The organism is Bradyrhizobium erythrophlei, from assembly GCF_900142985.1.
GTDB lineage: Bacteria > Pseudomonadota > Alphaproteobacteria > Rhizobiales > Xanthobacteraceae > Bradyrhizobium > Bradyrhizobium erythrophlei_B.
Map to the genome: position 1 here is coordinate 1999525 of NZ_LT670849.1, position 57671 is coordinate 2057195.

Genomic DNA, 57671 nt, shown 5'->3' on the forward strand with positions numbered 1-57671 from the left:
GTCTTCCGCCGAGACGCCATGCGACTGCATCGCCTGCTGGTCGAGATCGATCTGCACCTGCAACACCTGGCCGCCATAGGGCGACGGCACCGCTGCACCCCGCACCGTCGCCAGTTGTGGCCGGATGAAATTCTGCCCGAGATCAAACAATCGCATCTCGGGCAGCGCCGTGCTCGACAGCGCCAATTGCAGGATCGGCACGCTGGAGGCGTTGTAGCTCAGTACGTATGGCGGTGTGATGCCGGGCGGCAGCAATTTCAGCACCGTCTGTGAGGACGCTGTCACCTGTGCCATCGCGGCAGCGATATTGACGTCCTTCTGGAAGAAGACCTTGATCACGCCATAGCCGGCCAGCGACTGCGACTCCACGTGCTCGATGTTGCTGACCTGGGCGGTCAGGAAGCGCTCATAGTAGTAGATCACGCGGCCCGACATGTCGTTCGGAGGCAGGCCGTTATAGCTCCAGACGACGGCGATGACCGGGATGTTGATGTTCGGGAAGATGTCGGTCGGGGTGGTCAGCGCGGCGCGAACGCCAAACAACGCGATGAGCACCGCGAGCACAACGAACGTATAGGGACGCCTCAGCGCGGTCAGAACGATCCACACGGCGCTATCCTCCCAAGATCTGGCCGAGGCGTCGCCGGCAGCCTAACGGGTTGTGATCAGGATACAACGATCTCGGCGCGGAATTCACTATTCCCCGCAAGGTCCGGACGGATACGATCATGACAACAGCTGTATCCTTCCAGACACCCAACGTGAGATCGAAAGCGCGACAAGCCCAGACCGGGGTAGCCGGCCGGGATCGCGCGAAAGCCGATACGCAGTGCAAATGATGGAAAGGCTGCCGCAGCGCGGCAACTAATATAAAATTTAGTGTGCCGTCAGCGGGTTCCATGATGCCCGTTGCCTGGATTTCAGGCCGCATTCGGCCATCGCGAGATCGTCACGTTGCAGCGCAAAATGCACCGCGAAAGCGCTGCCGAACATCGGTGTTTTACACGGCTGTCATGCGGCGCGAACCGGACGTCGAAGGGCTTAAGCCCTTCACAACTTGCGCGGCCGTCCTCGCTTGGCGAAAACCACGCCCCGCTTGTCGGCGGAGCGGCGAAGTGCGCCTGCCAATTTGAGGGCTTCGTTGCGTTCGGGACCAGGCGCCATCTGGCGCGCGAGTTCCAGTGCGTCTTCAGCCGCCCCGTCCCGGTCCAGTCGTTCCCGATCGGATGAGCGTTGATCCTTGCTCATCGTCCCCACTGCGCTCCCTTTACCCCCCGTGTCCTTGTTTCAATTGACGTATTGATCACGGGTTGGCCCAAAGATTGGCGCGATTCCACACAAGCGTCAACGATCGCGTTCCGCCCAGTGGAATGTCGGCCAGCACCTTGATTTCCCGGTCAATTTTTCATGCCAGTGATCGAGGAAGAGACCGCGCGGGGATCGCGCTGCGGCCAGCGGCCGCTTTCGACTTGCGCCAGGAAATCGCCGACGATCCGGTTATATTCCTCGGGTTCCTCGATGTTGATGGCGTGACCGGAATTCGGGATCACCGACAGCGCAGCGGAAGGAATGTTCTGCTTCATCAGAATCCCCGGCAACAGGCACGGCCAATCCTCATCGCCGGTGATCACCAGCGTCGGCACCGTGATCCGCTTCATCTCCTCGACCAACGTGTAGAGCGACGGCCGTTCCTTCTGCACGCCCTGCTGGGTGTTGGCCGAACCTATGTTCGAGTGTTCCGCGAGCATCTTCTTGAACTCGGCGTGCCCCCGCGGATCCTTGTTTTCATATTGCACGCGGGTCGGGCCATAGGCGTAGCGTTCGGCAAACGCCGCCATGCCATCCTTCCGCAACGAACCAGCGATGACGTCCGCTTCGGCACGGAAGATCTCGCGCTTGTCCGGTTCGGCGCCATAGCCGCAACCGCCGATGCAAAGTGACAGCGCGCGGGAATGATGGCGAATGCCGAAATGCAGTGTCGCGAAGCCGCCCATCGAAAGACCGACGATGTGCGCTTTCGGTGCCTTGATGTGATCGAGTACCGCCAGGATATCGTCGGCCGCGCGCCCTTGCGAATAAGACGCGACGTTCTCCGGCACGTCCGAGGGCGGAAAGCCGCGCGCGTTATAGGCGATGGCGCGATAGCGCTTGCCGAAATAGCGCATCTGCGGCTCGTGGCTGCGCAAGTCGCCGGCGAATTCGTGCACGAAGATCACCGGCTCACCCGTGCCGGTCTCCTCGAAATAGAGCCGCACCCCGTCGTCCGTCGTTGCATATGGCATGGTATTCTCCCTGCTTCTTGTTGATCTCTAAACGGCCAAGTTCTTCGGCGGTTTGTTGCGCGGCAGGTAAGTGCCGTGCCCCTTGGCGCCGACAAGCTTGCCGTCGTCGACCACGACCCGGCCGCGCACCATGGTCAATACCGGCCAGCCGGTGATTTCGATCCCCTCATAGGGCGTATAGTCCGAGCCGTCATGGATCAGGTCGTGACGAATGGTGAGCTTGCGCTCCGGATCCCAGATCGCGACGTCGGCGTCCGACCCGACCGCGATTGTGCCCTTGCGTGGATAGAGGCCGTAAATCTTGGCGTGGTTGGTCGCGCTGAAGGCGACGAAACTGTTGAGATCGATACGACCCTTGACCACGCCTTCGGAAAACAGGATCGGCAGCCGCGTCGCCACGCCCGGAATGCCGTTCGGCACCCAGCGAAAACTGGTGCGGCCCTTCGGCGCCAGCTTGCCTTGCGGATCGTCGTAGCGGAACGGGCAGTGGTCGGAGGAGAAGACCGAAAACACCTTTTGCTGAAGGCCTTCCCAGCACGCCTTCTGGCTGGCCTCGTCGCGCGGCGGCGGCGAGCAGACATATTTGGCGCCTTCCATGTTGAGTTGGTCGAGGTCTTTCTCGGTCAGCACAAGATATTGCGGGCAGGTCTCGCCCAGCACTTTCAGCCCGCGCCGCTGTGCGCGGCGGATTTCCTCCATCGCCTCGCGGTTCGACACATGCACGATCATGATCGGCACGTCGACGAGCTCGGACAGCGAGATCGCGCGATGCGTCGCCTCCCGTTCGACCGGGATCGGCCGCGACGTCGCATGAAAGCGCGGGGCAATGTTGCCGCCGCGCTCCAGCCGGTCGGTCAGAAACTTGATGGCGTCGAAATTCTCCGCGTGCACCATCAGCATCGCGCCGGTTTCACGCGCCACCGACATGGTCTCGAGCAGCTCGCGGTCCGACAGTGCCAGACCCTCATAGGTCATGAAGACCTTCATGGAGGTGTAACCGTCTTCCACCAGCGCCGGCAGTTCCTGACCCAGCACGTGTTCGGTCGGATCGGAGATGATGAGGTGGAAGGAGACGTCGACATGGCATTCGCCATCCGCCAGCGCATGATATTTCTTCAGCGCCTCGCGCAACGTCTGTCCCTTCTCTTGAAGACAAAACGGCAACACCGTGGTGTTGCCGCCGAACGCCGCAGAGCGGGTGCCGGTGGCAAAGCCGTCCGCCATGACAATGCCGTCGCCCGAGGGCTGGGCGAAGTGGACGTGGCTGTCGATGCCGCCGGGCAACACCAGCCGGCCGGTCGCATCGATGATCGTCGCCGCCGTGCCGAGATCGTTGCCGAGCGCCGTGATCTTGCCGTCGGCAATGCCGACGTCGCAGCAAAACGTATCGGCCGCGGTGACCACCGTGCCGCCGCGGATGATGGTGTCGAACCGCATCAGCGCGTTCCTCCTTGCTTTTCGTCGCGGTGCTCGATCACGGCAGCCAACGGCTCGGCGAGACCTGTCGTCGGCTTTGGGCCGGGACGGCGGAAGGTACCGGCGCGCGCTTTAAGCGGCTTCAGCACGGCGAGCGTTTCCGCCTGCCGTACCGCCGCCGCGACGGGATCGATCACGGGAACCGGAATCCGATCCTTTACCTTGTCGGCGAGACCGGCAAGCGGCGCGCCGGAAAGAATAACGACGTCGGCATAATCTCGCTCGACCGCGAGGTTCGCCAGCCGCACCAACGCGTCCTCTTTTTCGGCTTGGACATCCGAGATCGATTGAAAGGATTCATCGAGCGCGCGAATGCCGGTGCAGCGCGTTTCCAGGCCATGCATCACGACGCACTCGTCATACCAGGGCGCGAGCGTAGGCGAAAACGTGACAATGGAAAATCGCTGTCCCAACATACAGGCCGTCAGCATCGCGGCTTCCGCAAGACCGACGACGGGAAATGAAAACAGCTCGCGCGCGCCGAGCAGGCCGGGATCGCCGAAGGCGGCGATGATCGCCGCATCAAAGCCAGCACCTGCCTCAGCAAGCATCTCCAATGCGATCGCACCGCCGATCTGCGCTTCGGCGCGGGTCGCAATATACGGCACGCCGCGTTTGGCCGTCATCGGCACCAGCTCCGTGCCCGGCGATGCGGCACGGTGACCTGCAGCATAAAGCAGCTCGGTCACTTCCGCGGTCGTATTGGGATTGAGCAGGAGGATTTTCACGGCGTTACTTTCTCCTTCGTCAGCGTCTCGGCCACGGCCTCGCCGGTGCGGCGAACGTGCTGGCCAAGCAACCGCCCGGCCCGGTCCGCATCGCGCGCCTTCAACGCGCCAAGAATTTGCCGATGCTCGCGTACGGACTCGTCCCATCGGCCGTCGGCCGCCAACGCAAAGAAGCGGGCGCGTTCGGCGCGCGCCAGCAGCGCGTCATGCGAGGCCTTCAACACGCTGTTGCGCGCAAAGCTGACGATGGTGCTGTGGATCTGCTGGTTGATTTCGAAATAATCGCGCAATTCGCCGTGCTCACGATGACGTTCGATTCGCGCCTGAAGCGCCTCGAGACGGTCGACATTCTGTTCCGTCATACGAATCGCGGCGAGTTCCGCCGCGCATCGTTCGATGGCGCCGACGGCCTCGAATAGTTCGGCCAACTCGTCACGCCGGAGTGCTGCTACCACCGCGCCGCGGTTGAGCCGCAGTTCGACCAGGCCTTCGGCGGCGAGTTGCTTCAAGGCTTCGCGCAGCGGCGTGCGCGAAATGCCGAGCGCTTCCGAAAGGCCGACTTCAAGCAGCGGTTCGCCTGGCGCAAGATCGCCACGCACGATCAGGATACGGAGTTTGTTGGCGGCCTGCTCGTGGAGGCCGGCGCGGGGAACGCGCAAGGCCCGCCGTTGCAATGGGGTGACGCCGCGGCGGCGCCTTGGCTCTTTTCGGTCAGGCTTTGTCTTGGTCGTGGTCACGGCAGCTCACGAATGATGTCGCAGTGGTGCGGAGGAAGCGAACGGCAAGACCTTCTGGTTGGCAAATAGGCTGCCCCAGCCCCGGACGATGGATGGATCGACACCCGCGGCGATCAGGCATCCCCACAGCGTGACGGCGATCGAATCGAAAACGCCGGCGCCCAGTTTTCGCTCCAGTGGCTCGGCGACCGCAGCGCCGCGCATGTTGGTGCAGAGCACGACAGCGGCATCGGCGCCATCCCGCACGACCTCCTCGATCATGCGCGCCACCTCGGCCTCCGGCACGTCGGCAAAGGAGAAATTATCGGCAAGCGACAAATGCCGCTCGGCGACGCAGTTCAACCCCTGCGAACCCCAGACGGCCATGATGCGGTCCTGCACATCGGCCGTATAGGGTGACACCAGCCCGATGCGCGCGGCTGGTAGCTGTCGAAACAGATCGCGATAGGCGAGCACCGTGGTGCAGGCGCGGATGCCGGTGGCTTCCGTGATACGTTCGCACAGCCGTTCATCGCGATCGAAACCGAGCCAGCTGGCAGACGTCCCGTTCCAGGCGATGACGTCAACCTTGGCATGGGCAAGCAGTTCTGCCGCGCGCAAAATTTCGCTGTGGTCGAACTGGGCTTTCGCGGATTCCGACAGCGCGATCTCCGTCACCCGGAAGCGCGAGGCATGCACGGAGACGCCCTCGACGCCGGAAAGCATGGCATAGGTGACCGGCTCGAGCGCCGTGTTCGACGAGGGCGTGAGCATGCCGAGCCGGGTCATGGCGTTTCCTTCAAGCCTGTTCCGCTCACACCGGCAGGCGGCGGCTGTAGTCGATCAGGGTCGAACAGACCAACAGCGCAACGCCGGCGAACGTGAAATACATCATCGCCAGGAAGTAGGAGCCGGTCGCCTGCACGATGAAACCGACGATGATCGGCGTGGTGATGCCGGCGATATTGCCGCCGAGATTCATGCAGCCGCCGAGGAAACCGGCCTTTTCCCGGCCGGCCAGCGCCGCCGGAATGACCCAATACATGCCGCACCAGCGCAGGAAGAACAGCGTCGAAGACAATAGCGCCACGACCAGAACCGCGTCCGACGTATAGGCGACAAGGAAGATCGAGACCGTCACCATGATCGCGGCAATCGCAAACAGCGTGCGGTAGACGAGATTCGGCGAGCCGCCGCCCTCGCGCCAGCGATCGCCGATCCAGCCACCGATCAATTCGCCGACGAATCCGGCAAAAAAGATGATGAAGGACGTATTGCCGAGCGACTTGATGTCGAGGTTGTGCACCTTGAACAGATAGGTCGGCATCCAGGTCAGCAGGCCATAGAAGGTCACATTGAAGAAGAACCAGCCCAGGCACATGCACCAGACCGAGCGGAACTTGAAATAATCAACCCAGCTTCCGCCCGACGAAGGCGTCGAAGCCGCATCCTCGAGCGCATGCGCCTCTTCGATATAGCGCGCCTCCGCTTCGTTGACGGACGGATGCTCGCGCGGCGAGTTGCGGATGTAATACCAGGCCCACAGGCCGCACAGGATGGTGCCGACGCCGGCGATCACAAAGGCCATGCGCCAGGAATTGAACGCAGCGATCAGCCAGGCGATCACGATCGAACCGAGCGCGGCGCCAAGCGGCGCTCCGCCATCGAGCAATGTCGCGCCGCGACCGCGTTCGGTCTGCGTCATCCAGAGCCCGTTGAGCTTGCCGCCGGCCGGATAGATCGGTGCTTCCGAAGCGCCGAGGCCGAGCCGCGTCAGCAGCAAGACGAACCAGTTCGTCGACAGCGCCGCGATTGCCTGGAACGCGCCCCAAAACACCGTTGCCAGCGCCACCACGATTCTCGGCTTGAAGCGGTCGGCCAGCATGCCGCCCGGCACCTGCATGAAGGCGTAGGTCCAGAAGAACGAACTGAGGATCAGCCCCTGCCAGGCCGGATCGATATCGAATTCCTTCGAGATCAGCGGCATCGCGACCGAGAGCGAGGCGCGATCGATATAGTTCACCGAAACCAGAAACAGCAGCAGGAAAAAGATCTTCCAGCGCACACTGGTCGGTTTGACGGCGCCTGCGGCAGCAATGACCTGATCACTCATGGCTCTCCCCCCAATGCCGGCAGATCCTTGCGCGAGCCTTCCTTGTCATCTTCGCGCGATCGTCGTCATTGACGATCTCCCCCTATCGGCTGAGGCGGAAGTCTGCGGCAAGGCGGGGGTAGCAGCAACGACATTTTGTATGCTGCATGCAAAAGATTACTTCGCATTGATATTGTTATTCTTTTTAATACATAAAAAGCCCGGTGCCGGAAGTTTTGCCTCTGGCTGACGCGCGATTGGGCGGCTGGAAATAACTCGCGGCCATTACTTGCCGGGTCGCGCCGGCGTTCCGTCCGCCATGAGATTTCGTCCCTTCCGCTCGACGATCATCCGATACGCCTGAGGCTGACGATGAACATCGAAATTGAAAGTGGTCCGCTTATAGGAATTGCAAAGATCGAGATCGCAACGCGCCAGCGCGATTTCGTCGCCTTTGGTCGTGCAGGCGGCAACGACTTCGCCTGACGGCGCGATGATGCAGCTGCCGCCGATCTGGTCGACGCCTTCCTCCACGCCGGCTTTCGCAACGCCGACCACCCAGGTGCCGTTCTGATAGGCGCCGGCCTGCATCACGAGCTGATTGTGGAACAGCGAGAGATCGTCGTGTTCCGGCGCCGGTGGATTATGCACCGGCGTGTTGTAACCGATCATCACCATCTCGACGCCCTGAAGCCCCATGACCCGATAAGTTTCAGGCCAACGGCGATCATTGCAGATCGCCATCCCCATCACGCCGCCGAACGCCTCGACCACGTCGAAGCGATCGCCAGGTTCGAAATAGCGCTTCTCCAGATGCTGAAATCGGCGGTACGGCTCGTGTTCGGCATGACCCGGCAAGTGGACCTTGCGGTATTTGGCGACGATCGCGCCGCTCTTGTCGACGAGAATGGACGAGTTGTAGCGATTGATGACACCACCCTCAGACGTCAGTTCGCCGTAACCGAGGTAAAAACCGATGCCGAGTTCGCGGGCAAGATCGAACAAGGGCCGCGTCTCCGGTCCCGGCATCTCGCGCTCGAAGAAGTGGTCGATCTCGGCCTGATCCTCCATGAACCAGCGCGGAAAGAACGTCGTCAGCGCCAGTTCGGGATAAACGATCAGATCGCATCCGCATTCGCGCGCCTGACGCATCAAGGCCGACAGGCGAGCCACCACTTGCGTCCGCGTCTCAGCTCTGGCGATCGGTCCCAACTGGCCCGCCGCGACATTTATCAAGCGCACCTCAACATCTCCTTTGGTCGCCGCGTCTGCGCTTCCAGCTTCGGCCACAATACTCTTCCGATCAACTGGTCCCCATGGCTATATGCCTTGCAGCGGTGCAATTGTCGGGCAGGAAGGCAAGATGTTTCAGGCACAGGATCCGGATTTCAGGGAGCGCGTGCGCGCGAGCTTCGCACGGCAGCAGGTCATGGCAACGCTCGGAATCGAAATCGCTCATCTCGAACCTGGTGAAGTCCACCTCACCATGCCACCCAATCCCGCTTACACGCAGCAACATGGCTTCATGCATGCTGGCATCATCACCACGGCGCTGGACAGCGCCTGCGGCTACGCGGCGTTCTCCCTGATGCCGGCGGAGGCCGCGGTGCTCACGGTCGAGTTCAAGACCAATCTGCTGGCGCCGGCCAAGGGCGAGCGCTTCATTTTCCGTGGCCATGTCGTCAAGCCCGGGCGAACGCTGACGATCTGCGAAGCACGCGCGCTCGCGATCGAGGGGGGCAAGGAAAAACTCGTGGCGACGATGACGGGCACGCTGATGGCGATTACCGGCCGACAGGACATCGTTCACTGACGAGAAGGACGCTCAATCGCCTTGCTGACCGTAGGCGGTTTCCCAGAACAGTTCCTTCCAGTCGCCGACTTTCGACTTCATGCTGCCGATGCGGTTAAGGAACGCTGCGAAATAGGCAATGCGATGCGGCTGCGAGGTGAACTCGAAACCGGGATCGTCAAGCAAGGCGCGTAGTTCGTCGATACTCTCCGAGGCATTCTGAGCCTTCTTCCAGAGCACCGCGGCAGCGTCCTTGTCCGCGCTGCACATTTTGATCGAGGCTTCCAGCGCGTTGCCCACAGCCTTGAACAAGGTCGGGTTCTTGTCTCTCGTCTGCTTGGTGGCAAGCAAACTGACTTGCGTCAGCGGACCGCCGAACACCTCGCGACTGTCGGCTACGACATGAGCGCCCGGCAGCTTGAGGCCGCGGTCCGTGAAAGGCTGCACCGCGATATGCGCGGTGATCGTTGCGGTGCCGTAGCCTGCCGAAAGTGCTGCGACCGCGTCCGCGTGGCCGAGGCCGACCGTCAGGTGATCGAGACGATGCGGATCATTCCACAATTTCTCCGCCGCCATTTCCAGCATCATGGCATTGAAGGATATGCGCACCGAGGGCACCGCAATGCGATCCTTCTCGGTGAAATCGGCAATCGTCTTGACGTTGGGATTGATGGTGTAAAGCACCATAGCGCCGTTCGACATGGTGCCGACGGCCCTGACCTCGTTGGGCGTACCGTGAGTCTTGTCCCAGAGCGTCAATAATGAGGGCAGCGCGGCTGCGCCATACTGAGCCGAACCCGACAGCAACGCATCCGTGATTGCCGCCGGACCGCTCAGTGCTCTTGCAGTGGCCTCGACCTTGCCGAGACCGAGCTTGCTGGCCTCCTGCTGAAGCACGCCGCCGGTGACCATCATGTCGACGGGCAGATACATCAAGCCGCGCTGCTGGACGAAATTGACTGCGAGAGGCGCTTGCGCGCGAACGATCGCGGGCGCGGCAACAAGGCTCACGCCACCCGCCATGGTGACGATGGCATGACGCCTGTCCAAACGCCGGTCACCCTTGCTCCTGGGCATCTTGACCTCCCGATCTGGTCACGGCTCTTATCGTTGTAACGGCCGGTGTCTTTCGCCTTGCCCATCATAGGCAGCGTCAGGCGCATGAACAATAACTGGCCAGATGGGGAGCGAGGCGTGAGGTCGGGTTCGTCATGAAAATCACGCGGGTATCCGCTGTCGTTTATCGCCAGCAGCTCAAACCCGGCGGTTCCACGCCGAAATTCGCCGGCGAGCGGCGTCAGGCGTTCGAAACGGTGCTGGTCAAGGTCGAGACCGACGAGGGGATCACCGGATGGGGCGAAGCGTTCCCGCACCGGATCTGGCCGGCCGTCAAATCGCTGCTGGAGAACCTGATCGCGCCCGTTTGCATCGGCGCAGACCCCGCCGAGATTCCCGCGCTGATGAAAAAGCTGATCTACCACGTGCATGGCGTCGGGCGCGCCGGCCCGGTGATGTATGCGCTGTCGGGTCTGGATATCGCGCTCTGGGACATTCTCGGAAAATCGAAGAATTTGCCGATCTATCAACTGCTCGGCGGCGCACCGCGCGCCAAGCTTCCAGCCTATGCCAGTCTCTTGAAGTACGGCGAGACCGACGTCGTCGTCCGCACCTGCGAGCAGGCGCTGGAGCGCGGCTACGGCGAACTCAAGGTGCACGAAACCGGACGCGCCGAGATCACGGCCGCGGCGCAATTGTTGCGGCGGCACAATGGCGGCTCGTTGATGGTGGACGTCAATGCGCCATGGACGCTTGACGAAGCCTTGTCCGCGGTCGCGCCATTGCGCGAACTCGGCCTGAAATGGATCGAGGAGCCGGTTTGGCCGCTGGAAGATTTCGAAGCCGCGCGGCAGGTCAGTGCGGCCGGCGTCCCTGTCGCCATCGGCGAAAATGTTCTCACGCCCACCGATTTTGCGCGGCTGATCCAGAGCCGGGCCGTCGACTATATCCAGCCAAGCGTCGCCAAGATCGGCGGCATTTCGATCATGCGGGACATCATCGCCGCCGCCAATACGGGTGGCGTCGCGGTCGCGCCGCACTCGGCCTATTTCGGTCCCGGCCTGATCGCGACCGCGCACGTGGTTGCGGCGCTCGCGCGCGCGCCCGTGGTCGAACGGCTGTATTGCGACCTGACTGAAAGTCCATTCGGGAATTGGTACGAACCGGTGGACGGGCATCTGGCCGTGCCGCAAGGACCCGGCCTCGGCATCGATCCCGATCCGACCATTCTGGACAAACTGACCGTGGCGTGAAGCGGAGAACAAGATGAAGATCCAACAAGTCAAGGTCAACTTCGTCCGCCTGCCGGAAGAAGAGCCATTGGTCGGCGCGCCCTTCATGGTCGGGATGATGCGCGAATTCTTCACGGTACAGGTGCAGACCGACGATGGGCTCGAAGGCATCGGCGTCACTGCGTTCGGCGGCAAACTCGTGCGCTCACTGCGCGCCGCGCTCGAAGAGCTTGGCGAGGTGATCAAGGGCGAGGATCCGTTACGCGTCGAACAGGTGACCGCAAAAATGCGGGCCGCGTCGGCATCCTGCGGTTCCGGCATCGCCATGCTGGCGATTTCCGCGATCGACACCGCGTTGTGGGACATCCGCGGCAAGGCCTTCAACGTTCCGCTGGCGCGGTTATTGGGCGGCGTACGCGACAAGGTGCCGGCCTACGCCAGCGGCGCGCTGTCGCGCACGACGCCGACCGACAAGCTGCAACGCGCCGCCGCCGCGCTGGTCGAGAAGGGTTATCGGCAGATCAAGACCCAGATGGCCGTGGCAGGGCTCACGCCGGTGCAGGAAATCGAGCGCATCCGGCTGGTGCGCGACGCGGTCGGGCCAGATGTCAACCTGATGGTCGATATCAATCAGCGCTGGAGCGTCGCCGAAGTAATTTCGATCGGCCATCAAATCGAAGATCTCCGGCTCGGATGGCTTGAAGACCCGACCACGTGCGACGATCATCAGGGGCACGCGAAGATCGCCGATGCGCTGGCAACGCCGGTCTGCGCCGGCGAATATCTCTGGGGCATCGAGCCGCACCGGCAGGCGCTGGCGCACCACGCGAGCGATATCACAATGATCGATCTGCTGCGGGTCGGCGGCGTGACGCAGTGGATGAAGGTCGCCGGCATGGCGGAGGCCTTCAACAAGCCCGTGGCCAGTCACCTGCTGCCGGAAATCCATGTCCACCTGATCGCCGCCATACCGAACGGGCTGGTGGTCGAATACATGCCATGGACCTGGCGCCTGTTCGAGAACCCACCGATTCCGGTCAACGGCGAAATCGCGGTGCCGTCAGGAGCAGGGCTCGGACTGAAATTCGCAGCCGACCTGTTCCAGAAATACGGCGTCAGCTAGTGGTCCGATTCTAACATTTGCATCCCTTCTCAGCAGTCACTTTTGCAAATGTTGGAATCAAAGGACCACTAGCAAATATAGTTATCTAGTGGAGTTTTGGATTTGACATTCGCTTTCCGGACTCGCGGCTAGGTCGGTAGCGAATCTCAAATCCACTCCACTAGCGAAGGGGTCGCTTAGGCCGAAACTGACATCTTCGCGATCTCGGCCGCGTTCGGCAGGCTCTCGACATTCCAGCAGGCGTCCATGACGCGCCGGATCATGGGCGCCGGGATGATGCCATCGGCAAGGTCGGTGAATTTCACCTCGAGCTGCTGGTCGGTCATCGGCTTCTCGATGCTGCCGATGGCATGCTCGATGTAGCGATGAAGCTGCCGGCCGTCCTTCAGGACAATCGTCATGTCGACCTGCGCGGCATCGATGCCGGGCGTGACCACCGGATTCACCTTGGCCCGCAGCGCGGCGATGGTCGGATCCTTCACCGCCCGGTCGCTGAATTGCTTTTCACCGCCGGCACCTTCGACCAGCGCGACCGCGACCGCGTGATAGATGCTGAATTTTCCCTCGAGACCCTCGCGAATGTTCTTCTTGCCCGTGAGCTCGATCACCAGCGGATGGACCTTCAGATCGACACGTTCAATTTGATCGGCCGTCAGCTTGTTCTCGTTGCGCAACTGCACCGCCGCGTCGATCGCCGGGTGCATCACGATTCCGCAGGCGAACGGCTTGTAGGTGTTGAGCGCTGCCTCGTAGCGCTTGCCGAGATCGCCAAGGATCTCGTTGTAGTCCTGTTTTGTGCTGATCGTATTGGCCCAGCCACGCTTGGCCTCGATCATGCCGTCGGAGGAGGTGAAGTTCTTCGACGCAAGCATCGCCGCAAAAATGCCGTTGGAGGCAGCGCGGCCGGGATTGAAGCTCTTGTTCATCGAGCCGAAGGACTCGCGCAAGCCGACCGGCTGTGAGGCGGCGAGCCCTAGCGCCCAGACCATCTGCTGCTCGTTGAGCTTCAGCAGCTTGCCGACGGCCGCGGCTGAGCCGAACACGCCGGCGGTGCCGGTGATATGCCAGCCGACGTCATAGTGGTTTGGATAGACCGCGTTTCCGATCCGGCATTCGGTCTCGACGCCGAGCACCAGCGCATTGAGGAAATCCTTGCCCGACACCGGCTGCAATTCCGACAGCGCGATGATTGCGGATGCGACCGGGCCCGCCGGATGAATGATCGTCTTCAAATGCGTGTCGTCATAGTCGAAGATGTGGCTCGACACGCCGTTGAGAAAGGCGGCGTTCATGATGTCGAACCGCTCGCGTCGCCCGAACAGCGAAGCCTGCGCTGGTCCCGAGAACGGCGTGAGCGCAGCCACCGCAATATCGACGGTCTGGTGACGCGAGCCGCCGATCGCGACCCCAACCCAGTTCAGAAACGTCCGCACGCCTTCTTTGCGAACATTGGCGGGAAGGTCGTCGTAGCTGGACGTGACGATGTAATGCGCGAGCTCTCGCGTCACATCCTTTGGCGCGGGCTTGGCTGGAGCCGCAGCAGTGCCGCCCGGTGTTTGCGCAAAGGCAGCGTTCGCAGCCGTCGCCAACGGAAGCGCTGCGGCCGCCTGAAGCACGGTTCGTCGATCGGTGATGGCCATGGTTTCAGGTCCTCCGGATTCGGATATTGAAAAATTTCTGCGCGTACGGAGCCGGCTCAGGCGCCTTCGAGCTTGCCGCCGCCGAACACGGCGTGGACATAACGCGGCGCGCCGATCGCGGCCTGCAAGCGATGCTTGCTCAATAGCGGATCGAAGCTGGCCGGCGGCCGGACGACATCGAGGTCGGGCTCGGTTGCGAGCACGAGGCATTCAGCGCCATTGCGCGCAGCCCTGCCACGCAATTTGTCGGCAAGCGATTGCGGCTTGTCGATGTTCTCGCTCGAGGCAATCCCGGAAGCGCGCGCGAGTTGCGCGAGATCCAGCGCCGCATTGGTCAACGCCTGGCCGCCCGAGGCGGCATGGACGCCGTTCTGGACGATGAGCACCGTCAGATTGGCGGGATTGACGGCGCCAACCGTGACCAGCGCGCCCATATGCATCAACAACCCACCGTCACCTTCGACCACGATCACCGGCCGGTTCGGCTGGGCGATCGCAAGCCCGAGCGACAGCGGCAGCGCCAGGCCCATGGCGTCCTCGAAATAGAAATTTTCCGGCGCTTCATGCACTTTCGCCCAGAGGTAGGACGCGTTGCCGAGCGAAGTCACGACCAGCGCCTGCGGCGGCAGGTTGTCGGCCAACACCCGGTAATAGTCGGCCCGGGTCGGGCGTGAGGTCGCAACGTTCACCATTGGATATCTTCCCGCGACAACAAAAGCGCAAACGGACAGGAGGCCTCTTCGGCAAAGGTCGCGGCGTGCTCGACCTGCGGGCCGATCGGTCGATGGCGATCGACACAGGCGTAGCTCAAACCGACGCCGCGAAACACCGGCTCAGTCGCCCGGCCCTTGGGCACGTGATAGAAGACCGGATCGTCCGGCGTGCCGCGATAGGATACCAGCATCAGCAGCGGAAACTGATAACGCTGCGCCAGTGATACCATGCCGGCGCCCATGCTGAGTACGCCAGCATTCTGGACCAGCAGCGCGGTGCGGACGCCGCCAAGCCGCAGGCCGCAGGCGATCGCGAGCGCCTCCTCTTCGTGGGTCGCGCGCACCAGCCGCATCGTCGGCTCATGCTCGATCCGAATCAGGATCTTGCCGAGCCAGCCGTCTGGCACCGACACCACGGCGCCGAAACCCAGCCGCTTCAGCGTGTTCAGCACGTCCGACGGCCGATGCGCATCCCCCTGCGCCGCAAGCACACCGCTCAAACCATTCCTCCCACCCGCTCTAGTGGTCCGATTCTAACATTTGTACCCTTCTCGGCAGGCACTTTTACAAATGTTAGAATCAAAGGACCACTAGCAAATATCGGTTTCTAGTGGAGCTTTAGGATTTGACATTCGCTTGTGGAACGCGCGACCAACGCTTAGCGAATGTCAAATCCGCTCCACTAGCGGCTGAATCAACCAACCTTGCGGCGAACTTAACGGCGACGGTCCTGCTTGTCGACAACAAGGCTAGTACCGCCGATCTGAAGTCCCTGTATAACAAGCGGCGAATTCGATCAGGGACTTCAGATCGACAAAGCGGTACTAGAATCAATGAGTTTGCTAGTGCCCATGTCTTTCCGAAGTTCGTAAAAGGTGGGCGCTGAGGTGGAGTACGAACTTCGGAAAGTGGGCACTAGCCTGCGCCGTTGTCGGCTGCCGCGTAATGGTGCAGACTTGCCGGTGCCGGGAAGTATCTGACGATGCGCAAAAGCGCGTCGCGAGAGGAATTTGACATGCGTCGTTTCTGGCTAGCTGTGTTTGTTTTGCTTCTTTCCGTCCCCGCCCACGCGCAGGACAAACTCGTGGTCAGCATCTGGGGCGGGAGCTGGCGCGACCTGATCGCCGAGACGGTAGCCAAGAAGTTCACCGTGGAGACCGGCGTGCCGGTCGATTTCGTGACCGGCGGCACCATCGACCGCCTTAACAAGGAAAAGCTCGCCAAGGGCAATCCCGAAAGCGACATCACGTTCACGACGTCACATGTCGGCTGGCTTTACGCCAACGATGGCCTGTTCGAGACCCTCGACACGTCGAAAATTCCGAACACCAAGAACCTTGCCGAGGAAGCGCGGATCAGCCCCTATCACCTCGGCGCCTGGGCCTATGTCTACACCATCGGCTACCGCGCGGACCTCTTGAAAGACGCCAAGTTCGAGAGCTGGAACGATCTCTGGAAGCCGGAGCTGAAGGCCAAGCTCGCGGCGCCCGACTTCGACCCGAGCCATATCATCGCCGTCTCCGCCATGCTGTCCGGCGCCGACGCCGCGCATTGGGAGAAGGGCGAGGATAAACTCAAGGCGCTGAAGCCGAACTTCAAGGCCTTCTACACCAACGACGCCAACAGCCAGCAATTGCTGGCCAGCGGCGAGACGCCCTTGCAGATCGTGCTCTCGATGAATGCCTATTACATGATCGGCCAAGGGGTGCCGATCACGCTGGCGATGCCGAAGGAAGGCGCGGTGCTCGGAATCGACACCGTCGCCATCATGAAGGGCTCGAAAAAGGCCGACCTGGCCTACAAGTTCATCAACACGCTGTACGATCCGGAAATCCAGGCCGAGATCGCCCGGCTGAAAAAAGGCAGCCCGGCGGTGCTCAACGCCAAGCTCGATCCCGAAATCGCGAAGTTGCCCGGTGTCTTCACGACCGCCGAACAATGGAAGCAGCAGATCAACATCGACGCCAAACTGCGCTCGGAGAAGACCGCCGAATGGCGCAAATGGTTTGCCGAAAACATCATGAACTGACCGGGCGCATCCTAAAGCCATCATGAACCAGCGGCCTTTTTTCCGCATCTTTACGATGCCGGCGGTGCTTTGCGCGGTCGGCTTCGTCGCGGCCATGGTGGCGGTGCTGCAATATAGCCTTCGGGCCTATATCCCCGGCTCGCTCGATCCCGGCGGCTTCACGCTCGTCAATTTCCTCGACCTCGTGAAGCCGCTTTATGCGCGGGTATTCCTGGACACGGTTTTGATCTGCGCGTTGACGGCGATCGTCACGCTCCTGGTCGGCTATCCCCTCGCTTATGCGCTGGTGCAGATCGAACGTCCCTGGATCAAATCGGCACTGCTGGTAATCGTCGTCACGCCGCTGTTTCTCGGCGAGGTGGTACGCACCTATTCGTGGATCATCGTCCTTGGAAACAACGGTTTCATCAATGCAACCCTGCGCGGGCTCGGCCTGATCGAACAACCGATCCAGTTCATGTTCACGACGTTCGGCGTCGTGGTCGCGCTGGTGCACGTGACTCTGCCGGTGATGGTGATCATGCTGGCGGCCGGCCTGTCGCACATCGACCGCGACTACCAGCGCGCGGCGGAAAGCCTCGGCGCCGGCCCGATCCGCGCCTTTCTGACGGTGACGCTGCCGCTGTCGATGCCCGGCGTCATTGCCGGGGTGACCACGGCATTTGCCTGGACGTTCTCGGCGTTCGCCACGCCGCAAATGATCGGCGGCGGCCGCGTCAATATGGTCTCGAACCTGGTCTATCAGCTTGGCCTGTCGAGCTTCAATTTTCCGTTCGCTGCCGCGCTCTGCGTCGCGGGCCTGGCGCTGACGATCGCGGTGCTGTCGCTGCTCGGGCTCGCCTCGCGCCCGTTCAAGAATATCGGAGCGCATTAAAAGATGACGCCGCGCTCGACCTATCAGCGCCTGCTCGGCTGTGCCGGCTGGCTCGTCGTTATCCTGATCCTGGGCTTTCTGATCCTCCCCGCCGCGGTCGTGACGATCGCGGCCTTCAACGACAAGGCCATTCTGTCGTTCCCGCCACAGGCGTGGTCGTGGCGATGGTTCGAGCGCGCGCTGGCCTATCCGGATTTCCGCGCCGGATTCCAGAACGGGCTCATCGTCACCGCCTGGAGTTCGTCAATCGCGCTCGTTGTTGGAGCGATGTTCGCATTCGTGATCGATCGTTATCAGTTCGCACTCAAGGGAGCCATCGAGGGCATATTGGTATCGCCGCTCGTGATCCCGCATTTCACCGTTGGCCTCGGCTTTCTGATCCTGGCCGCCCAGATCGGCTGGAGCCGCGGCTTTGCCGTCGTCGTCGTGTGTCACGTCATTCTGGTGCTGCCATTCGTGCTGCGCAGCGTGTACGTGTCGCTGCGCAATCTCGACCCCAGCTATGAACTCGCCGCTGCCAGCCTCGGCGCCACGCCGCTGCGCGTGCTGCTGACCGTCACGGTGCCGCTGCTGCTGCCGGGCCTCGTCAGCGGCTGGCTGTTTGCCGCGATCCTGTCGTTCAACGAATTCACGGCGTCGCTGTTTGTGACGTCGCAGCGGACGCAGACCCTGCCGGTCGCGATGTACAATTATGTCCGCGAATTCGCCGATCCCTCGATGGCGGCGCTGTCGGTGATGTATATCGTCGGTACCGCCGCGCTGATCGCCTTCGCCAACCGTTTTCTCGGTCTCGGCAAGGTGCTCAACATCGAACAGAGCCACTGACGGAGCATCATGACGACACCGGCCCCGACAAAGGCAAAGGATGCCGCGGTCACCTTCGATCAGGTGACCAAGAGCTTTGGCGAGGTGAGAGCGCTCGACAATGTGTCGCTGGCGATTCCCCGCGGCGAATTCATGACCCTGCTCGGGCCATCCGGCTGCGGCAAGACCACGCTCCTGAAACTCGCCGCCGGTTTCCTAGGGCCCGACAGCGGCTCGGTTTCGATTGGCGGGAAGCTGGTCAACGACGTGCCGACCTACAAGCGCGAAATCGGCATGATGTTCCAGAATTACGCGCTGTTTCCGCACATGAGCGTCGCCGAGAACATCGCCTACGGCCTGAAGGCGCGTCACGTGCCGCGGCGGGAAATCCGCAAGCGCGTGACCGATGCGCTGGCGCTGGTCAAGCTTACTGGCATGGACGATCGCAAGCCGAAACAGCTGTCGGGCGGTCAGCAGCAGCGCGTCGCGTTGGCGCGTGCGCTCGTCATCAACCCGACCGTATTGCTGCTCGATGAACCTTTTTCGGCGCTCGACAAGAACCTGCGCGCTTCGATGCAGATCGAACTTCGCGACATCCAGCGCAAGCTCGGCCTGACCACGATCTTCGTCACCCACGACCAGAGCGAAGCGCTGAGCCTGTCGGACCGGATGGCTGTGATGTCGGAAGGCAAGATCCGCCAGCTCGGCACGCCGCTCGAGGTGTATCGCCGGCCGGCCGACCGCTTCGTAGCCTCCTTTGTCGGCGACACCAACCGCTTGCGCGGCGAACTCGTCAGCGTCGCGGCGGCTGACGCCGTGATCGCGATCGGCGGCGTGCACATCAGCGTTCCCGCTGAACTTCTCTCCGGGGCGCGCGCCTCGACGCCGGTTGACTTGTTTGTCAGGCCGGAGCGCCTTCGTCTCGGCGCACCCGGCGAAGCCGGCACCATGGCCGGCCAGATCGTGGCGCAGACCTATCATGGCGGCCACGTCGATCTTCAGATCGCCTGCCGCGCCTGTAGCGGCGATCTGTTGTTGGTACGCTCGAGCGGTGATCAGGCGATGATTCATCTGCCGCCGGGCACAGCGGTTGGGATATCGATCGATGTCGATGGCTGCGCGGCATTTCCGTTGACCTAGCTGCCGCCGCGATTGATTCTCGAAAAAACCGGGCACCCAATCGCGCCGCTGTCAAGAATTGACGCGCTCGCCGCTTGATGCATGCTCGCACCTCATGAGTCGCTTTGTGCATTCTAGACTAGCTCGAATGAGCAACGGGCGCTTCTGCCTCATTCGAGACCTCGGGCCGGTCAAGGGTGGCAAGGGCCTCAAGCATCACGAGGTCGTGCTGGAATTGTCGGTGCGGGGGCTGCTTCGATTTGCAGCGTCGACGATCCGCACCGATCGGATCCACGACGTGACGCCGCAGGAGTCTGAGGCGCAGATGCAAACGACGCTGTCTTCGACGTAGAAACCGGCGGACCAGACGCGGTCGACCGCGCCGTTATCTGCTTGCGTTGGCCGGGCCTCCGGGTGGAGCGGCCCGAACCCCCTGCATCGCCAATGTTTCGATCATGCGGTTCACAAGGCCGGAGGCTTTCGCGTCCTCAATGAACTCGTTGATGTAGGCGAGCCAACCGGCATGTCCTTTGGGTATGGCCATCGCGGAGTAGATCTCGGCAAAACCGTCGCTCAGAACGCGCGAACCTGGGAGTGCCACGGATTCGGCGATCAGGCTGGGGCGGTTCAATGCGACTGCGTTGGCGGCTCCGCTCCGGAGCAGTGCAACGGCAGCGGCAATGCTGTCCGTCCGGACCAATTCAGCCCGATCGAACGCGCGCGTCAGAACCAGATCCGATGTATCGCCGCGCGCGACGGCGATACGGATCCCCGCTTGGTCCGCGTCCGCGACGCTTTGGATGGTGGACCCGGCGGGCACCAGGTAGGTGAGATCGCTTTGCACGAATGGATTCGAAAAATCCACCTGCTCTGCACGCACCGGGTCGACAAGGAGGATCGAGACATCCCAGGCGTTAGCACGCAGGCCATCAATCACCGCGCCGGGTCTCGGATATTCGATGGACACAGGTTTGACTCCAATTCGCGCGGCGAGCGCACGGCCCAGTTCCAACGCCGGTCCCTTGACCTCGCCCGTTGCCGGATTTCTTGTTGCCGTGGTTGAGCTGCCAAGACCAAGCCCAATTCGCAGCGCGCCGGACTGCACCAGATCCGCGACGCGCGGATCGGGTGACGGTTGAGCCAATGATGTCCCACTTCCTCCAAGGACCAGAGCCAATATGGCCGGCAAAGCAATTCTGATCATGAAAGACGCCTTCGCTTGGACACGCGGCCAACGCATCAGGGCGCGCGCGGCATGCGCTTCTCGAAAATCGGGACTATTGCGGCCCGCCGTCGTTGCCGTCTTCAAGACGGACGACCAGCTTCGCCGCCAGCATATCAGCGGTGTCGAAGCCTTAAAGGTGTGCAGCAGTCGGAGCACCTGCGAAAGCCAGCACATCCAGGCCATTCGAACCTGACGTCACACGAAAGCGCTCAATCCCGTAATGGCCTTGCCGACGATCAACGTGTTCATTTCCCTGGTACCCTCGTAAGAGTAGATCGCTTCGGCATCGGCGACGAAGCGTCCGATATGGTTCTCGAGCAAGATGCCGTTGCCGCCGAGTAATTCGCGGGCATAGCCAACGGTTTCGCGGCACTTGACGGTGCAGAACGCTTTCGCGAGCGATGCATGCTCGTCGCGCATCACGCCTTCGTCCTGAAGCTGGGCAAGACGCAGCATCATCGCCTGGGTCGATGTGACGTTGCCCAGCATGCGCACCAGCAAATCCTGCACGAGCTGAAAGCCGCCGATCGGTTTTCCGAATTGAACGCGCTGCGTCGCATAGCGCAGTGCATGTTCGTAGGCGCCCATCTGGCAGCCGACGGCGAACCACGCCACGCCGGTGCGTGTCATTCTCAAAACCTTTGCCGTGTCCTTGAACGAGTTGGCGTTTTGCAGACGGTCGGCTTCCGGTACGCGGCAGCCGTTGAGAGTGATCAGGCCATTCTGTACGACCCGGAAGGCCATCTTGGTCTTGATCTTTTCGACGGAAAAACCGGGATTGTCCTTTCCCACCACAAAGCCCTTGACCTGGTTTGAGCCTTCCTCGCGCGCCCAGATCACGTTGATATCGGCGAAGGTGGAATTGCCGATCCACTTCTTCTGCCCGTTGAGGATCCAACTGTCGCCGTCGCGGCGGCATGAGGTCGTCATTCCGCCCGATGTCGCCGATCCCACCAGCGGTTCGGTCAGACCGAACGAACCGATTTTCTCGAAGCGCATCATCGGCGGCAGCCAGCGCTGCTTCTGCCGCTCATCCCCGCAAAGATAGATCGATCCGGCGGAAAGGCCGGTGTGCACACCCCAGAACGTCGCGACCGACGAATCGACGCGCGCCAATTCCATCGCGACAAGGCCGTTCAGCAACCAACTGCCGCCGGCAGCGCCGTATCCCTGGTAGCCCACCCCACCGATGCCGACTTCGGCTATCTTCGGGATGATCTCAAAGGGGAATGCATCCCGGTTCCAGTAATCTTCGATGACGGGCGCGACCACGCCCTCCGTGAACTCGCGAACGCGTTTGAGCAGCGCCCGCTCGCTATCGCTCAGGACGGCAGCAATGCGGTAGAAGTCGCCGTCGACCGGAGGCGGCGCATAGTCCGCCCTTCCGGCCATTTTTTTCTGATCAGTTCCCATCGGCTCCTCCCCGCGCTAGGTCATGCGGCCTGCATCACCATTTCCTTGCGGCGCCTGGGCGCCGCGACGTCTGCCAAACGCCGGAACGAGCCCTCCAACCCAGCCAGCCATCCGGGAGAGCGGAGACGATGGCTCGACCTGCCTGCTCGCATCAGCCAGGAAGGCCTCGATCAAGCCAGCGGTTTCCTCAGGCCTGGTCACGATGAACAGGTGGCCGTCATCGATCATCTGAAGCTCGGCGTTCGGAATCAGAGCCTTCAGGATGTGGCCGTTGATCGCAGGGACCAATGGATCGTCGCTGCCCATCAAGATGAGCGTCGGCTGCGGCAGCGACCACAGCCACGGCAGGCTGGTCCAGCCCGCGACGGCAAGAAGCTGATAGAAGTAGCCGAGGTTGCGCGCGCCATGCATCGTGGCCGCGTGCCGGCCAATCAGTGACGTGTCGCTGCGAAAGGCGCCTCCGTAGAGGTCCGCCGCAATCCGGTTCATGTATTCCTTGTCGGTATAGCGGCGCGGCGTCAGCATCTTCCAAAGTACCGAAGGGCCGCCCGGCACCATGGTGACACCGGGGGCAGTAGCCGCAAGCACCAGCCGCCGGCACAGCCTTGGATATTGATGCGCGAACTGCTGCGCGATTCCGCCGCCCCAGGACACGCCGGCGACGTCGATCTCCGCGTAGCCAAGCTCCGCAACAAGAGCGGCGGCAAGCCGCGCCAGCGTCGATGGCCGATACGGCAGCAGCGACCTCGGCGAGCCGCCGACGCCGGGCACATCAAAGATGATGGCCGTCGTGCGCGTCAGTGCTTGCAGGAACGGCCTCGCCAACTCCCAATTGGCGCCGATCCCGTTGAACAGCAATAGCGGCGGCCCGCTGCCGCCGCCGTGCCGGATGGCGACCTGAAGCAACTGACCGTTGATCGCGATTTGCCGCGTCTCGATCTCCGGGCTTGCCCCCTCGTTCGTTCTCTGGCGATCATCACTCAAAGACGTAGGTCCCCGGAGCAGCGGCGAGGACGGGATGGCGTTCGCTGCCAAGCGAGGCCGGCGCCGCAACCTCTTCGCCCGATCGCGCCAGCAGCCAATCGCGCCAGTCGAGCCACCAGCTTCCCTTGCGCTTCTCGGCCGCGGCCACGAACGCGTCCGGACCGGATGGGTTGACCGTCCCGATCATGAAGGATGCCCTCTGATTGGTCGGCGGATTGAGAAGACTCTGGAGATGGCCGCTGTTCGACAACACGAACGTCGTTCCCTCGCCCATAATCTGAGCGGTCTTGTGCACGCCCTTCCAGGGCGTGATGTGGTCGGTTACGCCAGCGACGACGTAGCTATCGGCCTTGATCTTGCTCATGTCGATCGTCTCGCCGTTGAGCGCGAGCTTTCCGGCATTGACGAATGGATTGGTGAAATAGAGATCGAGATAGTCGCCATGCAAAGCGGCCGGCAACCGGGTCGTATCGGCATTCCAGTAGAGAATATCGAAGGCCGGCGGTTGATTGCCGAGCAGGTAATTGTTGACCCAATAGTTCCAGACCAGGTCGTTCGGCCGCATCCACGCGAACATGCGCGCCAGTTCGTGGCCGTCCACCATGCCCCGCAGCCGCGAGGCTTCCTTGGCCGCGCGCATCGTCTCCGGCGTCATCAGGCAGCCGAACGCACTTTCATCGGCGGTATTCGGATCGAGCAGGCAGACCGCAAGCACCATGTTCCTGATCTTTTGATGTGCCGCGCTACCGAGCGTCGCGAGATAGGCCGTCGAGGTGATGCCTCCGGAGCAGGATCCCATCATCGAAATGTCGTCGCTAGCGGTCAGGTCCCGCGCGACATCGACAGCTTCATCAAGCGCGGCGACATAGGTATCGAGGCCCCATTCACGATGCGCCACCGTGGGATTGCGCCAGCTCACGCAAAACACCTGAATGCCGCTGTCGAGCAGAAAACGGACCATGCTTTTGTCGGGAGAGAGATCGAGTGCGTAGTACTTGTTGATCTGCGGCGGCGTAATGACGAGCGGCCGCTTTCGAACGTTCAGCGTCGTCGGCGTATATTGGATGAGCTCCAGCAATTCGTTGCGGAAGACCACGGCGCCCGGTGTGGTCGCGAGCGTCTCGCCGACCTTGAAGCCACTCTGATCCACCATCGATGGCATCCCGCCGTTCTTGGCGAGATCATCGAGATAGTTCTTCAACCCGGACCACAGGCTACGGCCGCCGGTATCCACGAATTTGCGCACCGCCGCCGGGTTGGTCAGGATTGCGTTGGTCGGAGCCACGGCATCGATCAGGATTTCCGTCACCAGATGCGCCCTTGCCTTGTCGATCTCGCTCAGGCTCGATTTGTCGACCAGACCGCTGACGGCATCGCCCCAGGCGAGATAGGCCTTGAGCAATCCACTGTGAAGCGCACTCTCTTTCCAGGTGGCGTCGATAAATCGCTTGTCGCCCGCTTTCGGCGCACGCTCCGACTTGCCGGCCACGATGGAGCCGAGCTCTCCGAGAAACGAGAGCCATTGCTCGGTAGCCACCTTCGGTTCATTGACGACCGCCTTGAACAGAACGCCCGCGCTATCGATCAGATCCTGGCCTCGGATGCCGACAAGCGGATTGAGCGCCAGCGTATTGCGGGATGCAGTTTCGGAGATCCCTTCAGTGAGCGGTGACGGTTCACGCGGTTCGGAGCTCATGGCCGATTTGCTCCCGATGCGGGGATCAGGAGCGCCAGGGTTTCAGCGATCAATGCAGGCTTTTCCGACCCCTCGACCTCCAGCGTATTCTGGGTCTTCATGATCACCTGCCCGCCTTCCCTCGGCTCGATCCCGCTGAGCACGACGCGCAGCCTCACGCGCGCGCCGGCAGGCACTGGGGCGAGAAAGCGGACCTTGTCGATCCCGTAATTGAGGCCGGCCGCGGCGTCCTTGGGGATAACGCCGACCTCCATCGAAAGCGGCGCCACCATGGCGAGCGCCAGATATCCATGTGCGACCGGACCGCGGAAAGGAGATTCGCGCTTCGCCCTTTCGACGTCGACATGAATCCATTGGCGATCGCCTGTGCACGAGGCAAACGTGTCGATACGCGGCTGATCTATCGTGACCCACTCGGAGACACCGAGTTCCTGCCCGACCCGATCGCTCAAACCAGCAAGGGTTAATTTGCTCACACGTCCTCCTCGATCGTTCGAACCGCTACATGTCGCCGTATCGCTCGCGCAATTCCTTCTTGTTGATCTTGCCGACGCTTGTCTTGGGAATGCTGTCGATGAACAGGATCTTTTCCGGGATCCCGTATTTCGAGATGATCCCCTGGTCGGCGAAGGTCTTGAGGTGGCTCTTGATGGCTGCGTCGCTCACGCCATTCGCATCGGCGGCTCGCTTGACCACGAGTGCGAGCGGCCGCTCACCCCATCTGTCGTCCTTGACGCCGATCACGGCCACCTCGGCAACGCCGGCACATTGCGAGATCAGGTCCTCGATCTGTAGCGACGACACCCATTCGCCGCCGGTCTTGATTACATCCTTGATGCGGTCGGTGATATGCACGTAGCCGTTGGCGTCGACCGTGGCGATATCGCTGGTGTGCAGGTAACCCCCGGCCCAAAGCTGCTCGGAGCCTTCGGGATTGTTGAAGTAACCCTGGGTAAGCCAGGGCGACCGCAGCACGATCTCGCCGGCCGTCTTGCCGTCATGCGGGACGCTTTTCATGTCGGGGTCGACAATGCGCAGGTCTACCAGCGGCCCGGCAATGCCGGCTTTGGCGCGGAACTCGACCTCGCCGTCCGGATCTCCGGTCAGGTCCTTCGATCGAACATGGGACACCGCCGCGAGCGGGCCGGTCTCCGACATTCCATAACCAGCAAAAATATCGATGCCGGCCTCAAGCGCGCGCTTCGCCAGCGCCTTCGGCAAGGCCGAACCGCCAATCACCATCTTCAGGCCCTTCAGATCTGCTTTTGCCGAGGCCGCTGCGTCGAGCAGCATTTGCAGGATGGTCGGCACACCATGGGTGAAGGTGACACCCTCATTCTTGATCAGCTTGACCAGCATCGCCGGTTCGTAGCGCCCCGGATAGACCTGCTTGACGCCGGCAAGCGTCGCGGACCAAGGGAAACCCCAGGCATGGACGTGGAACATCGGCGTGATCGGCATGTAGACGTCGTCACGGCAAAAGCGTCCCTGCTGTTCCGCCATGCCGAACTGCGCCAACCCGCAGATCGAATGCAACACCAGTTGCCGGTGGCTGTAATAGACCCCCTTGGGCTGGCCCGTCGTACCCGTGGTGTAGAACGTGGTCGCCTGGGTATTCTCGTCGAAATCGGGGAAGTCGTAGTCGGGTGAAGCCGCTGCAAGCAAGGTTTCATATTCGCTGACAAAGGACAGGCTTCCTGTTTGCGGCACAGGCCGGTCCGACATTACGATCAGCCGCTTGACTTTCGGCAGCCGTGACCTGATCCCCTCCAGCAATCCGACAAACTCATCGTTGACGAGAAGCGTCGAAGCGCCGGCGTGATCGATGGTGTAGGCAATCTGCTCGGGTGACAGACGGACATTCACCGTCTGCAACACGGCACCCATCATCGGGATCGCAAAGAACGCTTCGAGAAACCGGTGGCTGTCCCAGTCGAGGACGCCCACGGTGTCACCGGGCGCGACGCCCGCTTTGCTCAAGGCCGACGCCAGACGGCCAATCCGCTCCCTGATCTGGAGATAAGTAAAGCGCTTTAGATCGCGATAAACGATCTCCTGATCCGGCGCCTGTACACGCGGCGTGTGCCACAATTGCTTGAAGATCAGTGGATACTGATAAGCTGATTTGGCGGACTGAATCAGTCTCCCCACCATCGCGGCGTCTCCCTCGACCTGTTTCCTCCGGCCGTCTCAGTGTCCGCCATTCTAACGGGCGAATCGTCTGGTCTGCCGTTCTGCTACCGCTCGCACTGCACAACACCAGCGCAAGCGTCGCGCGCAGGCTCCTGCTTGTGAAGGTCCGAAACGGACAACGAGCGGGTCCCAGCCGGACAGCGTGCCCGTCCTCTGCGTCGGCGTCTTGGATAAAGCTGCTGCATTTTGCACGTTTGGGAGCCGGCAGCTCGACCGGCCGAGCTACGGGCGAATTAGAAAAGCTGCTATCCTGTGCGAACGACACGTGACCGACGCTTTGAACCGTGGGTGCCCAAAGGTAGGTTCAGTTGCCCGACTCCATGCCATCCGCAAAGGCTTCACGCTCCATTTTGAACAACGCAAAGGAAAGGCCGATCGTTGGGTTGCGTGAGCGCATCTACGAACCGACCAAGCTTGCCGCGCTGTTCGACATTCTCATCGACCAGGATTGCCAACCCCGCGAAATCCTGAAAAACGTCAACCTCACCGCGGACGAGGTACACTCCTCGAAGTCGAAAATTTCGCTCGCGGATTTGATGACGGCTGGCAAGAACGCCATTCGGCTCTCGAGCGACCCGCACCTGCCCTATCGCATCGGTACGTCGATCCACATCTCCGCTTACGGCATGTACGGGTTCGCTATTCTCTGCTGCCCCGACTTTCGCAAGACGATGGCCTTTGCCGAACTGTACCACGCGCTCGCAACGCCGCTGGCAACGATCAAATTCGCCGAGAAAGAGGGATTCGCGAGCTGGTCCATTGAGCCCAATCCGGAGGCCGTAACCGATCCGCAACTCTATCGCTTCGTCACCGAGATGCAGATCGGCATCCATATTTCGCTGATGCGCGACGTCATGGGCCCCGCCTTCGCCCCGGATCGGATCAATCTGGCCTATCCGGAAGCGCGCGACTTCGGCTTGCCCGCGGACGAGATCGGATGTCACATCAGTTTCTCGGGCCGGACCAACCAGATCATCTTTCAATCACGGTGGCTGGACCAGGCTGCGAATCTCGGCAACAGGACCACCTACCCCATGGTCGTGGCCCTTTGCGACGACCTGCTCCAGGAGCTCAAATCCCGCGTTGGCGTAGCTGGAGAAATTCGCGCGCTCTTGATCAGGGACATCGCCAATCCTCCGACGCTTGCCGCCATAGCGAAGCTGCTTGAAGTGAGCGATCGCTCGTTGCGGCGTCAGCTGCAGGAGCAGGGAATTTCCTTCCGCGGCCTGCTGGATGAACTTCGGATGCAGATCGCGTTGAAATACCTGCGCACAACAAGGCTCGCCAACGAGGATATCGCGCTGGCTCTCGGTTTCAGCGATGCCGCGAACTTCCGCCGCGCATTTCGCCGCTGGACCAACAAGTCGCCCAGCGAGATCAGAGGTCAAAACCACCCGGATCCCGCTTGAAGAGAATGGGAGAATTCCGTCGCGTCGCGCATTCTCAACGCTGCATGTGCAGATTCATCAATTCCGGACCCGGCATCATGCTGTCGTTCAGATCGGCCATGATCAAGAGCGACCCGACGACGACCAGGATGACGATCAGCACGCCGAATGCGAGCGCCATCACGTTGTTGGTGTTGTCGGGCCCCGAGGTGACGTGCAGGAAAAACACCAGGTGGATACCCATTTGCGCAATCGCGAGGACGGTCAGGCCGATCGTGACGCCGCCCACCCAAAGCAGCGATGTGTTGGCGACCCAGAACGACATCGCCGTGAGGACGACCGCAAGACCGAATCCGATCGTGTAGACGAGCACGCCGGACGTCCTGCCCTGTTCTATATCGGGAAGCGCCGATGCGTCGCCGGGCGCGCGATCGTAATCGTAATACGTGTCGCTCATGAAAGAATCCCCTTCAGATAAACCACTGTGAACAGCCATACCCAGACGATATCGAGGGCATGCCAGAACAGTGAGAAGCAGAGCAGGCGACGCTCGACCGTTGCGTCGTAAAGACCTCTGATCGCGACCTGCGCCAGCATGACCGCCAGCCAGATCAGGCCGGCGGTCACATGCAGCCCATGACAGCCCACCAGCGTAAAAAACGACGAGAGAAACGCGCTGCGCTGCGGCCCTGCCCCGAGGGCGATCATGCCGGAAAACTCGCGCAGCTCCAGCGCCAGGAACATGGCACCGAGCACAAACGTCAGGATAGCCATCCCGTAAGTGGCGGCGTATCGCCGCGCCGTGACGGCCAACTGCATCAATCCGCATGTGTAGCTCGAGGCGAGAAGGCAGGCGGTTTCGATCGCGACGCTGCGCTGATTGAAGAGCTGCATCCCGCTCGGACCACCGGCGGTCGCATGTGCGAGCACCGCGTAGGCGGCAAAGAATGCCGAAAACATCACGATGTCGCTCAGGAGGAAGATCCAGAAGCCGTAACCAACGACGACCCGCTTGGAAGCGGGAACGCTTGTGTCTTCCCGATAACTCGTGCCGTCAACGACCATGGTGCTCATAGCGAAATCTCCGACGGGTTGACCAGCTCAAGCCGCGCAATCTGCTCCACCGGAATTTCGATCTCCTCTTCTTCGCGAAACGCGAAGGCGAGCATGGTCAGGAAGGCGCCGATGATTCCTATGCCGGCCATCCACCAGATGTGCCAGATCATCGCAAAGCCGAATATGACCGCGAAAAACGCCGTGACGAAACCGGTTGCGCTGCTTTTCGGTATCTCGATCGGCTCGAATATCTTCTCTTTCGTTGACGGGGCCTGCTGTACGCGACGGTCTTGCTTGGCTCGCCAAAATGCATCGATCCCCGTGACCTGCGGCTGGATGGCGAAATTCCAGGGTGGCGGCGGTGATGCGGCCGCCCATTCCAGCGTCCGACCGTTCCATGGGTCCGCGGTAACCCTCAGCTTCTCGCGGTCGCGGATCGAGACGACAAGCTGGATGATCTGGCTGACGATGCCCACCAGGATGATGACGACGCCGATCGCGGCAACCACCAGCCAGGGTTGCCAGGTCGCAACGTCGTAATGCTGCATGCGGCGGGTCATGCCCATCAGGCCCAGCGCGTAGAGCGGCATGAAGGCGATATAGAAGCCGATCAGCCAGCACCAGAACGAGAGCCTGCCCCAGCCCTCATCGAGCTTGAAGCCGAATGCCTTCGGAAACCAGTAATTGTAACCCGCCATCAGCCCGAACACCGTGCCGCCGATGATGACATTATGGAAATGCGCGATCAGGAACAGGCTGTTGTGCAGAGCGAAGTCGGCGGGAGGCACGGCCATCAACACGCCTGTCATGCCGCCGATCACGAACGTGACCATGAAGCCGATCGACCACAGGATCGGAACGGTGAAGCGGATGCGGCCGCCATACATCGTGAATAGCCAGTTGAAGACTTTGACGCCCGTGGGCACCGCGATGATCATCGTCATCACCCCGAAGAAGCCGTTGACGTTGGCGCTGGCGCCCATGGTGAAAAAGTGGTGCAGCCAGACAACGAACGACAGCACGCAGATCACCATCGTGGCGGCGACCATGGAGCGATAGCCGAACAGCGGCTTTCCCGAGAAGGTCGAGACAACCTCGGAAAAGATACCGAATGCGGGCAACACCAGGATGTAAACCTCCGGGTGCCCCCAAACCCAGAACAGGTTGACGTACATCATCGCGTTGCCCTGGCCGTCGATCGTGAAGAAATGGAAGCCGAGGTAGCGATCGAGCAGCAGCATCGCCATGGTCGCGGTCAGGACCGGGAAGGCTGCGACGATGAGAAGATTTGCGGCGAGCGAAGTCCAGCAAAAGACGGGCATGCGCATATAGGTCATTCCCGGCGCCCGCGTTTTCAGGATGGTCGCGACGAAGTTTATTCCGGTCATCAGCGTGCCGACGCCTGAGATCTGAAGCGCCCAGAGATAGTAGTCGACGCCGACGCCAGGCGAGTATTGCAACTCGCTCAATGGTGGATAGGCAACCCAGCCGGCTTTCGAAAACTCGCCGATCGCAAGCGAGATGTTGGTCAGGAGAATCCCCGACGCGGTCAGCCCGAGGGCAACCGAGTTCAAGGTTGGAAACGCCATGTCGCGGACGCCGAGTTGCAACGGCACCACGAAGTTCATCATCCCGATCACGAACGGCATCGCCATGAAAAAGATCAAGATCGTGCCATGCGCCGAGAAGACCTGGTCGAAATGCTCCGGCGGCAAGTAGCCGTGCGCGCCGCCTGCTGCGATCGCCTGCTGGCTTCGCATCATGATGGCATCGGCAAATCCGCGCAGCAGCATGAGCAGCGCCAGTATGATGTACATGACGCCGATGCGCTTATGGTCGACGGAGGTGATCCACTCGCGCCAAAGATAAGGCACGTAACCCTTGAGCACGACCCACGCCAGCACAGCCCCGATGCCCAGGACCATGCCGCCGGACGCACCCATGATGATCGGCTGGTCGAAGGGAATCGCGCTCCAATCCAGCTTGCCAAGCAGACTCATTTTTCGGCCCTCATGAACGATGGATATCTGCGGCACATTGCGTCGTCGGACTGCATTTCGGCGACAGTGATGGTTTCGAACAGGCCGGGCGCGACCGAGCGATAGGTGAATGGTTCCACCGCGGCGGTCGGCTTCGCCAGGCTTGCGTAAGTCGTCGCGTTGAGCTCCGGACCAGCGCTGCGCGCCGTCTCAATCCACTGCGCGAACTTCTCGCCCGTCACGACTTCGGCGTCGAAATGCATGTCGGAGAAGCCTTCGCCGCTGAACTGGGCGGAGAATCCGCGATATGTTCCAGCTTCGTCGCCCAGCAGGTTAAGACGGGTGACCATTCCGGCCATGGTGTAGATCTGGCTGCCAAGTTGCGGCACGAAGAAGCTGTTCATCACGCCCGAAGAGGTCAGCTCCAAGCTGATCGGGGTGCCGACGGGAATGGTCAGCCGGTTGACACTCGCGATGCCCTGATCGGGATAGATGAACAGCCATTTCCAGTCGAGCGAGGCGACCTGCACCCGCACCGCCTTCACGCTGGACGCTATCGGTTTGCGAGGGCTCACATCGTGCGAACCGACCCACGCGACACCGCCAACCAGAAACACGGTCATGGCCGGAATCGACCAGACGAGCATCTCGAGACGGCCGGAATATTCGAAATCCGGCCGATAGCGCGCCCGATTGTTCGATGCACGAAACCAGAAGGCAACGCCAAGTGTCGCGACGATCACCGGGATCACAATCGCCAGCATGATACCAAGCGAGTTGAGCAGGATTTGCCGGTTGGCGGCGGCGATCGGCCCCTTCGGGTCGAGCACGCCTTCATTACAGCCGCCCAGTATCGCCGCGCCGGTGAGGACGACGGCAAGCAAAACATATCGCATGTCAGACCTCGCCCGCGCTGAAGTTGATGAAACTGCTCGCATTGCGAACGAGGCCGGGTGAAATTTCGGCAGCGGTCCGGCCATCATGCGACGAACGCATCGTCGAGGACGAACCACTTCCATGGTCGATCAGCAGGGCCGCAAACAGCGCGAACAAATAGACAATGGAGAATACGAACAGCCTGTGGGCCGTCCGACGATCGGCCCCGGCGCTTCTGTTCATCCGAACTGCAAGCAGAAGGAAAACCGCGCCGCTAGCCGCGACGATCGCGCCATACGTCGCACCGACGAAGCCCAGTACCCAAGGCAGCCCCGAGGCGAGAACCATCAGAGCGCTATAGATCAGGATCTGACGCGCCGTTACAGCGCGCCCTGCGACGACCGGCAACATCGGTACGCCCGCACGCGCATAATCATCGGCGCGGTTGAGCGCGAGAGCCCAGAAGTGAGGCGGCGTCCAAAGGAAGATAATGAGAAACAGCGTCAGCGACTCGGGCCCGACGTGTCCGGTCGCAGCAGCCCATCCGATCACGGGCGGCAGCGCTCCCGCGGCGCCGCCAATAACGATATTCTGGCGCGTCGTTCGCTTCAGCCACGCCGTGTACACGACGATGTAGAAGAAGATCGTGCCAGCCAGCAACGCGGCTGCCACGAGGTTGCTCGCCAGACCCAGGACGGTCACCGCGAAAGCGCCGAGTGCGAGCCCAAAGACAAGCGCCTCGAAAGGGGACACCCGGCCGCGAGGAATCGGCCGCATCGCGGTACGGCTCATGACCGCATCGATATCCGCGTCGTACCACATGTTGAGTGCGCCGGCCGCAGCGGCTCCCGCGGCAATGGCAAGAACTGCGGCAAGAGCGGCGAACGGATCAAGTCGATCCGGGGCGAGGCTCATTCCTACGATCGCGGTGAAGACGGCAAGCGACATGATGCGAGGCTTCGCCAACGCCAGAAATTCAAAGATGCGCCAGCCAAGCGCGACCGAAGAGCCCGAGGCGAGATCGGTGGGCTTTTCGATCAGCTGGTTATCAGCGGTTTTGGCGTCCATCGCGATGCTCCGGCTTCATCCAGAAAGTACCAACCGTGCGCGCGCCGGACGGTCCGTCGGCGCGCACTTGTCGTAGTGCCCCCTTGGCTTGCGAAACGCTTGAACGCGGCTGCTCGGCTTGGGTGATTCCTGCTAGAAAACCGTCGGCCGCAAACGACGGTCGGAGCAGGCCGCGGCACGTCCTGCTTGCGCACGTGCGAACACGGCACGAACGTTCCATCCACCGCAACGCCATTCAAGAACACCGTGGCCCGTCGCCGTAGGCTGTCATGCGGCAGCGGCGGGTGATCGTAAACGCCCTCAGGCGGAGTGGATCGGTGAGCACAGTCCTTACGAATAGCCTTCCTCGAGAAAACCCAACCGTCGCAAATGCGGTGCCCCTGAAGAAGCGGGTTCTAATTGTCGGCGGCGGCTTCGCCGGCATCGCGGCAGCACGCGCACTCAAACGAGCCGATGTCGACGTCGTGCTGGTTGACCGGCGTAATCACCATATCTTTCAACCGCTCCTGTATCAGGTCGCCACTGCTGTTTTGTCGCCCGCCGAGATCGCGGCGCCAATCCGTCAGCTCGAGGCGAAACAGAAAAACCTCAGCGTGTTGCTCGCGGAAGTTAAGAATATAAATAACGGCGCTCGCACCGTCGAAGTCGCCTGCCCGGGAGTCGGCAATCGCAAACTCGAATACGACTTCCTGGTGATCGCCGCCGGGATGCGTCCGAGCTATTTCGGTCATGACGAGTTCGCGCGGTTTGCGCCAGGCCTCAAGAGTCTCAACGACGCCGAGACGATCCGAACCAAGATCCTGAACGCATTCGAAATGGCCGAATCGACTGACGACGAGAAAGAACGCGCCCGCCAAATGACTTTCGTTTTGGTGGGCGCCGGCCCGACCGGCGTCGAGCTTGCTGCTTCGATCGCTCAATTGGCGACGGTGACGTTGCGCAGGAACTTTCGCAAGATCGATCCTGCCAAGAGTCGGATTGTGTTGCTGGACGGCGGCGCTCGTGTGCTTCCGACATTTGCAGAATCGCTATCGCGAAAAGCGGCCGGACGGCTGGCGAAGCTCGGTGTTGAGGTTTCGACCGGCGTAAAGGTCGAGAAGGTTGACGAGCAGGGCGTCATCGCTGCCGGCGCCCGCATTCCCAGCGCCACCGTGCTTTGGACAGCCGGCGTCAGCGCCTCGCCTGTCGTAAAAATGCTGGGGACCACGACAGACCGCGCCGGGCGCGCGGTCGTTGGGCCTTTCATGAACATCGCTGAGGCGCCCGACGTTTTTGTCGTCGGAGATGCCGCCGCGATAACGCAGGATGGCCACCCCGTCCCTGGCGTGGCGCAGGCCGCCATCCAACAGGGCCGATTTATCGGACAGGTCATCGCAAACCGAGTCAGAGGACGCAAGGATGGTCGACCGTTCCGCTACCGCAACAAAGGCAACATGGCGGTGGTTGGCAAGAACTTCGCGATTCTCGAGGCCGGCCATTTGCGCAGCAGCGGCTTTGTGACCTGGCTGATCTGGGCCGCGCTACACGTGCTGGCACTGCCGCAGCTTCAGAACCGGTTCCGCGTTCAGACGCAATGGTTCTGGTCTTATCTTTCGGGGCAACGGAGCTCACGGCTGATTTCTGAAGGGCCTCCGCCCGCGGGATAGAACAGCAAGGCTCGCTGGTCCATCGTCTGCGGCAACTGCCGACTACAACACGATGCGCAGATCTACCCGAACTGAACGACACCGAGCATCTCGGCGTAACAGGCCACGGCAAATGCCAGCCCCAACAATAATCCCGCAGCGAAAAGCAATCCGCGAAGGACTCTCGCAACTGCTTCAAGGTCGCGTTGCTCGCCGTTGTCCGGCTTCTCCATCGATAACACAGGGTTTCCGCAAGCCATGAGATGCGCTGGCCTCAAGGACGTTTCGAGCTCGCGCGGGATAGACGTTCGTCCCTATGCACTCGCTGGAGATTTACCGCGCTTCGTGAAGTCCGGCTTGCGCTTTTCCAGGAAGGCCGTCAGCGCTTCTTTTGCGTCCTCGGAACGTACTTGCACGCTGAACTCTTCGTTCTCAGCCTTCATCGCCGCCTCGATCTGCTCACGAAATGGCTGCTTCATGAGTCTTTTGCTGGCTTGCAGCGCCGCTGCCGGCTTCGCGGCTAATTTGCGAGCCGTTTCGGTGGCTTTCGCCAGGACGTCCTTGTCGGGCGCGACTTCGGTTACCAGTCCCAGATCCGCGGCGCGCCTCGCATCAAAGGAAGTTCCCAGCAGAAGCAGCTCGGCCGCGCGGAGATGGCCAATCCGCGACGGCACGGAGCAGCTCGATCCGAATTCCGGTACGACAGCAAGATTGATGAAAGGCATCTGGAATTTCGTGCTTTCGCCGGCATAGATGAAGTCGCAATGGGTGAGCATGGTGGTGCCGCCACCGATCGCGGCGCCTTGGACCGCAGCGACCAGCGGCTTGTCGAAGTTGACCAATGCGTTCATCAGGCCTGCCTGTGGCGATTCGCCCGGCCCCGGAGGATTTCTGAGAAAATCCTCGATGTCATTACCGGCGCAGAACGAGTCTCCTGCGCCGTGCCAGAGAACGACACGCGTGTTCTCGTCGTTCGCCGCCTCGTTGAAGATGCTTGCGAGAGACAGGTACATTGCGGACGTCATCGCGTTGCGCTTGGCCGGGCGGTTCAACTCGACGCGCAGGATGCTTCCTGAGTGTTCGGTAATAATCTCTTCCATTGTCCGAGCCCTGGTCCTTGATGAGTTTCGCTGCGCGCCAGGGGGCGGGTCGGCCGCCCCCGACTATGGCGCCACGCTAGGCTGCGTGTTCCTTTGCTTTCGGAACCGCTCCGCTCGCACGCAAGCCGTCGATTTCGGCCGCGCTGAAGCCGAGCTGCCGGAGAACCTCATCGTTATGTTCTCCAATTTTCGGGGCGCGCTTTGCCGCCACTTTGGTGACGCCGTGCACCTGAAGCGGGCTGCTGATGGTGGAGGTCAGCTTGCCGCCGGCGTCCTCGAGCGGGACGATGATGTCGTTCGCCCTGAGCTGCGGGTCGTCGACCACCTCTTGCGGCCCGCGCACCGCGCCGAACGTCACGTGAACGCCGTTGAACACCTCGTACCAATGTGCCATTGGCTCGGCGCAGAAGATCTCGTCGAGGATCGCCGTGAGCTGCGGCATATTCGCCGTCAGCTTCGCCGGATCCGAAAAACGCGGATCGGTCAGAAGGTCCGGGCGGCCGATGGCCTTGGCGACGGCTGCGAGCTTGTCGGGCGTGACGATGAGAACGAACCAGGTTTCATCCTTGGCCCGATAGACATTCATCGCAGCATTCGCCGGGTTCTTGCGATCGTGCAGCCCGAAGAATTTCGCGTCGCATAGCGCGGCCTGGATCGAGACGCTGGCCGACCATACGCCTTCGGCAAGAAGCGAGGTCGTCACATGCGCCCCCTCCCCGGTGCGCTCGCGACGATACAGAGCGGTGACGATCGCCGAATAAAGCCCGACGGCGGTGGCATTATCGCCGCTGCCGGCCACCGGCCAGGTCGGCGGCGCACCTGCGTCGCGCGTCATCGACAACAATCCGCTGCGTGCCCAGTACGACGTGATATCAAAGCCGGGAAGATTAGCGTCAGGACCCTTGTCGCCGAAACCCGAGATGTCCGCATAGATCAAGCGCGGATTCCATTTCACGACGTCTTCGTATTCGAGCTTCAGCCGCGCACGGGCCGGATGCGGCGTGTTGACGACAAGGACATCGGCCCATTTGACGAGCTTTTCGAGAACCTGCTGTGCGCTTGGAGACTTCAGATCGAGCGCCATACCTCGCTTGTTGCGATTAGCGAGATGCCAGGGATAGGCATCTTCCGCGACCGGCTGCGGTGGCAGGTGGTTGGCGTGCCGCCACAATTCGCCGCTCGGCGGCTCCACCTTGATGACGTCGGCGCCAAAGTCCGACAGGATCACCGCCGCGCTGGGGCCGGCGATGAAGCTCGCCAGATCCACCACTTTCAATCCGGAAAAAATATTGTCGCTTGCCATAGCTGTCCTTTCCAAGTCGCCGCGCGCAGGCTTTTTCACCGGCCGCGGAACTTCGGTGCACGTTTCTCCAGGAAGGCAGAGGTGCCTTCCTTCTTGTCTTCGGTGGCGGCGCAAATGCCGAAGTAGGACGCTTCCAATGCCAGGCCTTCGCTCTGGCTGGTCTCCAGCCCCTTGTTCGCCGCTTCCAGGGAAAACTTCACAGCGATCGGCGCGTTGGCCATGATCTGTTTCAGAATCGCCTCGGCATGACCGATCAGGTCGGCAGCAGGAACGACTTCATTGACGAGACCAATGCGATAGGCTTCCTGCGCGGAAATCGTCTCACCCGTGAGGATCAGCTGTAACGCACGACCCTTGCCGACCAGGCGCGGCAGACGTTGCGTTCCGCCGCCGCCGGGTAGCAGGCCGAGTTTCACTTCGGGCTGTCCGAATTTGGCATGTTCCGCCGCGATCCTCATCGTGCAGGCCATTGCCGTCTCGCAGCCTCCGCCAAGCGCAAAGCCATTGATTGCCGCGATGACGGGCTTGCCGAGGTTTTCGACGAGATCGAGCACGCCCTGCCCGAACCGGCTGGACTCCTCGGCACCGTAGGCGTCGACATCCGCGAGTTCGCCGATATCGGCGCCGGCAATGAACGCTTTGTCGCCCGCGCCGGTCAGAATGACACCGCGTACGGAGGCGTCGGCCTTTGCTTCCTCGAATGCGGCATGCAAATCGGTCCACGTCGGCGTATTGAGCGCGTTGAGCACCTTGGGCCGATTGACCGTCACATAGGCGATCGACCCCTTTTTCTCGTACAGGACGTTCGCAAGTGCCAATGCCGCTCTGGGTGACGAATCCGGCACGGTTGCCGGTGAAGGCGTAAATGATGCGGCTCCGGAAGCCATGGTCATATCTCCTGGGCTTTGGGGGGCAGCCGGCGTCGGAACGCCGGCCGCCGAGATGTCACGCGAAGGCGCCGATGCCGGTGACAGCCTTGCCGATGATCAGATTCTGCATCTGATACGTGCCTTCGTAGGAATAGAGCGCTTCACAATCCGCGAAAAAGCGGGCCGCCTTGTAGTCGGCAACGATCCCGTTGCCGCCCATCAACTCGCGGGCCCAGGCAACCGTCTCGCGGCATTTGGCCGTAGCGAACGCCTTGGCAAGCGCCGCATGGGCGTCCGTCAGCTTGCCTTCGGCATGCAGCTGCGCCTGGCGCACGATCAGGCACTGCGAAGCCGTGATATTGGCGATCATTTTTGCGAGAAGGTCCTGGACTAGCTGGAACGACGCGATCGGCTTGCCAAACTGCAAGCGCTCCTGGCTATACTTCAGCGCGGCCTCGTAAGCACCCATCGCGCATCCAGTCGCCATCCACGCCACGGCGTAGCGCGTCATCTTCAGCACCTTCGCGGTGTCGCGGAACGAATTGCCGCTTTGGAGGCGGTTCGTTTCCGGCACCCGAACATCCTTGAGCGTGATGTGGCCGTTCTGGACCACCTTAAGCGCAATCTTGTTCTCGATCTTCTCGACACTGAAGCCGGGCGTGGACTTGTTTTCGACGATGAAGCCCTTGACCTGGTTGTCGGCGATATCGCGCGCCCAGATAATTGAAACGTCGCACCACGGCGCATTGCCAATCCAGCGCTTCTCGCCATTGAGGGTCCAGGTGTCGCCCTCGCGCTTCGCCGTGGTCAGCAGGCCACCGCTGGCACCTGAACCCACCAGCGGTTCGGTCAGGCCGAAACAGCCGATCTTCTCGAAGCGTGCCATCTGCGGCAGCCATTTCTGCTTCTGCTCTTCCGATCCGTCGATGTAGATGGAGCCCATCGCCAGGCCGACATGCACGCCAATGAAGGTCGCGATCGACGGGTCGACGCGTGCGAGCTCCATCTGAACAAAGCCCAACAATGCCAGGCTTCCACCAGCGCAGCCGTAGCCCTGCATTGCAAGCCCACCGACGCCCAACTCCTTGATCGCCGGCAGCAACTCGAAGGGAAAAGCGTCCTTCACCCAAAAGTCTGTGATGACAGGCGCGACCTTGGTTTCCATGAACGCGCGCACCCGCTTCACCGTCGCGAGTTCGTCGGCGCTCAAGGTCTCGTAGACCTCGTAGAAGTCGCTATTTGGCGGCGGTAGTGGTTTCGAGCCGGCGACCTTGCTTGCTGCTGACGCGGTGGGCATTCGGAACTCCTGATGCTGCGGCTCGAGAGCCGGAATAAGTTGCAGGTTTGATCGATATTGCCGGCGGCGGCTCGCCCCTAGGCGGCCGTCGATTTCGTCTGGCTCGACCCGGCGGCCTTTTTGCGCAGCTCGATCAGGCCGAGCAGGACCTCGTCGCGCTCCGCCGCGAGTTCGCCGATCGAACGCGATCCCGCCTCGGCGTGAACGCTGTCGACGAGCTTCTTTTGCACTTCCGGCGTCAGCACCGGCGAGCCAAGGGTCTTCCACCAGGCGGTCATCGGGCCGGTGAACTGCTGGAAGAAGTGCTCGATGCCGCCCGGGCCGCCGCCAAGATGGTTGAGCATCAGATTGCCCATGACGCCCCACCGAAGGCCCGGGCCCCAGCACAGCGCTGTGTCGACGTCGGCGGCGCTCACCACACCCTCGGAGACGAGGTAGTAAACCTCGCGGGCCAGTGCCGCCTGTAGACGGTTCGCGACATGGCCGGGCATTTCCTTGTTGAGGCGCACCGTCCGTTGTCCGATCGAGGTGTAAAACTCCTCGGCGCGCTTTATGGTCGCTTCCGATGTTTTCGCCCCGCCGACGATTTCGGTCAGCGGGATCAAGTGCGGCGGATTGAACGGATGGGCGATGACGCAGCGTTCGGGATGGCTTGCTGCGCCCTTCTGGATTTCGCTCATGGTGAGCCCCGACGAGCTCGACGCGATGATCACGTCGGGCGCCAGCAACTCGTCCAGCTGTCCATAGAGTTTCTGCTTGAACTCGATGCGCTCGGGGCCGTTCTCCTGGACGAGATCGACGCCGTCGACCGCTTGCGCGAGCGCAGCCGTGAACTTCAGGTTCGACTGCGAGGCTCCGGGCGAGAGGCCCAATCGCTTGAGCGCCGGCCAGGCCGCCTCCACAAAACTCCTTAAGCTGGCTTCCGCGTTCGGCGCAACGTCGGTCGCGACGACCTGCAGTCCCTTGGTGAGAAACAGCGAGGTCCAGCTCGCGCCGATGACGCCTGTACCAATAATGGCAATCCGGCGAATGGGCTTGTTTTGCGACATATCAGCTCTCCTTCGGGATTTCGGCGTATGCGATGCCGGTGAGGTTGCCCTGGCCATAGAGGAAATTGCGCTCTCCGGATCCATCGAGCCGCGCGGAGTAAACCGAGCCGGCGAAATCGGTCACGAACATGCGGTTGCCCGGTACATCGAGCGCAATTCCGATCCCTTCCATGAGATGGTTCACCACGATCTCTGGCTCGAGAGGTTTGTTGTCGATCGATGCCCTGTTCACGGTGTTGCCGCGCGGCGGGTCACCTCGATCGGTCCAGTACAGAATGCGATTCTTGAGGTCGAGCTCGAGGTCGATCGGCTCGGGCAAGCGATCGAAGAAGACTTCGATATCCGAGCGATTTGTCGCGCTCTGTCCCTTGGGAATTTCGATGTTTGCGCTGAAGATGCGGCCGAGGCCGGCATTGTCGGGGCCCTTCTGGGTCCAATAGATCCGTCCGAGCTTCGGATCGATGGTCAGCCCGACGCACCACTTGGTCGGATCCCGGCGATCGGCGTCGCCCCGTCCCGCTTCAATCAGTGTTTCGATCCGTGAGCCGTCAAGATTGCAGCGCATGACACGCATGCCCTCGCGGTCACACCAATAGAGCTTGCCGCTCGCTTTCTCGAGAATGATCTGTTTCGGAGTATGAGTGTTTCCGACTGGCACAATGACCTTGCGGTTCCTGCCGTCGAGATTGGCGCGCTCGATGGACCCGTCGTCCAGGTTTGGAACGCCCATGTTGGTCCAGTAGATATGACCGGCGTCGACATCGACGACGATGCCGTCCGGAAGATGACACCCCGTCACAATCGTTCTGTGATCGGAGCCATCGGTATTCATGACGTGAATTTTGTCGGCGTTCAGCTCGAGAACGAAAAGCCGGGGAATTGCAGCCGTCGCGACAATCGTTTGGGAAGATTTCATGGGGCTACCATCTAAAGCTGCTTTGAACACTGGTTCAGCCAGAACTCGTCCACGGACTATGTCGCGGATGCTCACCGTCATCTTGAACGATACTGTCGTGGCTTTAATCGCTGTGCTCTATCGAGCTTCGTCGGCAGTGTTGACGAGGCGAGCGCGAGCCTCTGTCGCTATCGCTCAACCCAAACAGTCATGCCGGGTTCGAGGTCTGCCGGTTGCGCCAGCGGGTCGAGGCGCATTCGCAACGTATTGCGGTCATGATCTCCGATCACCCGCTCAGCCTGCCAGGTGGCAAAGGTTCCGAGCGGCCGCAGTCCGGTGACGGCACTCTTGACCGCCCCACCCGCGCCATTTCGCATCACGTCCACGGTTTTTCCTACCGTGAGACCGTCGAGATGGTCCTCGCGTACATTGAACGACAGCCATTGCTTGCCCGCCGCTTCGACCATCAGAACCGGTTGACCCGCACGAACGTTCTCGCCCACCTCTGCGGCGACGACGCTGATCATACCGTCAGTTGGAGCGCGCAGAATCATCTTTTCAAGACGGCGCTCAAGCACGGCCACTGACGCGGCTGCGGCCTGCACTTGTGCGTCGGCGATCGCGCGCTCCTCCCGCGTCGGGCCCGCCACGGCCGCATCATAATTCGCCTGGGCCTCAGCAACATCGGCACGCGCGCTTGCGGCGTCGCTTTCGGCCTGATCAAGCGCCTGCTGGGACTCGAAGCTCTGACGCGCCAGCGTACTGGTCCTTGTCAGCTGTGCCTGCACATATTCGAGGCGAGCGCTTGCCTTGGCTATCTGGGCTTTCAGCGAGTCAACCTGCTCGCGACGGACACCGACATAGACGTTGTTGCGGTTCGCGGTTGCCGACCCGAGCGCGGCACGCGCCTGGTCGGCTTGCGCGGTCAACTCCACCGCGGACAGTCTCGCCAGAATATCACCCGCGTGCACATGCGTGCCCTTCCCGACCACAATCGACACGAGTTGGCCGTTCACCTCCGGCTCGACCCTCACTTCGGTGGCCCGCACGACGCCGACGATCGCGGCTGGCGATTCGGGACGACGCGAGGAATAGATCAGGACGCCGGCGGCAAGCACGAGCGCAATCGCGGCGATGACGGCAGGTTTAGCCTTGGGCATTTGCCTGTCCTCGCTTGACGGCGAACGCCGAGATTACGGCGATCGCGAAATAGGCCAATGTCAGGCACCAAAGTGCGAACCAGTCATGCGCAACCTCCCAGATGCTGGCGCCCAGTTGGTTGATGCGCACGAGGCCATCGATCGCAGAGTCCGCTGGAAACATCCGACCGAGCGCCGTGGCCGCCTCGGGGATTGCTTCGCGCGGCCATGCGAAGCCCGCGGTAAAGAACTGTGGCAGGCTGGTTGCAAGCAGAAGAATGGTGGCGTTTTCCGGCTGCTTGAACCAGGCTCCAATCGCCTGCCCCATGAAGCTCGTCGCCAGCAAAAAGACCATTCCGAGCGCGAAGAGTTGCGGAAGATGGCCGAGCGTCGAAAAGCCGTAGATGCGCGGCAGCACGATGAGATAAAGCGCGAGCGCCGGGAGGTAGATCGTCAGGTGGGCGACGCCGCGGCCTAACACGCCGGCAAACGCGCCGTCGGCTTTTGCCAGCGCGCTACCGGTCAACATCGCAGCCCCAATCAGCAGTGTTTGCTGCAGGATCAGCATAAATGCCGCCGGAACGACGTAGCTCGCATAGCCGCCCACCGGATTGAAGATCGGCTGGAGCAGAACGTCAGCCGGGCTCAAGTTCGCCAATTTCGCCTGGACAAGACTTCCATCGGAGCGCGCGCCTCTCGAAACAAGCTCGGACGTCAATGCACCGACGGCGGCGACCACACCGCTTGCAGTCGAGCGGAATATGAAAAGGTAGGTGGCATCCGCGTGAATCGGGATATGGGCGGTAATACCCTTGAGCACGTCGCGTTCGATGTCGGGCGGAATTTCGACGGCGGCAAAAACCTCTCCACGATCGATAGCGGTGCGCGCCTCGGCGAGTGTGTGGGCGCGAACCACGACGCTCAATGCTCCGCTCGCATCCAGCGTCTCGACGATCTGCCGGCTCATATCGCTCAGATCGTTGTCGACGACGGCGATCGGAAGTTTGCGGAGGATCTGGTTCAGGTAAGGTTGCGGGTAATAAATGCCATAAATCAGAGGAGCCAAGATCAGCAAGGTGAAGGCGCTCTTTGTTCCGAGAACACGCCGCCACTCCGCGTTGAAAGAGCCGCCGATGCCTCGCGATATTCCGCTGGCCTCAGCCTGCTCGGGAGGCGGCGCTGTTTCAAAGCGGCCTTTGCGCGTGAGGCTTGCCATCCGCAGCAAGGCGAGACTGGCAAAGAGCACCGCCAAGCCCGCGAGCGCCGCGAAAGGAACGGCGGATTCCGAGACCGGCAATCCCCGCGCGGCCTGTCCAAGCAAGACGGCCATGTACCAGCGCAACGGCAGAATCGCGCTCCAGGCTTGCGCAAACGCGTTCATGCCGACGGTTGGAAAGCCGACGCCGGCGTAACCGAATGCAGGAGAGACGAAGAGACCCGCAAGCCCAAGTCCCGATGCCAGATCGCCGGCCAGAAGCTGTAGCAAGGCCCCAAGCGACAGGTGGGCGACAATCAACAGGGAGGCCGCAACCACCAACAACGGCAGGTCCCCCCTGAAGGGGATCTTCAACACGCCCTCGAGGAAGAGCGCTTCGGCCAGCATGATCAGGAAGAAGATCGCAAACAGCGGTGCGAGCTTGCCGACCAGCGCGACGACCGGATCGCCACCGGCGCTTTCGAGCCAGGCCCGCGCGTCGCGGCGACGGAATTCGGAGCCGACGGAATAACCCGCGGCCAGAGTGATCACCACGTGAATGATCGTCGGCAGCAATGCGCGCAGCAGGAACTGCGCGTAGTTTTTCTGCGGATTGACAAGCGCGATGGTCTCGCCGGTCAGCGTTCCGACCGAGACGGCTGCGGGAGCGGCGGCATGCGCGGGAGCTACGGCCGAGGCGGCTGCGGAAAGCGTGTCGCTGAGCCCTGAAGATGCAATGCCGGCCGCCGTGAGGAACTGCTGGTTGTAGAAACCTATGACCTGCGGGCGGCGCTCGGCTTTCAAGTCGCTCTCGAAATCCGGCGGAATATAGATTGCCGAGATCGCCTTGCCGGAGCGAATATCCTGTGCGGCCGTCGTCAGGGTTCCGGAACGGTCGACGATATGCAGGCTCGGCGACGCCGCAACGTATTCCACCAGGGCACGCGAGGTATCCGATCGATCCTCGTCGACAACGCTTACGCCAAGCCCGCGGATGACGGGGTGGCTGAACACGGTCGTGAGAACCACGAACGCAAACAGCGGCACGGCGAAGATCAAAAGGAGCGCCACCCGGTCGTGAAACAACCATTGGCATTCGCGCCGTGCGACCAGAAAAAATCCCGGCTGCGCCACCGGCCTCATTGCCTGGAACGCCAGTCGAGATAGGCGCTCATCCCCGGCCTCAGGTCCGGCACCGGCTGAACCGGGTAGGCGCGGATTGAGAATGTCCGCAAGTCGAAGTCACCCGTGGCGCGCGTGGCGCGCCAACTCGCATATTCGCCCTTGGTCGCAATCAGCTTGACCTCGACCGGGATGCTGCGGTCATCGAGAGCCGGAATGCGCACGTTGAATCGATCGCCGACCTTGATGGTCTTCAGCAAATCCTCACGCAGGTCGAAATGGATCCAGACGTCGGCCAGATCGATCAAGGTTATCAGCGGCACGCCCGGAGACACATATTCGCCGGGCTCCACATTGCGCTGGTAAATCTGCGAGGCGACCGGAGCATAGACGACCAGTTGATCGATAATTGACTGGACGCTCTGGACGTCGGCATCGGCCTTTTCGACATTGGCCTTGGCGATCGCCCTTTCTTCCTTTGTGTAGCCGTTGACCGCCTGCTCGTAGGCTGAATTGGCCTGATCGACGGCCCTTTCGTTTTCGTGCAAGGAATCCGTCATCTGGTCGAGACGGGATTGCGGCGAATTGCCCTGCTCGGTCAAAATACGGGTTCGCTCGAAGGTCTTCTGCGCCAGCACCAGGGCTGCTTGTGCGCGCTCCAGCTCCGCCTTCCGCGCGGCAATGGTCTCCACCCGCGTTCCGACGAGGACGTTGGCAAGCTGCGCTTGCGCTACGGCCATCGCTGCCTTCATTTGCGCGAGCTTGGCGACAGTTTCCGGATTGTCGATGCCGACGAGCACGGCATTTGCAGGGACGTTCTGGCCCCGTTCGACAGGTATGTCCTTGACCCGTCCATCGACACGCGCGGCGATGTCCAGCCGGGTTGCATCGGCCTCGCCCTGCACCAGCAGCGGTTCCGGCCGCAACAGATAGAAAACCGATAGCGCGGCGACGGCAGCCACAACGACGCCGACGATGATGGAAGGAGTGCGTGCGGAAGGAGCGCGTGCCACCATATTCTCCTCCGCACCAATTTCTGGCGACTTGGGCGTGCTTTCGATCTGCGTATTGGGAGCTGGCATGTCCATGCCCGCGGAATTCTGAACAATCCACGGCTCAAATGGATTGTAAGAACCTGCTACGACTAGGATGTGACGTTCAATTTTTTAGGAAACGATCGAGCAGTAGCGCCTGGCCGGACCGTGATTGCGGATATCTTCCCCCGTGTGCGAGCTCGGACCCACCGCATCGCGGCGTTTCCTGCGCACACCATCGCTCACGTCAAGGCCGCTGTGGATCAGGGAGCGTTCGCCTCCTTGGCGGAGGGGCTTCTGGTGGAAGCACATGAGTCCGATTTGAGTGTCGCCAGCGAGGTGACGCAAGCGCGCGCGGCGGAAGCATTGAAGGTCGGCGCCGAAACTTACGAGGGCGAGCTGGAGATGGATTTTATATCGCGGCTCTCCCCCGCAAGATAACCCGCGTCCGACAACGGATCAGGCCCGGCCGATGGCACGGGCCGGCGACCTCGAGTCTACTTCTCGTGCCCAACCTCCGGCATGATCACACCGTTCTCCATCGCCTGGCTCGCGGGTACTTCCTGCAGCGCGATGGAAAGGTCGCGATCGGATACCCCGGTCTTTTCCTTGAACATGTTCCAGAGCGATTGAACGAGCCGGGATTTCTCTTCCGGCGTGTGGCCGGCGCGGATCACGCCCACGATCGAACTGACCGGCGACTGTTCCGCGGCGACATAGGCATGATTTCGAGGATAGGTCGGAAAGATCGAATGGACGAAATACGCAGGCACGTGCATTGCCACCGTATGGATCCGAACGAGCTCAGCCGCGATCGTGTCTCGTTGCTGAGCCGAAAGCAACCCATCCGGCGTCGTGACCGTATAAAGCGGCATGCTGCTCGATTCCCTTTTAATGTGACCCGTTTGCCGACGCGATAGCGCGCATCCGTCGGATCGCGCCCCCGGCACGACCGGCTCAGATGTTCTCCTTGATCATTTCGATCAGATCATGGGTTTGTCCGCCGAGCACGGCCCGCGCGGAATACAGGACCATCCCGTAGGCCGGTCCAAACTCGATCATCGGCGGCATCACCAACGTCATGGGCTCGACGTTCACGTCGAGCAAAGCCGGGCCCGGCTGGGCGAGCCACTCACTGACGGCTGCCTCGAGCTCGTCCGCCTTGGCGACGGTGCGGCCCCACAGGCCCATCGCCTTTGCGACCGCGCCGAAATCGGGATTCTGAAGATGGGTGTAGAGCGGCAACAGCCCTTCCGACTTCTGCTCGATATCGATGAAGCCCAGCTTTCCGTTGTTGAACACCGCCACCTTGATCGGCAGCTTGTGCTGGACGGCAGTCATCAGATCGCCGATCAACATTCCGATCCCGCCGTCGCCCGAAAGCGAGATAACCTGACGGCCAGGCTGAGCCTTTTGCAGGCCGAGCGCGGTCGGCATGGCGGCCGCCATGGTTCCGTGCAGGAGGCTGGCGTAGAAACGCCGCTTGGGGGTGGCCTTGAAATAGCGGTGCATCCAGACAGTCGCCGTTCCGTCATCTCCTGCAACGAGAGCATCGTCCGCCGCCATGCGGTCAATGACCTCGGTCAGGTAGATCCCGGAAATGGTATCGCGTCGCTTGGGCGCGGCCTTTTCCATCTGATTGGCCATGACGTCGCGGTAGCGTTGGACGAAGTGATCGCGGAAAGTGGTGTCCGTCTTTTTGTGCAGACGAGGAATCAATGCTTCGAGCGTAGCTTTGATGTCGCCGACCACACCCCGGGTTATCGGATGGCGGCGGCCCAGATGAGTAGGATCGATATCGATCTGCACGATCTTGGCGTGGTCCGGGTAGAATTGCCGCCAGGCGAAATTCGCACCAAGCAGCAGCAGGGTGTCGCATTCCCGAACGGCCTGATAGGCCGCCTCGTTTCCGATGAGCCCGGTCATGCCGACATTGTACGGATTGTCGTATGAGAGAGAGTCCTTGGCGCGGCTGGTATGGGCGATCGGCGCCTTGAGGATCTCGGCCGCGCGAAGAATCTCGTCATGCGCGCCACGGCAACCTGCCCCGCCATAGATGGCGACCTTCTCGCCGGTGTTGATGATGGCCGCGATCTGATCCAGTTCAGCATCGTTGGGGCGTATGATCGGACGGCTCGTATGCACCGCATACGGCACATCGTCTTTGACGTCGGAATGCGAGATGTCGACCGGAACGATCAGGACGGCCACTCCACTCTTCGCGATGGCGGATTGGCAAGCCATGACGGTCTTGCGCCGGGCCTGTTCAGGGGTCAGGATCATGTCGCAATAGACGCTGATGCTGCCGTATATCGCCTTGAAATCGACCTCCTGGGGAAACTCGAACCCCAATTCGTCGCGAACGATCTGGCTCGCGATCAGAATGACAGGCGCGCGATTGCGGTTCGCCTCGACGATGCCGTTGATGAAGTGCAGGCTGCCCGGGCCGCAGCTTCCGGCGCACGCCGTGAGGTTACCGGTTATCAAGGCCTCGCCATGGGCCGCGAAGGCGCCTGCCTCTTCGTGGCGCATGCTCACCCACTCGATCCTGCTTTTGGAGATGCTGTGGGCAATCAGGTTGAGCGTATCGCCCACGACGCCATAACAATGTTTGACGCCGGCGCTCTGTAGCGTCTCAACGATGATTTCTGCGACCTTCTTGCTCATGGCGACGACCCCTTTTTGTAGTCGTCGCGCAACATGCGCCCGGCCGTGGAAGCGGGCTTGTAGGGGAATGCGAGGATTTGTACGCGGTTGCGCAGACGGCGCGCAGTCGTCCCGGCTGCCTGCCCTAGCCGATGGGCTCGATATCGGGTTGCAGCCGATCGAGGGTTTTCCGGGCCCGCTCGTGAACGGGAGATACCATTCCAGCCGGCATTCGATCGAACGCTGCGCCAAGACGGTCGCGGGCTTCCGACGCACGATGCTGCTTCAATAGCAGCTCAGCAAGGTCCGTAGCGGCACTCAATTCAAATAGACTTGCGGACTGGCGCCTGGCCCAATCGATCGACGTAAGCAGGCTTTCTTCGGCTTCGAAATAATCCTTGGCCGATCGCGACGCCAAGACGAGCCCTCTCATTCTAAACAGAGCAGGCATGTATAGAAATTTCCCGCCGTGATGCTGCGCATCTATGGCGTTCATGACCATCGTCAGAGCCTCCTGGTGCTCGCCAACCTCGATGAGACCCGCGGCCAGGTCACAGACAAAGTCCATGCTGAGCATTTCATGGCGTTGGGCGTGAAGTTCTTCCAGAGCTCTTTTCAGCATCGGAATCCCCTCGCGGAGATTATTCTGGAGGATCAACCACTGGCCTCTCAGACCCGTCGCCGCGGCGCCGTATGGCTTCAGCGAAGAGGCTGATGAGAGTTCAGTCAGCCGCGTGATGTATTGGTCCGATCGGCGAATGTCCGCCATCGTCAAATACACCGGAAGAACCAGGCTAAGAGATTGACAAAGCGTGGCGGTATGACCGGATTTCTCCGCTTCTTCTATGGCACGCTTTGCGTGATCAAGTGACTGATCTACCAGACCTCTGTACAGCAGACACCGGGCCATTCCGACAAGTAAAAGACTGTTGTGATAAAACAGGTGTTGCCCCAAGCGGAAGCGCGAGCCCAAGGCAGAGTGGCTAAGCCCGGCTTCGAAATGCTTAAACGCGACGAGGTGATTTCCGGCCAGATGATGGGCAGCGCCCAACAGCGATTCAGCGAGCGCCATGTCATCGTGGTCCCTGGTTTTCAGGGCCACTTCTTTGCTTCGAGAGGCGATATCGAGCGCAGCATTGATGTCGATATTCCAACGGTAATACGTGAAGAGCCCGCTCAGAAGCCGCAACTCGTAGGCAGCGTCTCCCTGCATGTCCGCAGCGTCGAGCGCGCGAGCGAATGTCTTGTGAATCAGCTCGCTACTCCCTTTGGCGTGCATCAAGGCGAAGGATAGTGACGTCGAGATTTCCAAATCCCGACGAGAATCCGTGCGCTGATCTCCGAGACGAACGATTGCGCGCTCCGCCCAAATTCGACATTCGCTCAACAGCGAAAGCTCGAGAAACAATTGCGTTGAGGCGGCCGCAAGCCTTATCGCAATCTCGTCGTTGCCGTGCGATCCGAAGCTCCATTCCAGCGCCGATCGAACATTGCTGAGTTGCCAGGAATAGGCCGCAACTCTTTCAGCGCTTGGCAGAGCCGATCGTATCTCCTTTTGCGAGTCGAGCTGTTGGATCACGTATTCCGCATGTCGCGCCGAGATCGGGTCGAGCTCACCATGCTCCTCCAGTTTCTCGAGCGCATATGCCCGCGTCGTCTCCAGCAACCGGTACTGCGGTTCGCCCTGGTCAAGCCGGGTCGCAATCAACGACTTCTCGATCAGACCGGCGATGGCGTCAAATATCGCTCCATGGTCGGAGCCAGGGTCGGCCGCGACACGTCTTGCTCCTTCAAGGCTGAATTGTCCGACAAACCGGGCAATTCGCCTGAGGACAATTCTCTCCATGCCCGACAGCAGGTCGTAGCTCCAATCCAGCGTCGCCCTTAGCGTCTGATGCCTGGGAATCGCGGTGCGATGGCCACGTTTCAGCCACTCCAGCCGAGACGCCAAATCCGCGAGAGTGCCCCTCATGCCCAGCGCAGCCACGGGGCCGGCGGCCAATTCGATCGCGAGCGGCAATCCGTCCAGTTTGCGGCACATATCAGCGACCAACGGTGCCTCACGGTCTGTAAGAACGAAATTGCCACCTCTGGCCGCTACGCGCTCGACGAAGAGCTGGACAGCGGGATACCGCGCCACGACATCCGCCGTTTGCTCCGCTTCGGTCGGCGGAAACTCCAAGGGATCGACGCGGCAGCAATGTTCGCCTTCCACCTTCAGCATTTCACGACTTGTGGCGAGAAGATGGACTTGTTCAGCTTCCTGAAAGAGCTGCTCGGCGATCGGCGCGGCTGCCTGTATCACGTGCTCGCAGTTATCGAGGATAATAAGAAGTTTTCTCGTGCGGATGAGATCGACGAGTTCCTGGCTCGTTTCGTTCGACGTCGGCGCAAGCCCCACGGACGTCCCGATGGCCCGAACGACAAGATGCGGATCGGCAAGGCTTCCCAAATCGACGAAATAGACCGCTCCGCCGAACTCCGCGGCAAGGGCGTGGCCGGCAGCCACGGCAATGGTGGTCTTCCCGATGCCGCCCGGGCCAAGCAGGGTGACGAACCGCTGTTTGCGAAGGCTCTCTAGAACGTCGCTCAGGATGAGGTCGCGCCCGACCATCCTGCGGGGGCGCGCGGGCAGGCTGCTCTCGTAGCGACTGTCTGGAATATTGGTGCTTCGGTCGACATGTCCAGCCACAGAGCCGACAAACGAATAGCCTCTGCCCTGGATGTTCGTGATGTACCGGTTTCCGAATTTGCCGTCCCCAAGCGCTTTTCGGATCGCGGCAATATGGACGCGGAGGCTTCCCTCCTCGACCACAACGTCCGGCCAGACGTGATCAATGAGCTCTTTCTTTGTGACGACTTCGCCGGGACGCTCGGCAAGATAGATCAAGATATCGAGCGCCCGGCTGCCGAGGGGAAGCATGACACCGTCGCGTTGAAGGACTCTCTCGCCACTCGAAAGCTCAAAAGGGCCGAACTTCAGTTTTCTGTGAAAGTTATCGCCCGCCATGGCTTCCAACGCAGATTTCTCATGTGCCGCAATACCCACACAATCGCCACGTAACCGGAGTTCGCGCCCACTGGTCGATATTGGCCTGTTGTCGTTCTGGTGTGCAACCGCACCACCCCGGCTCAACAGCCGGTGATTGCGTTCCACGAACTTGCCTCTAGCGATCCCAACCCTTCCCTCTCGCGAACTGTGATCGTACACTTCCACCATTGAGGGTATCCCCCTGATGGGGGGACGACCGACACGCGAAGGGGGTCCCCTTGATCGAACCCAGCTCAAGCCACAATGCAATTGGAGCTGGAATAAGTGCCTTCGCCAGCGCAGGACGGTTGCCGTTCCTGGCGACGAAGATCGTGCCGGCTCGACTTGGCGGCCTTGTCGCCCGTCCGCGGCTGCTGGCGATGCTGTCCGGGCTCCCGGCCAAGCAACTTGGGGTCATCAAAGCGCCGGCGGGGTTCGGTAAAACCTCGCTCGCGGCTGCCTGGGCCGAACAGCTTGAGCAAAACGGCTGTGCCGTTGCATGGCTTACCATCGACTCGGACGACGACGAAGCCACACGGTTTCTGTTCTATTTGTCGCAGGCCGTGCACCGCGCCTGTCCCGACGTCGGCGCCAGCGCGATCGAGTTGATCCTGGAGAATAACCTGATCGACCCGCCAGCGGTTCTATCAAGCCTGATCAACGACCTGACAGAGGTGGAAGAGGACGTATACTTCTTTTTTGAGGACTACCACTGGCTCAGCGCTGCTCGCATCCATCAAACCGTCGCGTATTTTCTGAAGCACGCGCCTTCCCACTGTCACGTCGTGCTGACGACACGTACAGAGCCGCCGCTGCCGCTCGCGACCTTGCGAGCCCAGAATCAGCTGATCGAAATCGATGCCGCCGCCCTGCGGTTTGACATGCAGGAGACGGTGGCATTTCTCGACCGCGCCAGACCCGGGGTGCTGGAGCTCCCCGAGGTCCTGCTCTTGCAGCGCAAGACCGAAGGGTGGCCAGCCGCCTTGCGAATTATCGTGTCCATGGCCTCACAATCCGGGCCTGACCTGAAAGAGTATGTGCACAGTCTCTCGGGTTCACAGCGTCCGATCGCGGCCTATCTGTCGGAGATGCTTGATGCACTGCCGGCCGAATTGGTCGACTTCTTGCTGCGAACGGCCATTCTTGATCGGCTCTCCGGTCCATTATGCGAGGCCGTAACCGGCGCGAGTACGAGCCGCACAATCCTGACAGCGCTTTCGCAACGCCAGATGCTGCTCACACCGCTTGGCAACGACGGTGTTTGGCACCGTTGCCACACGCTGCTCGCCGAGTACCTGAGACAGCGGCTGGAGGCGGACGCCGATATCGACATCCCGGAGCTGCACAGGCGCGCCTCCCTTTGGCACGCCTCACAGGAACTATGGACCGAAGCAGTTCAGCATGCGATCGCGGCCGGCGATTCGGATCGCGCAATCGGCTGGATCAAGAATTGCGCCATGGCTTTGATCACGAGGGGCGATCTGTTCACCCTGCTTGAATGGCGGCGTCTGTTTCCCGGCGAACTGATGCGAAGCCAGCCCGAGGTGAGAATGGCGATCGCCTGGGGGTTGGCGCTGGCGCTGCGTTTTGAAGAGGCCCTGCAACTCGCAACCGAAATTCAGCAGGACGTCGATGCAAATGATCCACGGCAAAGCGACCTGCTGTCGGAATGCCGGGCGATTCGCGCCCTCACCATCGGGCTTATGGACGACACCGAACGCGCGCTGCCTTTGGCGCAGGACTGCGTGAATAACTCTTCCGATCCGTGGGCGGCGAACGTCGCCTCGAATGTCGTTCGCTATTGCCACATGAAAGCGGGAGACCTCAAGCAATTCTACGCCACACCATGGATCCCATATTCGATCGAAGAGGATCACAGGAACGCATTTGCTTCGGTATACCGGCGCTGTCTTCAAGGGCTTGCCGAGGAGCGGCAGATACGTCTTGCGGCAGCGGATGCGCAGTATCGCGAGGGCCTGCGGATCGCCGAACAAGGCGTCGGACCGAATTCGGTTGCGGCGGCTTTGCCGGCAAGTCTGATCGCAAGAATAAGGTATGAGGACGGTCAGATCGACGAGGCGGAGAGCTGGATTATCGACCGGGTGCCGCTGATCATCTCCGGCACGATGCACGAATGCGTGTTGAGCGCCTATTTCGTCCTCGCCAGAGTCGCTGCCGCCCGGATGAACTTCGATCGAACCCGCACGATCCTGGAACAGGCGGAAAATCAGGGCGTCGCACGCGGCTGGGGCAGGCTCTCAGCCAGCGCAATAGCAGAGCAAGCGCGGCTTCACCTGAACGATGGCCGCATCGATGAGGCCGCCGCTTGCGTCGATCGGCTGGAGCGCCTGGCGCGAAAGTACGCGGCAGTGAGGCCTTGCGCCTGGTCGGAAATTGAATGGTATCACAAGCTGGCGCGCGCGCACTTATTGGGGCAACAGGACCGTCCCGACGACGCCATATCGATCCTGCAGGTTCTGCAACACGACACCGAAGCGGCGCAGCATCGTTACTTCCTGATCCGAAGCGCGATTCATCTGTCGGCAGTTCAGCTCAAGGCAGGCAAAACCGCGGAGGCTGTGAACCGCTTTCGCCGCGTTCTGACCGCGTGCGCATCAGCCGGCCTTTACCAGACCGTTTTGGACGAGGGGCCGATCATCGACCAAATTCTCCAGGCGACCCAGGTCAACAGAAACATTGGCGCGGATCTGATGTCCTATGTCGACAGGCTCATGGGGGGTGTCGAGCGCGCGCAACAGGATCGACTTGCACCGGCTTCAAGACCACAGCTTCTCGGCGCATTGAGCCCGCGTGAAACCGATATTCTGCAGCTAATCGCGCACGGATTATCGAACAAGGAAGTCGCCCGGCGCCTCGACATCGGTCCAGAGACGGTCAAATCGCATCTCAAGAGCGTTTTCACCAAACTCGGTGTCGAACGGCGCTCACAGGCGGTGGCGCGCGCGCAGACCCTCGGTCTCGTCATCACGGAATGAGCCCAGCGCTCCGTCTGTTGACGCCGACATCTAGCTTACAAACGCCATCAGTACGCGATCCCGATGCCTTGATCGCGCCGGTAAGAGCCGTCCAATACACGATTGGCCAGTCTCAGGTCGAACGTGTCCGATCCATCGCGGAATTTCGCAAGAGTGGCGCGCAGGATCGACTTCGCCTCTTCTCGTCCCGCATCCGACGTCTCGGCGATGGCGAGGCTTGTCGCCGTTCTCAGCGTCCACGACAAGCTTCCTCGCCTGTCCGATATCTCGATCGCGCGGAGAAAGTACCCTTTGCAGGCATCCAACCCTTCGCGGCCGCGCAAGGCCAGTTCGCCCCTGATCCGAAGTAACTCGGGGACAAAAAGCTGGTGTTCGTCATCAAGGTTGATTTCCGCACGCTCGAAAACAGCAACGGCCTGCCGGGTGTGGCCAAGAACCGCCAAGCACCGCGCAAACTCTGCTTGCAAGATCGGATGGAAAACACCGTAGCGAGCCGCAGACAGCTTCTCCAATCCTGAATAAAGCAAATCGGTGGCCGCTTCGACCTCGCCTTGCCTGACCTTGCCGAGCGCCTGCATGGCAAAGCCGAAACCGTAATAACTATCCACCGCGTGTTTTCCGGCGTGCTCGACAAGCTCATTGGCGAGAGCATCGGCCTCGCCGTCCTCCGGATTTGTCAGATACGCGGTGAGCGCCGTCCAGGTGAGCGCAACGCAGAGCGGCACGGCCTGATCGAGCTGGCGAGCCTCGGCGATCGACATCCGGCCGAGCCGCCGCGCTTGATCGGGTGCGCCCCGTAGCCAGACCAGGTTCGCCAAAACGGCCAATGCGTCCGTTTTGCGATCGTAGCCAAATCGCTCGATGATAGCCTTTCGAACAGCTTCGACATCGTGATGCAGGGAAGCCTCAAGCATACTCTCGGCGTGCGCCAATCGCCCGGTGTGGTGGTAGGTTACGCCCCGCATATAGCTCGCGGTTGCGACAGCGCCGCGATCGCCGGACGCTTCGGCGACCTCTGCGCAGCGTTCCGCCAATTCGATGGCTTCTGCGTATCGTGGAAGCCTGATCCTGTGAGCCCAGAGAACAAGCAACGAGACGAGCTGAAATTCGACGTCGCCGAGACCCTCGGCAAGACGCCTCGCTTTGGCCCACCCGGCATATGACTCCTCGGTCATGCCAAGCGTGAACATCATGCTGCTGGCGAGCGCAGACTGAATGATCATTTCTTGCCGCGAACCTGAATTCATCGCGTCGAGACAGCTAATGGCCTTCGCCATCCACTGCCGGCATTCGGTCAGCAGGGCCATCCCCATCCAGGTGCTCGCCGATGCCGCCGCAAGATCAACACCAACTTTCGCATCGCCCGCATCGGAAAATGCCCAGTTCATGGCGGCCCTGAGATTGCCGACCTCGATCGCAAGCGCTTTGGGCCAGCCCGACACATCCATCGAGGCTCCCTGTCTGAACAAGTCGCTGAAATAAAGCGCGTGGCGGCGCCGGAACAAGCCCTGCTCTCCCGCTTCAGTCAGCCGCCGCGCGGCAAAGGCGCGGGTGGTGTCGAGCAGACGCAGTCGTGCGGTTTGCCCGTAAAGGGCAATCATCGATTTCGATCGCAGCTCCCAAAGACAGTCGGCGACCTTTGCTTCGTCGACCGCGTCATCGGCAACGACGGCGATCGCCGCCTCGAAGGCGAATCCACCCGAGAACACGCTCAGCCTGTTGAGAACGTGCTTTTGCTCTTCATCGAGAAGATCGTAGCTCCATTCCAGCGCGGCGTTCAGCGTCTGATGCCTCGGCATCGCCGTCCGACGCCCAGCCCACGACAGATCCAGGCGATCGTCCAGCAGGCTTGCGGTCTTGCCGAGGCCATAGACGTCGACCCTGCCTGCTGCCAGTTCGATCGCCAAAGCAATGCCATCCAGCCGCCGGCAGATTCCGGCGGCAACCGGCGCATCCAGATCGTGCAAGTCGAATTGCCGCTGCAAGGCTTTGACGCGGTCAACCAGCAACTGGACAGCGGGGTATTTCAGGGCATCCGACGCCAGGAGGGTCTGATCTTCCGGAGGGTACGCAAGCGCGGCGAGTTCGTGAACGTTCTCTCCTTCGGCGCGCAACGCTTCCCGGCTGGTCACGAGCAGGTGCAGTGTCGGCACATGACCGAACAGCTTTTCTGCGAGAGCGGAGGCGCCATCGATTAGATGTTCGCAACTGTCGAGCACAAGGAGCTTGGGCGGTCCAGCCAAACGGTCGATCAAAAGCGGAAGCACATCGGCTGTTTGGATCGCAAGCCCGAATGCGCTCGCCACGGCGGGTGCGACGAGAGAGACGTCATCAAGCGGACTGAGATCCACGAAACGAACTTCACCGTCGAAGATCGAGCGCATCTCATGCGCGACCGCCACTGCCACGGTCGTCTTCCCTATGCCTCCGGGCCCAACGATCGTAACGAACTTCTGCTCGGCAAGCTTCGCCTGGATCGCTGCAACGGTCGCGTTACGACCAACCATGCGCTCCAGACGAGCGGGCAGCCACGCATGACGCGCCGCCTTTGGTTCGGGCGTTTGCAGAAAGGACGTCGCAATCGGGACGATGAAACTGTAGCCGCGCCCCGGCACGTTTGCGATATATCGCCTGCTGGGATCGCCTTGAGCCAGGGCCTTTCGCAAAGCCGAGATGTGGACACGAAGGCTGACCTCGTCGGCCCTTTGGTTGGGCCAGACACGCTCGATCAAATCGTGCTTGCCGACAACCTTGTTTGGCTGTTCGACCAGAGAAATGAGGATGTCCATGGCACGGGCGCCGAGGGCTACGGTCTG

The 57671-nt window shown here is 61.3% G+C and carries 50 protein-coding genes (2 of these 50 only partly in view); 12 read left to right on the forward strand and 38 right to left on the reverse strand.

Going from position 1 to position 57671, the window contains the following annotated elements; genetic code table 11:
- From BUA38_RS09370 to BUA38_RS09410, 9 genes are all read right to left on the reverse strand, one after another.
- Positions 1-609, reverse strand: partial view of an efflux RND transporter permease subunit gene (locus tag BUA38_RS09370; RefSeq protein ID WP_072817674.1) — the beginning only. 2601 nt of this gene lie to the left of the window's left edge; the window shows 609 of its 3210 coding nt (coding positions 1-609); its start codon is at positions 607-609; the stop codon falls past the left edge of the window.
- A gap of 441 nt (positions 610-1050) precedes the next feature.
- Positions 1051-1248 carry a hypothetical protein gene (locus BUA38_RS36620; protein ID WP_156898463.1) on the reverse strand — a complete coding sequence of 66 codons (198 nt, stop codon included), beginning with the start codon at positions 1246-1248 and terminating at the stop codon, positions 1051-1053.
- Positions 1249-1397: 149 nt separating this feature from the next.
- On the reverse strand, positions 1398-2282 hold the full coding sequence (locus BUA38_RS09380; protein WP_072817676.1) for an alpha/beta fold hydrolase: 885 nt from the start codon (positions 2280-2282) through the stop codon (positions 1398-1400).
- Positions 2283-2309: 27 nt separating this feature from the next.
- The gene (hydA, locus tag BUA38_RS09385; protein WP_072817677.1) at positions 2310-3719 is read right to left on the reverse strand and encodes a dihydropyrimidinase; all 1410 of its coding nucleotides are present in this window, start codon (positions 3717-3719) and stop codon (positions 2310-2312) included.
- A complete protein-coding gene (locus BUA38_RS09390; protein WP_072817678.1) occupies positions 3719-4486 on the reverse strand; it encodes an aspartate/glutamate racemase family protein in 768 nt (255 codons plus the stop codon). Before BUA38_RS09390 ends, hydA begins: the two co-directional genes overlap by 1 nt.
- Complete coding sequence (locus BUA38_RS09395; RefSeq protein ID WP_072817679.1) at positions 4483-5223, reverse strand: GntR family transcriptional regulator; 741 nt, start codon at positions 5221-5223, stop codon at positions 4483-4485. The genes BUA38_RS09390 and BUA38_RS09395 overlap by 4 nt, the downstream gene beginning before the upstream one ends.
- Before the next feature lie 6 nt (positions 5224-5229).
- The gene (locus BUA38_RS09400; RefSeq protein ID WP_072817680.1) at positions 5230-5991 is read right to left on the reverse strand and encodes a maleate cis-trans isomerase family protein; all 762 of its coding nucleotides are present in this window, start codon (positions 5989-5991) and stop codon (positions 5230-5232) included.
- 25 nt (positions 5992-6016) lie between these two features.
- Complete coding sequence (locus BUA38_RS09405) at positions 6017-7315, reverse strand: MFS transporter (protein ID WP_072817681.1); 1299 nt, start codon at positions 7313-7315, stop codon at positions 6017-6019.
- Between the two features lie 264 nt (positions 7316-7579).
- Entirely contained in the window at positions 7580-8527 is a 948-nt protein-coding gene (locus BUA38_RS09410; RefSeq protein ID WP_083587956.1) for an N-carbamoyl-D-amino-acid hydrolase, read from the reverse strand.
- 130 nt (positions 8528-8657) lie between these two features.
- Between BUA38_RS09410 and BUA38_RS09415 the strand changes: the two genes are divergently transcribed.
- On the forward strand, positions 8658-9107 hold the full coding sequence (locus tag BUA38_RS09415; RefSeq protein WP_156898464.1) for a PaaI family thioesterase: 450 nt from the start codon (positions 8658-8660) through the stop codon (positions 9105-9107).
- 12 nt (positions 9108-9119) lie between these two features.
- Here BUA38_RS09415 and BUA38_RS09420 read toward each other — a convergent pair whose 3' ends face one another.
- Positions 9120-10163: an ABC transporter substrate-binding protein gene (locus BUA38_RS09420; protein ID WP_083587521.1), complete on the reverse strand. Its 1044-nt coding sequence runs from the start codon at positions 10161-10163 to the stop codon at positions 9120-9122.
- A gap of 134 nt (positions 10164-10297) precedes the next feature.
- Here BUA38_RS09420 and BUA38_RS09425 point away from each other — a divergent pair, with 134 nt between their 5' ends.
- Together BUA38_RS09425 and BUA38_RS09430 are read left to right on the forward strand one after the other, a co-directional pair.
- Positions 10298-11395: a mandelate racemase/muconate lactonizing enzyme family protein gene (locus BUA38_RS09425; RefSeq protein WP_072817684.1), complete on the forward strand. Its 1098-nt coding sequence runs from the start codon at positions 10298-10300 to the stop codon at positions 11393-11395.
- Positions 11396-11408: 13 nt separating this feature from the next.
- Positions 11409-12497 carry a mandelate racemase/muconate lactonizing enzyme family protein gene (locus BUA38_RS09430; RefSeq protein ID WP_072817685.1) on the forward strand — a complete coding sequence of 363 codons (1089 nt, stop codon included), beginning with the start codon at positions 11409-11411 and terminating at the stop codon, positions 12495-12497.
- 176 nt (positions 12498-12673) lie between these two features.
- Here the strand turns inward: BUA38_RS09430 and BUA38_RS09435 are convergent, their stop codons facing one another.
- Genes BUA38_RS09435 through BUA38_RS09445 form a run of 3 tightly spaced genes read right to left on the reverse strand, consistent with a single transcriptional unit; the run spans position 12674 to position 15341 of the window.
- A complete protein-coding gene (locus tag BUA38_RS09435; protein WP_072817686.1) occupies positions 12674-14137 on the reverse strand; it encodes an MmgE/PrpD family protein in 1464 nt (487 codons plus the stop codon).
- A 56-nt stretch (positions 14138-14193) separates the two neighbouring features.
- Positions 14194-14829 carry a thiamine pyrophosphate-dependent enzyme gene (locus BUA38_RS09440; protein WP_072817687.1) on the reverse strand — a complete coding sequence of 212 codons (636 nt, stop codon included), beginning with the start codon at positions 14827-14829 and terminating at the stop codon, positions 14194-14196.
- The gene (locus tag BUA38_RS09445; protein ID WP_244553297.1) at positions 14823-15341 is read right to left on the reverse strand and encodes a thiamine pyrophosphate-binding protein; all 519 of its coding nucleotides are present in this window, start codon (positions 15339-15341) and stop codon (positions 14823-14825) included. Before BUA38_RS09445 ends, BUA38_RS09440 begins: the two co-directional genes overlap by 7 nt.
- A gap of 524 nt (positions 15342-15865) precedes the next feature.
- On the opposite strand from BUA38_RS09445, the gene BUA38_RS09450 reads away from it, so the two are divergent.
- The 5 genes from BUA38_RS09450 to BUA38_RS09470 all read left to right on the forward strand — a co-directional run bounded on the left by BUA38_RS09450 (position 15866) and on the right by BUA38_RS09470 (position 20028).
- Complete coding sequence (locus BUA38_RS09450; protein ID WP_072825981.1) at positions 15866-16879, forward strand: ABC transporter substrate-binding protein; 1014 nt, start codon at positions 15866-15868, stop codon at positions 16877-16879.
- 22 nt (positions 16880-16901) lie between these two features.
- Entirely contained in the window at positions 16902-17753 is an 852-nt protein-coding gene (locus BUA38_RS09455) for an ABC transporter permease (RefSeq protein ID WP_072817689.1), read from the forward strand.
- 3 nt (positions 17754-17756) lie between these two features.
- A complete protein-coding gene (locus tag BUA38_RS09460) occupies positions 17757-18578 on the forward strand; it encodes an ABC transporter permease (RefSeq protein ID WP_072817690.1) in 822 nt (273 codons plus the stop codon).
- A 9-nt stretch (positions 18579-18587) separates the two neighbouring features.
- Positions 18588-19697 (forward strand): ABC transporter ATP-binding protein, encoded by a 1110-nt coding sequence (locus BUA38_RS09465; RefSeq protein ID WP_072817691.1) that lies wholly within the window; start codon positions 18588-18590, stop codon positions 19695-19697.
- Positions 19698-19824: 127 nt separating this feature from the next.
- A complete protein-coding gene (locus BUA38_RS09470; RefSeq protein WP_072817692.1) occupies positions 19825-20028 on the forward strand; it encodes a hypothetical protein in 204 nt (67 codons plus the stop codon).
- Positions 20029-20061: 33 nt separating this feature from the next.
- Here the strand turns inward: BUA38_RS09470 and BUA38_RS09475 are convergent, their stop codons facing one another.
- The 6 genes from BUA38_RS09475 to BUA38_RS09505 form a co-directional block, all read right to left on the reverse strand.
- On the reverse strand, positions 20062-20880 hold the full coding sequence (locus BUA38_RS09475; protein WP_172806006.1) for a transporter substrate-binding domain-containing protein: 819 nt from the start codon (positions 20878-20880) through the stop codon (positions 20062-20064).
- 216 nt (positions 20881-21096) lie between these two features.
- Positions 21097-22314, reverse strand: a complete 1218-nt coding sequence (locus tag BUA38_RS09485) for an acyl-CoA dehydrogenase family protein (protein WP_083587523.1) — start codon at positions 22312-22314, stop codon at positions 21097-21099.
- Between the two features lie 15 nt (positions 22315-22329).
- Complete coding sequence (gene phaZ / locus BUA38_RS09490; RefSeq protein ID WP_072817695.1) at positions 22330-23298, reverse strand: poly(3-hydroxyalkanoate) depolymerase; 969 nt, start codon at positions 23296-23298, stop codon at positions 22330-22332.
- Positions 23291-24994: an alpha/beta fold hydrolase gene (locus BUA38_RS09495; protein ID WP_072817696.1), complete on the reverse strand. Its 1704-nt coding sequence runs from the start codon at positions 24992-24994 to the stop codon at positions 23291-23293. Before BUA38_RS09495 ends, phaZ begins: the two co-directional genes overlap by 8 nt.
- Positions 24991-25470 carry a MaoC family dehydratase gene (locus tag BUA38_RS09500; protein ID WP_072817697.1) on the reverse strand — a complete coding sequence of 160 codons (480 nt, stop codon included), beginning with the start codon at positions 25468-25470 and terminating at the stop codon, positions 24991-24993. The genes BUA38_RS09495 and BUA38_RS09500 overlap by 4 nt, the downstream gene beginning before the upstream one ends.
- A gap of 25 nt (positions 25471-25495) precedes the next feature.
- Positions 25496-27148: a fatty acid--CoA ligase gene (locus BUA38_RS09505; protein WP_072817698.1), complete on the reverse strand. Its 1653-nt coding sequence runs from the start codon at positions 27146-27148 to the stop codon at positions 25496-25498.
- A gap of 422 nt (positions 27149-27570) precedes the next feature.
- Here BUA38_RS09505 and BUA38_RS09510 point away from each other — a divergent pair, with 422 nt between their 5' ends.
- On the forward strand, positions 27571-28596 hold the full coding sequence (locus BUA38_RS09510; protein ID WP_172806007.1) for an AraC family transcriptional regulator: 1026 nt from the start codon (positions 27571-27573) through the stop codon (positions 28594-28596).
- Positions 28597-28630: 34 nt separating this feature from the next.
- Here the strand turns inward: BUA38_RS09510 and cyoD are convergent, their stop codons facing one another.
- Genes cyoD through BUA38_RS09535 form a run of 5 tightly spaced genes read right to left on the reverse strand, consistent with a single transcriptional unit; the run spans position 28631 to position 33554 of the window.
- Complete coding sequence (gene cyoD, locus BUA38_RS09515; protein WP_072817700.1) at positions 28631-29032, reverse strand: cytochrome o ubiquinol oxidase subunit IV; 402 nt, start codon at positions 29030-29032, stop codon at positions 28631-28633.
- The gene (locus tag BUA38_RS09520) at positions 29029-29649 is read right to left on the reverse strand and encodes a cytochrome (ubi)quinol oxidase subunit III (protein ID WP_072817701.1); all 621 of its coding nucleotides are present in this window, start codon (positions 29647-29649) and stop codon (positions 29029-29031) included. Before BUA38_RS09520 ends, cyoD begins: the two co-directional genes overlap by 4 nt.
- Complete coding sequence (gene cyoB / locus BUA38_RS09525; protein ID WP_072825983.1) at positions 29646-31625, reverse strand: cytochrome o ubiquinol oxidase subunit I; 1980 nt, start codon at positions 31623-31625, stop codon at positions 29646-29648. Before cyoB ends, BUA38_RS09520 begins: the two co-directional genes overlap by 4 nt.
- 2 nt (positions 31626-31627) lie before the next feature.
- Entirely contained in the window at positions 31628-32506 is an 879-nt protein-coding gene (gene cyoA, locus BUA38_RS09530; protein WP_156898466.1) for a ubiquinol oxidase subunit II, read from the reverse strand.
- A 1-nt stretch (position 32507) separates the two neighbouring features.
- Positions 32508-33554 carry a heme o synthase gene (locus BUA38_RS09535; protein WP_072817703.1) on the reverse strand — a complete coding sequence of 349 codons (1047 nt, stop codon included), beginning with the start codon at positions 33552-33554 and terminating at the stop codon, positions 32508-32510.
- Between the two features lie 269 nt (positions 33555-33823).
- Between BUA38_RS09535 and BUA38_RS09540 the strand changes: the two genes are divergently transcribed.
- Positions 33824-35200 (forward strand): NAD(P)/FAD-dependent oxidoreductase, encoded by a 1377-nt coding sequence (locus BUA38_RS09540; protein ID WP_156898467.1) that lies wholly within the window; start codon positions 33824-33826, stop codon positions 35198-35200.
- A gap of 62 nt (positions 35201-35262) precedes the next feature.
- Here BUA38_RS09540 and BUA38_RS36625 read toward each other — a convergent pair whose 3' ends face one another.
- The 10 genes from BUA38_RS36625 to BUA38_RS09585 form a co-directional block, all read right to left on the reverse strand.
- Positions 35263-35412 (reverse strand): hypothetical protein, encoded by a 150-nt coding sequence (locus BUA38_RS36625; RefSeq protein WP_156898468.1) that lies wholly within the window; start codon positions 35410-35412, stop codon positions 35263-35265.
- Positions 35413-35493: 81 nt separating this feature from the next.
- Positions 35494-36279 carry an enoyl-CoA hydratase gene (locus BUA38_RS09545; RefSeq protein ID WP_072817704.1) on the reverse strand — a complete coding sequence of 262 codons (786 nt, stop codon included), beginning with the start codon at positions 36277-36279 and terminating at the stop codon, positions 35494-35496.
- Positions 36280-36355: 76 nt separating this feature from the next.
- The gene (locus BUA38_RS09550; RefSeq protein ID WP_072817705.1) at positions 36356-37582 is read right to left on the reverse strand and encodes a CaiB/BaiF CoA transferase family protein; all 1227 of its coding nucleotides are present in this window, start codon (positions 37580-37582) and stop codon (positions 36356-36358) included.
- Positions 37583-37617: 35 nt separating this feature from the next.
- Positions 37618-38469, reverse strand: coding sequence for an enoyl-CoA hydratase-related protein (locus BUA38_RS09555; RefSeq protein ID WP_083587958.1), 852 nt, complete (start codon positions 38467-38469; stop codon positions 37618-37620).
- A 58-nt stretch (positions 38470-38527) separates the two neighbouring features.
- Positions 38528-39748 (reverse strand): acyl-CoA dehydrogenase family protein, encoded by a 1221-nt coding sequence (locus BUA38_RS09560; protein ID WP_072817707.1) that lies wholly within the window; start codon positions 39746-39748, stop codon positions 38528-38530.
- 77 nt (positions 39749-39825) lie between these two features.
- Entirely contained in the window at positions 39826-40797 is a 972-nt protein-coding gene (locus BUA38_RS09565; RefSeq protein ID WP_072817708.1) for a 3-hydroxyacyl-CoA dehydrogenase NAD-binding domain-containing protein, read from the reverse strand.
- 1 nt (position 40798) lies between these two features.
- Complete coding sequence (locus BUA38_RS09570; protein ID WP_072817709.1) at positions 40799-41713, reverse strand: 3-hydroxyacyl-CoA dehydrogenase; 915 nt, start codon at positions 41711-41713, stop codon at positions 40799-40801.
- 167 nt (positions 41714-41880) lie between these two features.
- The gene (locus BUA38_RS09575) at positions 41881-42852 is read right to left on the reverse strand and encodes an HlyD family secretion protein (protein WP_072817710.1); all 972 of its coding nucleotides are present in this window, start codon (positions 42850-42852) and stop codon (positions 41881-41883) included.
- On the reverse strand, positions 42839-45169 hold the full coding sequence (locus tag BUA38_RS09580) for an ABC transporter permease (protein WP_072817711.1): 2331 nt from the start codon (positions 45167-45169) through the stop codon (positions 42839-42841). The genes BUA38_RS09575 and BUA38_RS09580 overlap by 14 nt, the downstream gene beginning before the upstream one ends.
- Positions 45166-46164 carry an HlyD family secretion protein gene (locus tag BUA38_RS09585; RefSeq protein WP_072825985.1) on the reverse strand — a complete coding sequence of 333 codons (999 nt, stop codon included), beginning with the start codon at positions 46162-46164 and terminating at the stop codon, positions 45166-45168. Before BUA38_RS09585 ends, BUA38_RS09580 begins: the two co-directional genes overlap by 4 nt.
- Before the next feature lie 186 nt (positions 46165-46350).
- Between BUA38_RS09585 and BUA38_RS09590 the strand changes: the two genes are divergently transcribed.
- Positions 46351-46623: a hypothetical protein gene (locus tag BUA38_RS09590; RefSeq protein WP_072817712.1), complete on the forward strand. Its 273-nt coding sequence runs from the start codon at positions 46351-46353 to the stop codon at positions 46621-46623.
- A 56-nt stretch (positions 46624-46679) separates the two neighbouring features.
- On the opposite strand, the gene BUA38_RS09595 is transcribed toward BUA38_RS09590, so the two are convergent.
- The 3 genes from BUA38_RS09595 to BUA38_RS09605 all read right to left on the reverse strand — a co-directional run bounded on the left by BUA38_RS09595 (position 46680) and on the right by BUA38_RS09605 (position 51985).
- Complete coding sequence (locus tag BUA38_RS09595) at positions 46680-47057, reverse strand: tautomerase family protein (protein ID WP_072817713.1); 378 nt, start codon at positions 47055-47057, stop codon at positions 46680-46682.
- Positions 47058-47139: 82 nt separating this feature from the next.
- Positions 47140-48849 carry a thiamine pyrophosphate-dependent enzyme gene (locus tag BUA38_RS09600; protein WP_072817714.1) on the reverse strand — a complete coding sequence of 570 codons (1710 nt, stop codon included), beginning with the start codon at positions 48847-48849 and terminating at the stop codon, positions 47140-47142.
- 124 nt (positions 48850-48973) lie between these two features.
- Positions 48974-51985: an ATP-binding protein gene (locus BUA38_RS09605; RefSeq protein WP_172806008.1), complete on the reverse strand. Its 3012-nt coding sequence runs from the start codon at positions 51983-51985 to the stop codon at positions 48974-48976.
- A gap of 113 nt (positions 51986-52098) precedes the next feature.
- Here BUA38_RS09605 and BUA38_RS09610 point away from each other — a divergent pair, with 113 nt between their 5' ends.
- The gene (locus BUA38_RS09610; RefSeq protein ID WP_156898469.1) at positions 52099-54855 is read left to right on the forward strand and encodes a LuxR C-terminal-related transcriptional regulator; all 2757 of its coding nucleotides are present in this window, start codon (positions 52099-52101) and stop codon (positions 54853-54855) included.
- A 47-nt stretch (positions 54856-54902) separates the two neighbouring features.
- Here the strand turns inward: BUA38_RS09610 and BUA38_RS09615 are convergent, their stop codons facing one another.
- On the reverse strand, positions 54903-57671 hold the 3' portion of the coding sequence (locus BUA38_RS09615) for an ATP-binding protein (RefSeq protein ID WP_072817716.1). 81 nt of this gene lie beyond the right edge of the window; the window shows 2769 of its 2850 coding nt (coding positions 82-2850); its start codon lies beyond the right edge, outside the window; its stop codon occupies positions 54903-54905.

Coding starts and splice junctions, on each gene's coding strand:
- BUA38_RS36620 (WP_156898463.1), bottom strand. CDS start 1,248: ATGAGCAAGGATCAACGCTCATCCGATCGGGAACGACTGGACCGGGAC.
- BUA38_RS09380 (WP_072817676.1), bottom strand. CDS start 2,282: ATGCCATATGCAACGACGGACGACGGGGTGCGGCTCTATTTCGAGGAG.
- hydA (WP_072817677.1), bottom strand. CDS start 3,719: ATGCGGTTCGACACCATCATCCGCGGCGGCACGGTGGTCACCGCGGCC.
- BUA38_RS09400 (WP_072817680.1), bottom strand. CDS start 5,991: ATGACCCGGCTCGGCATGCTCACGCCCTCGTCGAACACGGCGCTCGAG.
- BUA38_RS09405 (WP_072817681.1), bottom strand. CDS start 7,315: ATGAGTGATCAGGTCATTGCTGCCGCAGGCGCCGTCAAACCGACCAGT.
- BUA38_RS09415 (WP_156898464.1), top strand. CDS start 8,658: ATGTTTCAGGCACAGGATCCGGATTTCAGGGAGCGCGTGCGCGCGAGC.
- BUA38_RS09420 (WP_083587521.1), bottom strand. CDS start 10,163: ATGCCCAGGAGCAAGGGTGACCGGCGTTTGGACAGGCGTCATGCCATC.
- BUA38_RS09425 (WP_072817684.1), top strand. CDS start 10,298: ATGAAAATCACGCGGGTATCCGCTGTCGTTTATCGCCAGCAGCTCAAA.
- BUA38_RS09430 (WP_072817685.1), top strand. CDS start 11,409: ATGAAGATCCAACAAGTCAAGGTCAACTTCGTCCGCCTGCCGGAAGAA.
- BUA38_RS09435 (WP_072817686.1), bottom strand. CDS start 14,137: ATGGCCATCACCGATCGACGAACCGTGCTTCAGGCGGCCGCAGCGCTT.
- BUA38_RS09440 (WP_072817687.1), bottom strand. CDS start 14,829: ATGGTGAACGTTGCGACCTCACGCCCGACCCGGGCCGACTATTACCGG.
- BUA38_RS09450 (WP_072825981.1), top strand. CDS start 15,866: ATGCGTCGTTTCTGGCTAGCTGTGTTTGTTTTGCTTCTTTCCGTCCCC.
- BUA38_RS09455 (WP_072817689.1), top strand. CDS start 16,902: ATGAACCAGCGGCCTTTTTTCCGCATCTTTACGATGCCGGCGGTGCTT.
- BUA38_RS09460 (WP_072817690.1), top strand. CDS start 17,757: ATGACGCCGCGCTCGACCTATCAGCGCCTGCTCGGCTGTGCCGGCTGG.
- BUA38_RS09465 (WP_072817691.1), top strand. CDS start 18,588: ATGACGACACCGGCCCCGACAAAGGCAAAGGATGCCGCGGTCACCTTC.
- BUA38_RS09470 (WP_072817692.1), top strand. CDS start 19,825: ATGAGCAACGGGCGCTTCTGCCTCATTCGAGACCTCGGGCCGGTCAAG.
- BUA38_RS09475 (WP_172806006.1), bottom strand. CDS start 20,880: ATGATCAGAATTGCTTTGCCGGCCATATTGGCTCTGGTCCTTGGAGGA.
- BUA38_RS09485 (WP_083587523.1), bottom strand. CDS start 22,314: ATGGGAACTGATCAGAAAAAAATGGCCGGAAGGGCGGACTATGCGCCG.
- BUA38_RS09495 (WP_072817696.1), bottom strand. CDS start 24,994: ATGAGCTCCGAACCGCGTGAACCGTCACCGCTCACTGAAGGGATCTCC.
- BUA38_RS09505 (WP_072817698.1), bottom strand. CDS start 27,148: ATGGTGGGGAGACTGATTCAGTCCGCCAAATCAGCTTATCAGTATCCA.
- cyoD (WP_072817700.1), bottom strand. CDS start 29,032: ATGAGCGACACGTATTACGATTACGATCGCGCGCCCGGCGACGCATCG.
- BUA38_RS09520 (WP_072817701.1), bottom strand. CDS start 29,649: ATGAGCACCATGGTCGTTGACGGCACGAGTTATCGGGAAGACACAAGC.
- cyoA (WP_156898466.1), bottom strand. CDS start 32,506: ATGCGATATGTTTTGCTTGCCGTCGTCCTCACCGGCGCGGCGATACTG.
- BUA38_RS09535 (WP_072817703.1), bottom strand. CDS start 33,554: ATGGACGCCAAAACCGCTGATAACCAGCTGATCGAAAAGCCCACCGAT.
- BUA38_RS09540 (WP_156898467.1), top strand. CDS start 33,824: ATGCGGCAGCGGCGGGTGATCGTAAACGCCCTCAGGCGGAGTGGATCG.
- BUA38_RS36625 (WP_156898468.1), bottom strand. CDS start 35,412: ATGGAGAAGCCGGACAACGGCGAGCAACGCGACCTTGAAGCAGTTGCG.
- BUA38_RS09545 (WP_072817704.1), bottom strand. CDS start 36,279: ATGGAAGAGATTATTACCGAACACTCAGGAAGCATCCTGCGCGTCGAG.
- BUA38_RS09550 (WP_072817705.1), bottom strand. CDS start 37,582: ATGGCAAGCGACAATATTTTTTCCGGATTGAAAGTGGTGGATCTGGCG.
- BUA38_RS09555 (WP_083587958.1), bottom strand. CDS start 38,469: ATGGCTTCCGGAGCCGCATCATTTACGCCTTCACCGGCAACCGTGCCG.
- BUA38_RS09560 (WP_072817707.1), bottom strand. CDS start 39,748: ATGCCCACCGCGTCAGCAGCAAGCAAGGTCGCCGGCTCGAAACCACTA.
- BUA38_RS09565 (WP_072817708.1), bottom strand. CDS start 40,797: ATGTCGCAAAACAAGCCCATTCGCCGGATTGCCATTATTGGTACAGGC.
- BUA38_RS09570 (WP_072817709.1), bottom strand. CDS start 41,713: ATGAAATCTTCCCAAACGATTGTCGCGACGGCTGCAATTCCCCGGCTT.
- BUA38_RS09575 (WP_072817710.1), bottom strand. CDS start 42,852: ATGCCCAAGGCTAAACCTGCCGTCATCGCCGCGATTGCGCTCGTGCTT.
- BUA38_RS09580 (WP_072817711.1), bottom strand. CDS start 45,169: ATGAGGCCGGTGGCGCAGCCGGGATTTTTTCTGGTCGCACGGCGCGAA.
- BUA38_RS09585 (WP_072825985.1), bottom strand. CDS start 46,164: ATGGTGGCACGCGCTCCTTCCGCACGCACTCCTTCCATCATCGTCGGC.
- BUA38_RS09595 (WP_072817713.1), bottom strand. CDS start 47,057: ATGCCGCTTTATACGGTCACGACGCCGGATGGGTTGCTTTCGGCTCAG.
- BUA38_RS09600 (WP_072817714.1), bottom strand. CDS start 48,849: ATGAGCAAGAAGGTCGCAGAAATCATCGTTGAGACGCTACAGAGCGCC.